Raw genomic sequence first — 56054 nt, forward strand, 5'->3', positions numbered from 1 at the left:
AACCAAATGATGTGGTGGCGACAGCGAAGAGGTCACACCTGTTCCCATGCCGAACACAGCAGTTAAGCTCTTCAGCGCCGATGGTAGTCGGGTTGATCCCCGTGAGAGTAGGACGCTGCCACGTCAACGTGAACCGAAAGCATATGTGCTTTCGGTTTTTTTAGTATAATTAAGGTAAGCTGAATTCAATTTACTTATATTTTGAAGGGCAGGCGTTTTCATGGAACAAACCTATATGTTTACAGAAAATCTGGACGTCTTCTTGGTTCGTTTGTGCGTAGCTTTGTTATTATCAGGTTTGATTGGTTTTGAAAGAGAACTAAAAAACCATTCTGCCGGGTTCCGCACACATATTTTAGTCGGAGTCGGTTCTTGTCTTATGATGCTGTTATCATTATACGGGTTTGAAAACTTTATCGAAACTTATGACAATATCCGCTTTGATCCTTCACGAATCCCTTCATATGTCATTAGTGGAATAGGTTTTCTAGGAGCCGGTACTATTATCGTGAATGGGATGACAATTAGAGGGTTGACGACAGCCGCTTCCATCTGGACAGTAGCCGGTTTAGGATTAGTAGTTGGAGCCGGTATGTATGGAGTAGCTATTTTAGCAACCACCCTGGTATTATTAAGTCTTATTTTCTTGAATAATTTAGAAAAAAGATATGTGAGCCCTTACCTAAAAAACACGTATGTTATTATTGCTGAAGAATCTGTAAAAATAAGCGCACTTTTACAGGTGTTTGATGATCAGTCTATCGTGCTTAAACGTTTTGAAATTGAAAAAGAACCTCACTCTCGTAAAACCGTCTATGTTCATGTGGAAAGGAAGCAGAAGGTAGACGAATCAGCTTTATTGGAAAAATTATCTCATATCGACTCTGTGGTAAAGGTGACTCGCAGAAAATAACTAACTATACGATTTAATTCGTATAGTTTTTTTGTTTTAACCTTTTCTTATTTAGGGAATGATTACTCATGTAGTTCGAAACATTTTAGTTGCGTCACAGATAAAAATTAGTATAATAAAGTTAAGGTCAAAGATAGTCAAAGTCAAAAGAGGAGGAGGGAAAATGCGGAATATTTCCGACATCATCGAAGAGTATTTAAAAAATACTTTAGAAGAGAATCAAAAGCATACCATTGAAATAAAACGCAGTGAGATCGCTGATCAATTTCAATGTGTTCCGTCACAGATCAATTATGTGATTAAAACCCGGTTTACAGTGGAAAAGGGATATATAGTTGAAAGTAAACGTGGCGGCGGAGGTTTTATCCGTATAAAGCGTGTTCAGCACAGGTCTGAATCACAAATGTTTGATGACATTATTCATATGATTCAGCCAGAGCTCTCCCAATCAGTCGCTGTGGACATTATTGAAAGACTAAAAGATCATGAGAGTATTACGGAACGCGAAGCCCGGATGATGGCTAGTGTAATGGAACGGGAAGTTCTTGCTTTTCCTCTTCCTCTGAGAGATGAAATTCGTTCCAGAATTCTTACGGCTATGTTGTTCACCTTAAAGTATCAAAGCTAGGTAAGGAAGGAGAGGGTCTTATGGATTGTCAGCGTTGCCATAACCGTCCTGCTACTGTTCATTTAACACAAGTAATTAATGGTGAAAAAACGGAAACTCATGTATGTGAATATTGCGCCAAAGAAAAGGGCTATATCAATGAGAAAGAAGAGAATTTCACCTTAAATGACTTATTGTCAGGGCTTTTCAATTATGAACAACCTCCTTCTTTAAAGGGTCACCCTTCAAAGACGTACCAGCCAAAAGAATCCTTAAAATGTCCCGGTTGTGGATTGACATATCAAGAGTTTGCTCAAATTGGAAAGTTTGGCTGTGCAGATTGTTATAAAACCTTTGATGAACGCTTAAACCCGATCTTTCGCCGTGTGCACAGCGGAAACACCAAGCACGATGGCAAAGTCCCGAAGCGAGAAGGAGGCAACCTGCACGTAAAGCGGCAAATGGATCAATATAAGTCCCAACTGCAAAAACTAATTGAGCAGGAAGAATTTGAGGAAGCAGCAAAAATTAGAGATGAAATTCGTTCTTTAGAGCAGCAGCTTCATCACGGGGAGGGGGATGGAGAATAATGTCTTTAGAGCAATTTATCAATGAAGCTATTAGCCCATGGATGAAACAAGAAGGTCCTGACAGCGATATCGTAATGAGCAGCCGTATACGTCTCGCCAGGAATTTTCAGAAATATCCTTTTCCCGTAATATCTTCAGAAGATCGAATGAAAGAAATACTTGAGTTTTTTAAAAAAGAATATAAAGGGCAATCATTTAGAGATTATAAGGATTTTGAAGTAGTTGAAATGAATGAACTACAGCCAATTGAAAAACGGGTACTGGTGGAAAAACATTTAATCAGTCCTCATTTAACAGATCATTCGAAGAGCTCTGCTTCGTTAATTTCTCAAAACGAGCAGGTATCGATTATGATCAATGAAGAGGATCATATCCGTATTCAATTGTATTTCCCCGGTTTTCAGCTTGACCGTGCTCTGGAACAAGCTTTCCAGCTAGATGACTGGCTGGAGGAGAAGGTGGACTATGCTTTTGATGAGAATCGTGGGTATTTAACCGCCTGTCCAACAAACGTAGGCACTGGCATGAGAGCTTCGGTGATGATGCACTTGCCTGCTTTAGCGATGACGCAGCAAATTAACCGGATGACTCCAGCCATTAATCAACTTGGATTAGTTGTACGGGGAATTTACGGAGAAGGCAGCGAAGCTTTAGGGAACATTTTTCAAATTTCCAACCAAATTACATTGGGAAAATCAGAAGAAGATATTGTCGAGGATTTGCACAGTGTGGTAAGGCAGTTGATCGATCAGGAACGGAAAGCACGACAGACGTTAATGCACCGTTCCGGCATTCAGATAGAAGATCGCGTTTTTCGTTCGTATGGTGTTTTGAAGCACAGTCGAATCATAGAGTCTAAGGAGGCGGCAAAATGTTTATCTGACCTCCGGCTCGGAATTGATTTAGGCTTCATTGACCATATTCCAAAAACCATCCTCAATGAGCTGATGGTTCTTACGCAGCCAGGGTTCCTGCAGCAATATGCGAAAGAAACGTTATCTCCGGATGAACGGGATATTCGCAGAGCATCACTGATTCGAGAAAGACTTCAATTAGAAAAACAAGATTAAATCGTTAGGAGGTCATGTCCATGATGTTTGGACGATTTACTGAAAGAGCTCAAAAGGTATTAGCATTAGCACAAGAAGAGGCTGTACGTTTAGGTCATAACAACATTGGAACTGAACACATTTTATTAGGATTAGTCAGTGAGGGGGAAGGAATTGCGGCTAAAGCACTGACTGCTCTCGGCCTTGAGTCAAGTAAAATTCAGCAGGAAGTAGAGAATTTAATAGGTAAAGGGGAAAAAGTATCCCAAACGATTCATTATACACCCCGCGCTAAAAAGGTGATAGAGCTGTCTATGGATGAAGCTCGCAAATTAGGTCACTCTTATGTAGGCACCGAGCACATTCTGCTTGGTTTAATCCGCGAAGGTGAAGGTGTAGCAGCGCGTGTTCTAAATAACCTTGGGGTAAGCTTAAATAAAGCTCGTCAGCAAGTGCTTCAGCTTCTTGGCAATAATGAATCTACAGGTGGGCAGAACCGCCGCGGCGGTGGTTCAAGTTCTCAAGCTGCCAACGCCAACACACCGACACTGGATTCTTTAGCCCGTGATCTGACCGCTATTGCAAAAGAGGGCAACATTGACCCGGTGATCGGGCGCAGCAAGGAAATTGAACGTGTTATCCAAGTTTTAAGCCGCCGCACGAAAAACAACCCTGTACTTGTAGGTGAGCCAGGTGTAGGTAAAACGGCAATTGCAGAAGGACTCGCTCAGCAGATCATGAACAATGAAATACCTGAGATCCTCCGTGATAAACGAGTAATGACGCTTGATATGGGTACAGTTGTAGCGGGGACGAAATACCGTGGTGAATTCGAGGACCGCCTGAAAAAAGTAATGGAAGAAATCCGCCAGGCCGGCAACATTATTTTATTTATTGATGAACTGCACACCCTTATTGGAGCAGGCGGAGCAGAAGGTGCTATTGATGCATCTAACATCCTTAAGCCTTCTCTAGCCCGTGGTGAACTGCAGTGTATCGGTGCAACAACACTTGACGAGTATAAGAAATATATTGAAAAAGACGCAGCTCTTGAGCGCCGCTTCCAGCCAATCCAGGTGGATGAACCTACGCTTGATGAGTCTGTACAAATTTTAAAAGGTCTGCGTGACCGCTATGAAGCACACCACCGTGTGACGATAACCGATGATTCTATTGAATCAGCTGTCCGGTTCTCTGACCGTTATATTACCGACCGCTTTCTGCCTGATAAAGCCATCGACTTAATTGATGAGGCAGCATCCAAAGTTCGTCTTCGTTCGTATACAGCTCCGCCGAACTTAAAAGAGTTAGAGCAGAAGCTTGAAGAAGTACGGAAAGAAAAAGATGCTGCGGTACAGAGTCAGGAATTTGAAAAGGCAGCTTCCTTAAGGGATAGTGAGCAGCGACTGCGCGATGAGCTTGATCAAACGAAAGATGAATGGAAAGAGAAGCAGGGTCAGGAGGATTCTGAAGTTACCGTCGAGGACATTGCTTCCATTGTCTCCACCTGGACTGGTGTACCTGTTTCCAAAATGACTACTGAAGAAAGTGAGCGTCTGCTTCACTTAGAGGACACGCTTCACAACCGTATTATTGGTCAGCAAGAAGCAGTTAAAGCAATCTCTAAAGCGATCCGTCGTGCACGTGCCGGTTTGAAAGATCCTAAACGTCCTATTGGTTCCTTTATCTTCCTTGGACCGACCGGTGTAGGTAAAACAGAACTTGCCCGCGCTTTGGCTGAAAGCATGTTCGGAGAAGAAGACGCGATGATTCGGATCGATATGTCCGAGTATATGGAAAAACACAGTACGTCACGGCTAGTTGGTTCACCTCCAGGTTATGTTGGTTATGATGAAGGCGGCCAGCTGACGGAGAAGGTTCGTAATAAGCCATATTCAGTGATCCTGCTTGATGAAATAGAAAAGGCCCACCCGGAAGTATTCAACATTTTACTTCAAGTGCTTGAGGATGGACGGTTAACGGATTCTAAAGGTCGTGTCGTTGATTTCCGTAACACAGTGCTCATCATGACTTCAAACGTTGGGGCAAATGAGCTGAAGAGAAACAAATACGTTGGATTCTCTATGGGTGAAGCAGACCAGGACTATAAGGATATGAAGTCTAAGGTTACAGACGAATTGAAAAAAGCCTTCCGTCCTGAGTTCTTGAACCGTATTGATGAAACGATTGTGTTCCATTCTCTAGAAAGGAAACATATGACTCACATTGTAACGCTTATGGCAGAACAACTGAAAAAACGCCTGCTGGAGCAGGAAATTGACTTTACTTTAACAGAAAAGGCAATCGAGCATATTGCTGAAGAAGGATTTGATCCTGAATACGGAGCGCGTCCGCTTCGTCGTTCCATTCAGAAGAATGTAGAGGATCTATTATCTGAGGAACTGTTAAAAGAAAATATCGAAAAAGGTCAAAAAGTAAAAATTGACCTTAATGATGATAAAGAATTTACAGTTCACATTCAGCAGGAAGCATAATTTTATGAATAAAATATGAAATGTTTAAAATCGGAAGGTGTTTGCCTTCCGATTTTTTTCCGATTTCGATATTCTTTTAGTAAGGGAAATTTAATGGAAATGATATCATCATGAAACTTTTTCACAAACCATATCGTATATAATGAAGTAGAGGAGAGGTAGCCTTGGCCAAGAGAAAAACAAAATTTGTGTGCCAGGAGTGTGGATACGAATCTCCTAAATGGATGGGAAAATGTCCAGGCTGCCATCAATGGAATACGCTTGTTGAAGAGGCGTCCATTACAGGTGGAACGAGGCACGTTTTCCAGACAAATTCATCAGGAGCTGCTAAACCGGAAAAAATTACCGCCATTAAATCTGAGAAAGAACCACGTATGAAGACTGATATGCCAGAGCTTAACAGAGTGCTCGGCGGCGGCATTGTGCCGGGTTCACTGGTTTTGATTGGCGGAGATCCGGGTATCGGAAAGTCAACATTACTCTTGCAGGTTTCTGCACAAATCGCAGATAAATCATTACCCGTCCTATATATATCCGGCGAAGAATCTTCCCGGCAGACAAAGCTTCGTGCTGAGAGACTGGGAATAACGTCAGATGAATTATATGTACTATCAGAAACGAACTTACAGGATGTTTTAACGCAGATCGAAGAAATTGATCCCAAATTAGTCATTATTGACTCAATTCAGACCATATTTAAAGAAGATGTTACTTCCGCCCCCGGCAGTGTGTCACAAGTTCGTGAATGCACAAGTCAGTTAATGAGGATTGCCAAGAGTAAAGGCATTCCTATTTTTATAGTGGGACACGTAACGAAAGAAGGATCAATCGCAGGGCCGCGTCTGCTGGAGCATATGGTAGATTCCGTGCTTTATTTTGAAGGAGAAAGGCATCATACTTTCAGGATCCTCCGCAGTGTGAAAAACCGTTTCGGAAGCACCCATGAAATGGGCATTTTTGAAATGAAGGAGAAGGGCTTAGAAGAAGTTCTCAATCCTTCTGAGATCTTTCTTGAGGAAAGGTCTCAAGGGGCAGCAGGATCTATTGTAGTGGCTTCTATGGAAGGCACACGCCCTGTTTTAGTTGAGATTCAAGCCTTAATTTCACCAACCTCGTTTGGAAATCCCCGTCGAATGGCTACGGGTCTCGATAACAGCCGGGTCCCTTTGTTAATGGCTGTTCTGGAAAAGCGGGCGGGGCTGCTCTTACAAAATCAGGATGCTTATATTAAAGTGGCCGGCGGCGTCAAGCTCGATGAACCGGCTATTGATCTGGCTGTTGCCATCAGCATTGCCTCAAGCTTCAGAGACCAGGTTTCCAACGGCAATGATGTCGTGGTCGGCGAAGTAGGGTTAACAGGCGAAGTGAGGCGGGTTGCGCGGATTGAGCAGCGCGTTCAGGAAGCAGCAAAGCTGGGATTTAAACGAGTCATTATTCCGCAGAAGAACCTTGATGGCTGGACGCCTCCTTCTTCGATTCAAGTAGTCGGCGTTCGTACTGTCCAGGAAGCTATGCAAGTGACATTGGGGGATCGATAATGGAAGGTCAGGATCATAAAGAAAACTACATCGGAGAAATGCTCAAGTTCGTGGCCCCCGGCACCCCCCTGCGTGAGGGGATTGATAACGTACTTCGTGCTAAGACAGGCGGGTTGATCGTTATAGGGTACGGAAAAGAAATACAGGAACTGGTCGACGGAGGCTTTCCAATTCAATCAGAATTTACACCGGCCCACTTGTATGAGCTGGCCAAAATGGACGGTGCTTTAATTTTGAATGATGAAGGCTCGGAAATTCTTTATGCCAATGCGCAGTTAATGCCGGATCCTGACATTCTCTCTACGGAAACGGGGATGCGTCATAGAACGGCAGAGCGTGTAGCTAAACAAACCGGGCACCTCGTCATTGCTATTTCCCAGAGGCGGAATGTCATTACTTTATATAAAGGGTCCATCCGCTATTCTTTAAAGGACATTGGTGTAATATTGACAAAAGCGAATCAGGCGATTCAGACCCTGGAAAAATACAAGATCGTGCTTGATCAGAGTATAACGAATCTTGGAGCCATGGAATTTGAAAACATGGTATCGTTCTCTGAAGTGATTCAAGTGGTCCACCGTGTGGAAATGGTGCTGCGGATTAAAACCGAAATATTAAATTATGTGAATGAACTGGGGACAGAAGGGCGTCTTATTCAATTACAATTAACCGAGCTCGTATCAAACATTGAAGAAGAAGCTTCTTTGTTACTGCGTGATTATAGCAAGCGTCCGGATTATGAACCCTACTATATTTTACGAAAAATGCAGGAATATTCTGGTACCGAGCTTATATCAGATGATCAAGTATTAAAGCTTTTAGGGTATTCTTCAGGTACAAAATTGTCAGACCCGATATATCCAAGAGGCTATCGTGTCATGCACAGGATCCCCAGACTCCCGGCTTTAATTATCGATCACCTCGTGGAGCGGTTTGGCACGTTAAATGACGTCGTGCAAGCGTCGGTAAAAGAGTTAGTGGAGGTAGATGGAGTCGGGGAAGTACGCGCTAAGAAAATCGGTGAAGGACTGGAAAGAATCCAGGAGCAGTTATTTGTAGATCGTCATTTATAGGTGAATGGAATATTTTTCTTTAAATTGAAAAATGCTGTCATTTATGCTAGTTTATTAATCAACATTTCAAGGTGAACGATTAATCGGCCTTGAGGTTGGTCATAATGGATACAAGGAGGTGAAAAAAGTGCTTAAACGTATCGTACAATTATTTATTGTTATGACTGGGGGAACCATTGGTTACCTATACATGCCGGAGCTTTTTTCAATGATGGGCGTTTCCTGGCAGAGTTGGATCCAGTCCGGCGCAGGGGCAATTGTTGGAGCACTTATACTGTTTTTATTAACTTTTTGGGTAGTAGATTATATTGTTGATTTTCTAAGGTGGGTGGAAGACGCCCTCGTTCGAGCCCCCGTCGCCGATTTGTTATTTGGGAGCCTCGGTCTAATTGTGGGACTCATCATTGCTTATTTAGTTAATAATTTACTCCAGGATATTGATATTAAAGTAGTAAGTCAGATTCTGCCTATATTTATTACGTTTTTACTCGGGTACTTTGGATTCCAGGTTGGGTTTAAACGAAAAGATGAGTTTTTAAATTTATTCGCCAGAAAAGACAAAAAAGGTCTGGAAGATGATGCTTCTGCTCAAGCTGTGGATGAAGCCCTTATACCTAAAGAGAAAATTTTGGATACAAGTGTCATTATTGATGGTAGAATTGCTGATATTTGTGAAACACACTTTCTTGAAGGGACAATTGTTATCCCTCAGTTTGTTTTGGAGGAACTTCAGCATATCGCTGATTCATCAGACGGACTCAAACGGAACCGCGGGCGGCGCGGTTTAGATATTTTGAACCGTCTGCAGAAAGACCTCCCGGTTAAAGTTGAAATTTACGACGGGGACTTTGAAGAAGTGCAGGAAGTAGACAGTAAACTTGTGAAGCTCGCTAAAGTGATGGATGGAATTGTGGTCACCAATGATTTTAATTTAAATAAAGTCTGTGAGTTTCAAAATGTTCAAGTTCTGAATATTAATGATCTCGCGAATGCCGTTAAACCTGTAGTTCTCCCTGGCGAAGAGATGACAATCCAAGTCATTAAAGACGGGAAGGAACAAAAACAGGGGATTGGCTACCTGGACGACGGCACAATGATTGTTGTAGAAGAAGGAAAAGATTATATCGGCAAGACAATCGAGGTTGTTGTAACAAGTGTACTGCAGACCTCAGCTGGACGAATGATCTTCGCCAGGCCAAAATCACTTGAAAAAGCCTTATAAAAACGGTATAACGAATAGAGATTAACAAAAGTGATAACTGCGTGTTATCGCTTTTGTTGTTTCACTTTATTTAAGGTGGTTTCCAATGATAAATTATACAGCAATCGTGCTTGCGGCCGGACAGGGAAAACGGATGCAAACAGGTCAAAATAAACAATTTTTAATGATCAATGAGCTGCCTTTGATCATACATACAGTTACCGTGTTTGTGCAGGACTCCTGGTGCAGTGAGATCATTTTGGTAACTAATAAACAAGAGTACAGTCAGATGAAAGAAGTTCTACAGCAGCATGGGCTGGAAGAGCAGATAACGCTGGCAGGTGGCGGGTTGGAACGTCAGGACAGTGTATACGAAGGGCTGCAGACGGTCAGGCTCACGGACCAGCCGGTATTTATCCATGATGGAGCCCGGCCTTTCGTTAAGCGGGAGCATCTTCACCAGCTGGCAGAGGTGGTCCGGGAGAGGAAAGCTGGATTATTAGCGGTCCCTGTAACTGATACAATAAAACAAAAGCAGCAAGACCGGTTAACAACGCTTGACCGCCATTCTCTTTGGGCAGCGCAGACACCGCAGGCTTTCGATTATTCGTTAATTCTCAGCGCCCATGAGAAAGCTAGATCTCAACACTACTACGGCACAGATGATGCCTCCTTAGTTGAACGTCTAGGAGGAGAGGTGGTCGTAGTTGAGGGCAGCTATGATAACATGAAGCTGACCACTCCTGAAGACCTGGCTAAAGCCCAAACATATGCTGCTAAAGATAGAAAGGTCGTGAATGATTCAATGATTCGCATAGGACAAGGGTTTGATGTACATCAGTTTGCAGAAGGTCGAAAGTGCATCGTCGGCGGTGTTGAAATACCTCACGAACAGGGGCTGCTGGGTCACTCCGATGCAGATGTTCTTCTTCATACGATTGCAGATGCTTGTCTTGGAGCAATCGGAGAAGGGGACATCGGACGTCATTTTCCTGACACGGATCATGCTTATAAAGATGCGGATTCCAGGATTCTTTTACAACGAGTATGGGAGTTCGTGACGAAGCAAGGCTATGAGCTTGGCAATCTTGACTGTACGGTGATTGCTCAAGCGCCAAAGATGGCCCCCTATGTGGAGCAGATTCAACAGAATATAGCAGAGCTGTTAAATAGTGAACCTGCCCGGGTCAACGTGAAAGCAACGACGACGGAAAAGCTTGGGTTTACTGGACGAAAAGAAGGGATGGCCGCACAAGCCGTCGTTCTTCTTCAAAAATAGTCCGCAAGAGATCCTCATTAATGATAAAATAAATTAAATGGAGACGGTTTAGAAAGGAGATTATTTATGAGTAACGAAGTACGTGTGCGCTATGCGCCAAGTCCTACAGGCAACCTTCATATAGGGAACGCCCGTACGGCTTTATTCAATTATTTATATGCAAGGAACGCTGGAGGAAAATTTGTCATCCGCGTGGAAGATACAGATGCAAAAAGGAATGTAGCTGGTGGAGAAGAGAGTCAGCTGAATTATTTAAAATGGCTTGGTATTGAGTGGGATGAAGGAGCTGACGTTGGCGGAGAATATGGCCCTTACCGTCAGATGGAGCGTTTAGATATTTATAAGAAATATGTGGATGAACTTCTTGAGAAAGGAATTGCCTACAAGTGTTACATGACGGAGGACGAGCTGGAAGCAGAACGCGAAGCGCAGATCAGCCGCGGCGAAGCTCCTAAATATTCAGGGGCGCACTGTGACTTAACGGAAGAACAGATCAAAGAGTTTGAAGCTGAAGGCAGAGAGCCTAGCATTCGAATTCGTGTTCCTAAAAATCACACATATGATTTTGAAGATATTGTGAGAGGTAAAATATCTTTTGAAGCCAGTGACTTCGGAGATTGGGTAATTGTGAAGAAAAACGGCACACCCACTTATAATTTTGCTGTGGCCATTGATGATCATATGATGAAGATTTCTCACGTCTTACGCGGTGAAGAGCATATTTCGAATACTCCTAAACAATTGATGGTGTATGAGGCGTTTAACTGGGAAGCTCCCAAGTTTGGTCATATGACACTAATTCTTAACGAAGACCGTAAGAAATTGAGCAAGCGTGATGAGCATATCCTGCAATTTATTGAGCAGTATAAAAACCTGGGATACCTCCCTGAAGCGTTATTTAACTTTATTACACTGCTTGGCTGGTCACCTGTTGGAGAAGAGGAGATTTTTACTAAGGATGAGCTGATTGACATCTTTGATGCTGAGCGTCTGTCGACATCCGCGGCTATCTTTGATCCTGCAAAATTAAAGTGGATGAACAACCAGTATATTAAAGCGTCCAGCTTAGAGCGCATAGTTGACCTATCTCTGCCTCATCTGATTGAAGCTGGTCGTGTAAGAGAGGATATGAGTGAAGAAGGCCGTGAATGGACGCACGAGCTTATTTCCTTATACCATGAGCAAATGAGCTATGGTGCTGAAATCGTTGAACTCACTGATCTCTTTTTCAAGAAAGAAATTCAGTATGATGAAGCTGCTTTAGAAGTGCTCAAAGGCGACCAGGTTCCGGAAGTACTTGAAGCGTTCAAGGGGAAACTTGCTCAGTTAGACGAGTGGACGCCTGAAAATATCAAAGCCCAAATCAAGGCGACACAGAAGGAAACCGGCCATAAAGGGAAGAAGCTGTTTATGCCGATTCGTGTAGCCACTACCGGGCAGACACATGGACCTGAGCTTCCTAACGCCATCCGACTGCTTGGAATTGAGACGGTAACCATCCGGTTAAATGATGCATTGAAGCAAATTCAAGGCTAATCTGTTCACAAATTGACGTTTTTCACATATAGTAAAGATACCCATAATGAACGTTGATGAGGAGAAGTAGGAGGTTCTTTTTCTTACCCAGAGAAAATCACCGCTGGCTGGAAGTGATTTTAAGAAAAGTCTCCGAAATGCACCTCTGAGTCTCCGGCTGAAAGTAGTAGGTTGGAGCGGCCGCCTGCCGTTATAAGGGAGAGTGAGGGAATATTTATTTCCTAAACAGAGTGGAACCGCGCGTAACGCGTCTCTGTGCTATATAAGCACAGGGGCGCGTTTTTTATGGAGTAAAAAATAAAAGGATGTACGCGTTTTTGTGTACGGGTATAGATCGAATGAGCAAAGAAAGGGAGGATGACGGATGGGACTATTCAAAATGTTTAAAGAAGATGTGGACGTCGTATTTGATCAGGATCCGGCTGCTCGTTCCTACATCGAGGTCATCTTAACGTATTCTGGTCTGCATGCAACATGGTCACACCGCATTGCGCATGCTTTTTATAAAAGGAAATTCTTTTTTCTGGCCCGCATCATTTCACAAATCAGTCGTTTCTTTACAGGAATCGAAATCCACCCAGGTGCTAAAATCGGGCGCCGCTTCTTTATTGATCACGGCATGGGTGTCGTGATTGGAGAAACGTGTGAAATTGGAGACAATGTGACTTTGTTCCAGGGAGTTACGCTTGGAGGGACGGGAAAGGAAAAAGGAAAACGCCACCCGACGTTAAGGGATTATTCGCTTGTGGCTACGGGGGCCAAGGTGCTGGGGTCCATTACAATCGGAGCGAATTCTAAAGTCGGGGCAGGCTCTGTCGTTTTAAAGGATGTACCTGATAATTCGACAGTTGTCGGCATTCCGGGACATGTCGTGATTCAGGATGGCAAGAAAATCAGACAGAAGGATCTGGATCACCATAAGCTTCCTGACCCTGTCTATGATCGTTTAAATGAAATGGAAGAAGAAATCAGACAATTATGTTTACAGTTAGAACAAGAGGATAAGGGAGTGAAGCAGGATGAGCATAAAAGTATTCAACACGCTGACAAGAGCTAAGGAACTTTTCCATCCACTCGAAGAAAACAAAGTAAAAATGTACGTCTGCGGTCCTACTGTATATAACTACATTCACATCGGCAATGCTCGTCCGGCGATTGTATTTGATACTGTACGGAAATATTTTGAATACCGAGGGTATGAAGTAAACTATGTCCTGAATTTCACAGATGTGGATGATAAATTAATTAAAGCTGCAAATGAGCTTGGCGAAGAGGTGCCGGATATTGCCAACCGTTTTATCCAGGCTTATAAAGAAGATGTGGGAGCTTTGGGTGTGCAAGAAGCGGTTCATCATCCTCGTGTGACAGAGAACATGGAAGAAATCATTCAATTTATCGAGGGTTTGATTGAAAAAGGGTTTGCTTATGAATCGGGCGGAGATGTATATTTCCGTACGAGATCCTTTAATGAGTATGGAAAGCTCTCTCACCAGTCGATTGACGAACTTCGCTCTGGCGCCCGTATTGAAGCGGGAGAGAAGAAAGAAGATCCGCTCGATTTTACTTTATGGAAGGAAGCGAAAGAAGCTGAGATTACCTGGGAAAGTCCATGGGGGAAAGGGCGTCCGGGGTGGCACATTGAATGCTCGGCTATGGCGAAGAAATACCTCGGGGATACGATAGATATCCATGCCGGTGGACAGGATTTAACTTTTCCCCATCATGAAAACGAGATCGCACAATCCGAAGCGAACAACGGAGAATCATTTGCACGATACTGGATGCATAACGGTTACATTAATATTGAAAATGAGAAAATGTCTAAATCGCTCGGTAACTTTGTTCTGGCTCATGATCTTGTGCAGAAACACGACCCGCAGGTGATACGGTTTTTCATGCTTAGTGTCCATTACCGGCATCCGATTAATTTCAGCGATGAACTGCTGGCAGGGGCTAAAAGCAGCTTTGAGCGCATTCGTAATGCTTTTGAGAACCTGCAGCACCGCCGGGAAACCAGCCTTAACTTATCTGAGGATAATGATCAATGGCTGAACGAAATTACCATGCAGAAACAGCAGTTTATAAGTGAAATGGACGATGATTTTAATACAGCCAATGCGATTTCTGTTTTATTCGATTTAACGAAGTCAGCTAACTTATATCTTCAGGGGGATCAGACTCATACTGATGTCATTGACCAGTTTACTGAAGCATTTGCAGAGCTTGCCGGGGTCTTAGGCCTGCGGCTGAAACAGGAAGATGAGCTGCTCGATGAAGAGGTTGATTCTTTAATTGAGGAAAGAAAACAGGCGAGAAAAGACCGTAACTTCGCAAGAGCTGACGAAATTCGGGATGAGCTTAAAGCGCGGAATATTGTTTTAGAAGATACCGCCCAGGGCACTCGTTGGAAGCGGGGGTAGAAGGATGACCTTTTCAAACGTAAAGCAGATGAAAAGCCTCGCCCTCGCTTACATGGGTGACGGAGTGTACGAATTGTATGTGAGAAGACACCTGTTAGAGCAAGGTCAAATAAGACCAGAACAGCTCCATAGAGCAGCCATTCAATTCGTGTCCGCTAAATCACAGGCTAAAGTAGTACAAGCCTGGCACGAGCAAGGGCTGCTTACGGAGGAGGAGGAAGTCGTCTTAAGAAGAGGACGTAATGCCAAATCCGGCACCGTTCCTAAAAATACGGACGTCCAGACGTACCGTTATTCAACAGCATTTGAAGCCGTCTTAGGTTTTCATTATTTATCAGGCAATGAATCGCGCCTGGAAGAATTGATTAATAGCGCGATTTCCCTGGTGGAAGAGAGGAGAAAAGAGACATGAGTGAAGAGTGGATTATAGGCAAAAACTCTGTTCTGGAAGCTATTAAGTCGGGACGTTCGATAAATAAGGTTTTCGTTTCTGAACAGCTTCAACCGCAGGCCGCGAAAAAAATTGAACAAACCGCTAAAGAATACGGGGTCATTGTTCAAAAGGCCCCGAAGAAGAAAATCGACCAGCTCGCTGAAGGCAATCATCAGGGAGTCATTGCTGCTGTCGCAGCCTATGAATACAGTGACATAGACGATTTATTCGCCCGGGCAGAGGAAAAGGGAGAGGAACCTTTTTTCATTATTTTAGATGAAATCGAAGATCCTCATAATCTCGGCTCTATCCTTCGTACAGCAGATGCGAGCGGCGTCCATGGAGTGATTATCCCAAAAAGGCGTTCGGTGGGTCTGACATCTACTGTAGCCAAAACGTCCACAGGTGCGATTGAATATATCCCTGTGGCCAGAGTCACGAACCTGTCGAGAACAATCGATGAATTAAAAGAGCGCTTTGTCTGGGTCGTCGGTACAGATGCCAAAGGTACGGAAGATTACCGCCAATTAGATGGTAAGCTGCCTGTGGCTTTAGTTATTGGAAGTGAAGGAAAAGGAATGAGCCGGTTAACGAAAGACAAATGTGATTGGACTGTAAGTCTGCCAATGGCTGGGAAGGTGACTTCTTTAAATGCTTCCGTCGCGGCCTCGCTGCTGATGTATGAAGTGTATCGAAAACGTCACCCCGTTGAGGGATAGGTGATGAATGTACTGATCGTTGACGGCTACAACATCATCGGAGCCTGGCCGGAACTAAAGAATCTGAAGGATCAAGACTTAGGACAAGCGAGAGATTTACTAATTGAAATGATGGCGGAGTACCAATCCTATACAGGTGACCGCGTGATCGTTGTTTTTGATGCTTATCACGTAAGGGGCTTAGCCACAAAGCAAAAAAATTATAAGATTGAAACCATCTATACAAAAGAAAATGAAACGGCCGATGAACGAATTGAGAAACTATCCGGGCAATTAAATGATGTACGGACACAGGTATATGTGGCGACTTCTGATTATGCTGAGCAGCGTACTATTTTTGCTCAGGGGGCTTACCGTAAATCCGCCAGAGAGCTGTACATTGAAGTGAGAAATATTCAACAGGAAATAAAAAAAGATTTAGAATCTCATAAAGACGTACAATATCAGGCAAAAATTCCGATAAATAAAGAGATAAGAGATATATTTGAGAAGTGGAGACGGGGTGATAAATAACAATTGCCTTATTGACGCTTTTGAAACGCTTACTGTATAATATTTCTATATTTAGGTACCACAGTCGGAGGGATCCTGAGTGAGCATCGGACAAATGAAGACAGGCATCGAGAAGTTGGATTTCAGTCAACTTGATGACGAAGAAATCATTGAGCGGATTAACCACGGGCAGGTCCAGGCTCTAGATTTTTTGATTGATAAGTACAAGAATTTCGTTCGTGCTAAAGCGCGGACGTATTTCCTCATTGGCGCAGATCGGGAAGATATTGTACAAGAAGGCATGATCGGTCTCTATAAAGCAATTCGTGACTATCAAGGGGACAAGCTGTCCTCCTTTAAAGCCTTTGCCGAACTGTGTGTCACTCGTCAGATTATTACCGCAATTAAAACCGCCACCCGCCAGAAACACATTCCACTTAACTCATATGTATCACTGGACAAACCGATTTTCGATGAAGAAGCGGACCGGACTTTATTAGATGTGATCGCCGGATCAAAAGCGATTGACCCTCAGGAGCTGATGGTTAATAAAGAACGGTTTGGCGACATCGAAGAAAAAATTTCTGAACTGCTTAGTGAGCTTGAACAGCAAGTCCTTTCGTTATACTTAGACGGTAAAACGTATCAGGAGATTTCTGTTGAGTTAAAGAGGCATGTGAAATCTATTGATAATGCCTTACAGCGTGTGAAACGCAAGTTAGAGAGATATATAGAATTCTCTGAAACGACATAATCAACAGGCAATTGACACTATCTTGTAAGCGTGCTACATTAGTGAAAGTGAATAAACCTCTGGATTGAGGTGACTGTCGTTGAGAAAAAAAGCAATTCTAGCCTGTACACAGTGCCACAGCCGCAATTATACTACAAATATAAATCGCTCAAATCAGTCCGAACGTTTAGAAGTTCGCAAATTTTGCAAGACTTGTGGTGAACATACTCTTCATCGCGAAACAAGGTAGAGGATGAAGCCGGTTGGCGTAAGTTTGGGGGTAGTACGAATCATGTTTAAATTCTTGAAGAATGTATCTCGCGAAATGCGTAAGGTAAGCTGGCCTAAAGGGCAGGAATTAACGAAGTATACTATTACCGTACTTTTTACCGTAGCTTTTGTATCTGTGTTTTTTGCAGTAGTGGACTTAGGCATTACACAAATACTTGAACTTATTCCTAGCTGATAGTACAGTCGATTTTGTGATATACTAGTTAATAGTCTTGTACAAAAAACCCGTCTGACGGGTTTTTTCATGTTGGAAATAATTTAATAAAATGAACGATAAGGGAGGGAAGGGCAAGCCACTTGTCCTGTATAAATGGAAAAAAGATGGTATGTGGTTCACACGTATTCAGGTTATGAAAACAAGGTGAAAACCAATTTAGAGAAGCGAGTCGAGTCGATGGGAATGGAAGATAAGATCTTTCGTGTCCTTGTTCCCGAAGACGAAGAAACAGAAATTAAAAATGGCAAACGTAAGGTAAATAAGAAGAAAGTTTTCCCTGGGTATGTTATTGCTGAAATGGTAATGACGGATGATTCCTGGTATGTTGTGCGAAACACTCCCGGCGTGACTGGATTTGTCGGCTCAACCGGCTCTGGCTCAAAGCCGATCCCTCTCCTGCCTGAAGAAATGGAAACCGTACTTAAGCGTATGGGTATGACTGAACCGACTGCAGCGGAAGTTGATTTCGAAGTTAAGGAAAGTGTAAAAGTAACGGACGGACCTTTTGCGAATTTCACGGGTACGATTGAATATATTGATATCGATAAACAAAAAGTGAAAGTCCATGTGAACATGTTCGGCCGTGAGACGCCGGTCGAGCTGGACTTCTCTCAAATCGAAAAATTATAATCCTCTCCCCCTTGCATTCTTATTAAATAAATGCTAGAATTCATATGTTCTTTATGTGCCTCAAATGGAGGCGTTACTGCATATTGCAATGAGTGGGAGGGAAAATCCCTATTACCACATCACGGACTTTAAGGAGGTGTGTCTCGTGGCTAAAAAAGTTATTAAAGTTGTAAAGCTACAGATTCCAGCAGGTAAAGCAAACCCAGCTCCACCGGTAGGACCGGCACTAGGACAAGCGGGTATTAATATCATGGGCTTCTGTAAAGAATTTAACGCTAAAACACAAGATCAAGCAGGAATGATTATTCCGGTTGAGATCTCTGTTTTTGAAGATCGTTCTTTTACATTTGTTACAAAAACTCCACCAGCTGCTGTTCTGCTTAAGAAAGCAGCGGGAATCGAATCAGGTTCAGGTGAGCCGAACCGTAACAAGGTAGCTACTGTTAAACGCGATCAAGTAAAAGAAATCGCGGAAACAAAAATGCCTGACTTGAACGCTGCTGACGTTGAAGCTGCAATGCGTATGGTTGAAGGTACAGCGCGCAGCATGGGAATCACAGTTGAAGACTAATCCCACAGCGTCACTCTAATGGAGTTGAAGGTTGCGACACAGGAGTGATCCTTGGTTCGCAACCTTTATTCGTGGGAGGTTAATCCGTTAAAACCACAATGAGGAGGAAATTAATAATGGCTAAGAAAAGCAAAAAGCAGCAAGAACTGCAAAAACTTGTTGATCGTACAAAAGCTTATGAAGTAAATGAAGCAATCGGCCTTGTAAAAGAAACATCTAAAGCAGGATTTGATGAGACAGTTGAAGCGGCGTTTCGTCTTGGAGTAGACCCTAAGAAAGCGGACCAGCAAATCCGTGGAGCGATGGTTCTTCCACACGGCACAGGGAAATCACAGCGTGTACTTGTATTCGCTAAAGGTGATAAAGCGAAGGAAGCAGAAGCGGCTGGAGCAGATTACGTAGGAGAGCAGGACTTGATTAACCAAATTAATCAAGGATGGTTCGATTTTGACGTAGTTGTGGCTACTCCAGACATGATGGCTGAAGTTGGTAAACTTGGCCGTGTGCTTGGACCTAAAGGCTTGATGCCAAACCCTAAAACGGGCACAGTAACTTTTGAAGTTGAAAAAGCAGTAAACGAAATCAAAGCTGGTAAAGTAGAATACCGCGTTGATAAAGCTGCTAACATCCACGTGCCGATTGGCAAAGCTTCTTTTGATCAAGAGAAACTTAAAGAGAACTTCGAAGCTATTACTGACGCACTGGTTAAGGCAAAGCCGCAGGCTGCGAAAGGTACTTACATGCGTAATGCTGCTGTATCTTCCACGATGGGCCCTGGCATCAAAGTTGATGTTTCCAGCTACGTGAAGTAATAATTATAGTTGACTTTCCGTTTTTGATTCATTATAATTAGAAGCGTTGTATAAATTAAATACGTTATACCGAAGACAGCAGGAGCGGTCCGCCGCTTAAATTCCTGCCGAGGTGTGTGTGAATAAACATTGCAGCACGGTGCTGCTCTGGCATACGTACCTCCATGTCTTCATGGAGGTACTTTTATTTTATGTAAAACACGGGCTCCAATCGGTATGATGCTAAGTCAATAGGAGGTGGAATGATGAGCAAAATTATTGAGCAAAAGCAGCAGGTTGTTTCAGAAATCGCTGAGAAGCTTCGCAATAGTAAATCTGCTGTACTAGTAGACTACCGCGGTCTTAACGTTACTGAAGTTACAGAACTTCGTGCTCAGCTGCGTGAAGCAGGGGTGGATTTCAAAGTGTACAAAAACACTATGACTCGCCGTGCTACTGCGGAAACTGAACTAACTGATCTTGATGAAGTCCTGACTGGACCGACAGCTCTTGCAACTAGTGAAGATGACGCTGTTTCACCAGCGAAAATCTTGAACAACTTTGCGAAAGATCATGACAGTCTTGAACTTAAAGGCGGCGTGATCGAAGGAAAAGTTGCTACTCTTGAGCAAATCAAAGAGCTTGCTACTCTTCCAAACTACGAGGGACTTGTTTCTATGTTCCTAAGCGTGCTTCAAGCACCAGTACGAAACTTCGCATACGCGACAAAAGCAATTGCGGATCAAAAAGAAGAAGAAAGTGCATAAGCTTGCACTTGTTTCCGGTTAATAAAAATATTTTAAAATCTAAGGAGGAAATTTCTCATGTCTAACGAACAAATTATCGAAGCGATTAAAGAAATGTCTGTTCTTGAGCTTAACGACCTAGTTAAAGCAATTGAAGAAGAATTTGGTGTATCTGCTGCAGCTCCAGTTGCTGCCGGCGGTGCTGCTGCAGGTGGCGAAGTTGAAGAAGAGAAAACTGAATTTGATGTAGTACTAGAATCTGCTGGAAGCTCTAAGATTAAAGTAGTTAAAGCAGTTCGTGAAATCACTGGTCTTGGTCTTAAAGACGCTAAAGAGCTTGTTGATAACGCTCCTAAGCCAGTTAAAGAAGGCGCTGCTAAAGAAGAAGCTGAAGAAATCAAGTCTAAGCTTGAAGAGGCTGGCGCTTCTGTAGAACTTAAGTAATTGATAGATTGAAGTAAAGCTCGCTGATTATCGGCGGGCTTTCTTTTTCCTTATCTTTCTATAAGAAGGTGTACTGAATGTCTGAACATTATTATTCAAAATCAACAGAGGCCAAAAGTAATGAGAAGTCCTGGACTTATGCTTTATTAGGGCATTCATTTACTTTTACGACCGATCATGCTGTGTTCTCAAAAGCTGAAGTTGACTTTGGATCAAGAGTGCTGATTGACGCTTTTACTCCACCTCCAATATCCGGAGACGTTCTTGATCTTGGGTGCGGATACGGGCCGATTGGTTTGTCGATCGCGAAAGCTCATACTGATCGAAAAGTATTGATGGTGGACGTCAACGAACGGGCGCTTCATCTTGCTCGTAAGAATGCTGCACAAAATCAAGTGGATAATGTGACGATAAAGGAAAGTGATCGTTTTTCTAATTTAGAAAACGAATCCTTTGCGGCGATTTTAACAAATCCCCCGATCCGTGCGGGGAAACAAGTAGTTCACGCTATGTTCGAAGAATCGTTTGCTGCCCTGGATCCAGAAGGGGAACTGTGGATCGTTATTCAGAAGAAGCAAGGCGCCCCATCTGCAAAAGAGAAGCTTGAAGAGTTGTTTGGGAACGCAGAAATAATAGTTAAGAAGAAAGGCTATTATATTCTGAAATCTAAAAAGGTTTGACTCGGTTTTTTCTGTGTGGTATTATTGAAAAATGCCAATATGACCTTTTTGATGTCAAGTCTTTTTTTCAATCCTTGTATAAAAGGGTTGAAACTGGATAGAATGGTAAATCGTACATGTGAAGTGAAATGAGGTTTTTACTTGAAAACCCTTTTTCTTTTTTGTCTAACGTTAGAGAGAAATGAAGAAACACCATCCGCTGATTTTGCGGATGTTTAAATAGTGCTTGTGGCAAGATCAACCGCAAGCCTGTTCGGCATGTCTTTGCCGAACCCTTTTTTCGTTTTAAAAATGCTTGATTGAAGGGGTGAATCAGTTGACAGGTCAACTAGTTCAATATGGACGACACCGCCAACGCAGAAGTTACGCACGTATTAGTGAGGTACTGGACTTACCTAACCTCATAGAAATTCAAACCGCTTCTTATGAATGGTTCTTAGAAGAAGGTTTGAAAGAGATGTTTAAAGACATCTCGCCCATTGAAGATTTCACAGGAAATCTGTCACTTGAATTCGTAGATTACAGCTTAGGAGAGCCGAAGTATCCGGTTGATGAATCAAAAGACCGGGACGTTACTTATAATGCTCCGCTTCGTGTAAAGGTACGTCTTCTAAATAATGAGACAGGTGAAGTGAAAGAACAAGAAGTGTTTATGGGAGATTTCCCGTTAATGACTGATACCGGCACGTTTATTATTAATGGTGCTGAACGAGTCATCGTATCTCAACTAGTTCGCTCTCCTAGTGTCTATTTTAATAAAAAAATAGATAAGAACGGAAAGCGTGGATATACAGCAACGGTTATTCCAAACCGTGGAGCATGGCTTGAATTCGAGACGGATGCTAAAGATGTAGTTCACGTTCGTATCGATCGTACACGTAAGCTTCCTATTACCGTATTGCTTCGTGCTTTAGGATTCGGAACCGATCAGGAAATTACTGATTTAATCGGTGAGAATGAGTACTTGAAGAATACGCTTGAGAAAGATAACACAGAAAACAGTGAAAAGGCACTGCTTGAAATTTACGAGCGTCTGCGCCCGGGTGAGCCGCCGACAGTAGAAAATGCAAAAAGCCTCCTGGTTTCCCGTTTCTTTGATCCGAAGCGCTATGATTTAGCTCGCGTAGGACGATACAAAATGAACAAGAAGCTTCACATTAAAGAACGTCTCTTTAACCAAACCCTGGCAGAGACACTTATTGATGAAGAAACTGGGGAAGTATTGGCGGAAAAAGGATCTAAAATCGATCGTCGATTGCTGGATCGTTTAATTCCTCATTTCAACGATGAAGAAGAAACGATGAGTGAGCGGGTTCTTGAACCTGTAGATGGTGTGCTGGAGGATCCAATCCGCGTTCAATCTGTGAAAATAGTAGACCCAACTGATCCTGAAGGGGAGCGTTCTATCAATGTGATTGGTAATGCCAACATTGACCGTGATGTGAAACATATTACACCAGCGGATATCCTTTCATCGATCAGCTACTTCTTTAATTTGCTGCATACTGTTGGAGGAACCGATGACATTGACCACTTAGGAAACCGCCGGCTTCGTTCGGTTGGGGAACTTCTTCAGAATCAGTTCCGTATTGGTTTGTCCCGTATGGAGCGTGTGGTACGTGAGCGTATGTCCATTCAGGACACATCTTCTATAACGCCGCAGCAGCTGATTAACATTCGTCCTGTAATTGCATCGATTAAAGAGTTCTTTGGAAGCTCTCAGCTTTCACAGTTTATGGACCAGACGAACCCTCTTGCTGAGTTAACGCATAAACGTCGTCTTTCAGCACTTGGACCTGGTGGTTTAACGCGTGAGCGCGCAGGCTTTGAAGTGCGTGACGTTCACTACTCCCACTATGGTCGTATGTGTCCAATCGAAACACCGGAAGGTCCGAACATTGGTTTGATTAACTCCTTGTCTTCCTATGCGAAGGTAAATGAGTTTGGTTTTATAGAAACACCGTATCGTCGTGTGGATCCTGAGACAAATCAGGTAACTTCTCACTTCGACTACCTTACAGCAGATGAAGAAGACCATTACGTTGTAGCTCAGGCCAACGCTAAGCTGAATGAAGATGGCTCATTTACTGACGAAGAAGTTATTGCTCGTTTCCGCGGGGAAAACACAGTGGTAAGCCGTGAGCGTCTGGATTATATGGACGTTTCACCTAAGCAGGTCGTCTCTGCGGCTACGGCTTGTATTCCTTTCCTTGAGAATGATGACTCCAACCGTTCTCTTATGGGTGCTAACATGCAGCGTCAAGCTGTGCCTCTTCTAAAACCGGATGCACCGCTTGTTGGAACAGGGATGGAATACGTTTCAGGTAAAGATTCTGGAGCTGCTGTCATCTGTCGTCACGAAGGAATTGTAGAAAGAGTAGAAGCAAAAGAAGTTCTTGTCCGCCGCGTTTCAGAAGTAGACGGTAAAGAAGTAGAAGGCGACTTAGATCGTTACCGTCTGCAGAAGTTCATCCGCTCTAACCAGGGAAGCTGTTACAACCAGCGTCCGATTGTATCTAAGGGAGACCGTGTGGTGAAAGGAGAAATCCTCGCCGACGGACCTTCAATGGATATGGGAGAGCTGGCACTTGGCCAGAACCCGCTTGTAGCATTCATGACTTGGGACGGTTATAACTATGAGGATGCCGTCATTATGAGTGAGCGTCTCGTGAAAGATGACGTATATACTTCGATTCATATTGAAGAATATGAATCAGAAGCACGTGACACGAAGCTTGGACCGGAAGAAATCACCCGTGATATTCCAAACGTAGGAGAAGACGCTTTGCGTGATTTAGACGAGCGCGGGATTATCCGTGTTGGGGCTGAAGTAAGCGATGGAGACCTGCTTGTTGGTAAGGTAACACCAAAAGGGGTTACAGAATTATCAGCTGAAGAACGTCTTCTTCATGCGATTTTCGGTGAAAAGGCACGTGAAGTCCGTGATACGTCTCTTCGTGTTCCTCACGGAGCCGGAGGAATTGTTCTGGACGTTAAGATTTTCAACCGTGAAGATGGAGACGAACTGCCGCCAGGAGTAAACCAGCTGATCCGTGCTTATATTGTTCAGAAACGAAAAATCTCTGAAGGGGATAAAATGGCTGGACGTCACGGAAACAAAGGGGTTATCTCGAAGATTCTTCCGGAGGAGGACATGCCATACCTTCCAGATGGAACACCTGTGGATATCATGTTAAACCCACTCGGTGTACCATCTCGTATGAACATTGGGCAGGTGCTGGAATTGCACCTCGGAATGGCGGCCCGTCAGCTTGGCATTCGCGTAGCGACGCCGGTATTTGACGGAGCCCGTGAGGAAGATGTCTGGGAAACGCTTGATGAAGCAGGCATGGCCCGTGATGCTAAAACGATTCTTTACGATGGAAGAACGGGTGAACCGTTTGACAACCGTATTTCAGTGGGTGTCATGTATATGATTAAGCTGTCACACATGGTTGACGATAAACTGCACGCGCGTTCTACTGGACCTTATTCCCTTGTAACGCAGCAGCCTCTTGGAGGTAAAGCTCAGTTTGGTGGTCAGCGTTTTGGTGAGATGGAAGTATGGGCGCTTGAAGCATATGGTGCCGCTTATACACTGCAAGAAATCTTAACGGTTAAATCTGATGACGTTGTAGGCCGTGTGAAAACGTACGAAGCCATTGTCAAAGGAGACAACGTACCAGAACCCGGTGTGCCGGAATCATTTAAGGTTCTAATTAAAGAACTTCAAAGTTTAGGCATGGACGTTAAGATCCTAAACGGAGAAGACGAAGAGATCGAAATGCGTGATATCGAGGAAGACCAAACACAAGAATCTGAAAACATGAATCTTGAAGAACAATAAGACTAGTTGATAAAGCTTAGGGTAGAACCTGGATACTAAAAGGGAGGTAGGCCCCTTGCTAGATGTTAATAAATTTGAGTATATGAAAATAGGTCTGGCTTCACCTGACAAAATTCGCTCCTGGTCTTACGGAGAGGTTAAGAAGCCGGAAACCATTAACTATCGTACGTTAAAGCCAGAGAAAGACGGATTGTTTTGTGAACGCATATTTGGACCTCAGAAAGACTGGGAATGTCACTGTGGTAAATACAAGCGTGTCCGTTACAAAGGTGTAGTCTGTGACCGTTGTGGCGTAGAAGTGACCAAGGCCAAAGTCCGTCGTGAGCGTATGGGGCATTTAGAGTTAGCTGCCCCTGTTTCTCACATTTGGTACTTTAAAGGAATTCCAAGCCGTATGGGTCTTGTTCTTGACATGTCTCCCCGCGCGCTGGAGGAAGTTATTTACTTTGCGGCTTATATCGTAACGGAGCCGGGAGAAACAGCTTTAGATAAGAAACAGCTTTTATCAGAAAAAGAGTACCGCTCTTACCGGGAGAAATTCGGCAAAGGATTTCAGGCTGCAATGGGTGCGGAAGCGATACGTAAGCTTCTTTCCGATATTGACCTTGACGCTGAAGTTGACACGTTGAAGGAAGAGTTGAAGTCTGCTCAAGGACAGCGTCGTACTCGTGCGATCAAACGCCTTGAAGTGCTTGAATCTTTCCGTAATTCAGGAAATGACCCATCATGGATGATCCTTGATGTTCTTCCGGTCATCCCTCCAGAATTACGTCCGATGGTTCAACTGGATGGCGGACGTTTCGCCACCTCAGACTTAAACGACCTTTACCGCCGAGTGATCAACCGTAATAATCGCTTGAAGCGTCTTCTTGACCTTGGAGCCCCGACGATAATCGTGCAGAATGAAAAACGTATGCTTCAAGAAGCTGTCGATGCTTTAATCGATAATGGCCGACGTGGCCGCCCAGTAACTGGACCAGGTAACCGACCGCTTAAGTCTCTTTCTCATATGTTAAAAGGTAAGCAAGGACGTTTCCGTCAAAACTTACTTGGTAAGCGTGTTGACTATTCAGGTCGTTCCGTTATCGTCGTAGGTCCTAACTTGAAAATGTACCAGTGTGGACTGCCAAAAGAAATGGCTCTTGAATTGTTTAAACCATTCGTTATGAAAGAGCTCGTTTCCCGTGGATTAGCGCATAATATTAAGTCAGCCAAACGTAAGATTGAACGCGTTCACCCAGAGGTGTGGGACGTTCTTGAGGATGTAATTAAGGAGCACCCGGTGCTGTTAAACCGTGCCCCTACATTGCACCGCCTTGGAATTCAGGCCTTTGAACCAACATTAGTTGAAGGCCGTGCGATTCGTCTTCACCCGCTCGTCTGTACAGCTTATAACGCTGACTTTGACGGTGACCAAATGGCTGTACACGTTCCATTATCTTCAGAAGCGCAGGCTGAAGCACGAATTCTAATGCTTGCGGCACAAAACATTCTTAACCCTAAGGATGGTAAGCCTGTTGTAACACCGTCTCAGGATATGGTGCTTGGTAACTATTACCTCACTCTTGAGCGCGAGAATGCTGTAGGAGAAGGTACGGTTGTAAAAGATTTAAATGAAGCTATAATGGCTTACCAAAACGGGTATGTACATTTACACACGCGTGTTGCCGTTCAAGCTAATTCATTAAACAACGAAACATTTACTGAAAAACAGAACAACCAACTATTGATTACGACTATTGGTAAGCTGATTTTCAATGAAATGCTTCCGAACTCGTTCCCTTACATGAACGAGCCGACTCAACAGAACCTTGAAATAAAAACTCCTGAACATTATTTTGTCGAGAAAGGTACGAACATTAAAGAGGATATCGCTAAACGCGAACTCGTTCTGCCGTTCAAGAAGGGTATACTGGGAGATATTATTGCTGAAGTGTTTAAACGCTTCTCTATCAGTGAAACATCTAAGATGCTGGACCGTATGAAGGATCTAGGTTTTGCTTACTCTACTAAAGCTGGTATTACAGTTGGTGTATCCGACGTCGTAGTATTACCTGAGAAACAAGAAATTCTCGAAGAAGCTCAAGGTAAAGTAGACAAAGTCCTTAAACAGTTCCGTCGTGGTCTAATCACAGAAGAAGAGCGTTATGACCGAGTGATTGAGATTTGGTCAGCTTGTAAAGATGATATTCAGGACCGCTTGATGAATACGCTGAATCCTAGAAACCCAATCTTTATGATGAGTGACTCAGGAGCGCGTGGTAACGCATCTAACTTCACGCAGCTTGCAGGTATGCGTGGGCTTATGGCTAACCCGGCTGGACGAATCATTGAATTACCGATCAAATCCAGCTTCCGTGAAGGTTTGACCGTTCTGGAATACTTCATCTCAACTCACGGTGCTCGTAAAGGTCTTGCCGATACAGCACTTAAGACAGCTGACTCAGGTTACTTGACTCGTCGACTCGTTGACGTTGCACAGGATGTTATCGTTCGCGATGAGGACTGCGGTACCGACCGTGGACTTCCAGTTAGTGCGATTAAAGAAGGTACTGAAACCATCGAACCGCTGGTCGACCGTCTTGTAGGACGCACAGCCTTCCAAACGGTACAGCACCCTGAAACAGGAGAAGTGCTCGCTACTCGAAACGAAGTGATTTTTGAAGATGCTGCTAAGCTGATCGTGGACGCAGGTATTGAAGAGATCACCATCCGTTCTGCATTTACTTGTAATACGAAGCACGGTGTTTGTAAGAAGTGTTATGGTCGCAACTTGGCTACAGGTGATGAAGTTGAAGTAGGAGAAGCAGTAGGTATTATAGCTGCTCAGTCTATCGGAGAACCTGGTACACAGCTTACAATGCGTACCTTCCACACAGGCGGGGTAGCAGGAGACGATATCACGCAGGGTCTGCCGCGTATTCAAGAAATCGTTGAAGCACGTAACCCTAAAGGTCAGGCTGTTATCACGGAGATTGAAGGTACTGTTCATGAGATCAGCGAAGTGAAAGAAAAACAAGAAATCGTTGTTCAAGGAGCGGTTGAATCTCGTTCTTATACAGCTCCATATGGTTCTCGTCTTAAAGTTTCTGTGGGTGATCAAGTAGAAGCAGGGTCCCCGCTTACTGAAGGTTCCATTGATCCTAAAGAACTGCTTACAGTTCAGGGGCTTGATGGAGTTCAGGAATACCTGTTGAAAGAAGTGCAGAAAGTTTATCGTATGCAAGGTGTTGAGATTTCTGATAAACACGTAGAAGTAATGGTCCGCCAGATGCTTCGTAAAATCCGTGTTCTCGACTCTGGGGATACTGATGTACTTCCAGGTTCATTGCTTGAAATCCACCAGTTTAAAGAAGCAAACCAAAAAGTTCTTATGGAAGGCGGTCAGCCGGCAGTCGGCCGGCCAGTTATTCTCGGGATTACAAAAGCTTCCCTTGAAACGGACAGCTTCCTTTCAGCCGCATCCTTCCAGGAAACGACTCGTGTCCTGACAGATGCAGCCATCAAAGGTAAACGCGATGAATTACTAGGTCTGAAAGAGAACGTAATTATCGGTAAACTCGTTCCAGCCGGAACAGGTATGACGAGATACCGTAAGATTAAAGCCGAGTCCGAACAGCAGGAAGAGCAAAGTAAACCTGCTGAAGAAGTCACTCAATTTTAAAAAAAATCAGTTGAAGTTTAACAGAGGATAAAAAGAGGAAGTATCTTGAGACACTATTTTTAAAATCCAGTTGACATGGGGTTTGAGCTAGTGATAATATAATCAAGGTGCTTCCGTTTATCCATGTTACTTTGGAGGATATGCAGATGTCTTATGAAAAAGTAGCACAGGCTAAATCAGAAATAGTCATTGGGACCAAACAAACACTTAAAGCTATGAAAAATGGTAGAGTGGTTGAAGTCATAACGGCTGACGATGCCGATCAGTCCATGACATTAAAAGTAGCAAAACTAGCTGCACAACTAAACATCCCTCACACGAAAGTGGATTCGATGCGAGAGTTAGGTAATGCGTGCGGCATTGATGTTGGAGCTGCTACAGTGGCGATAAAGCAATAAAGTTTTGGCGGTGATTCGCGAAAGCTTTGTTTTTTGCCTTTTTATGAACCACCTGGATGTGTGGTATTAAAAATCGAAGGGAGGATAACAAAATGCCAACAATTAACCAACTAGTTCGTAAAGGACGAGTAAGCAAAGGTAAAAAGTCTGACTCACCAGCGTTGAACAAAGGCTACAACAGCTACAAGAAGCGTATGACGGATCTGTCTTCTCCTCAAAAGCGTGGAGTTTGCACACGTGTAGGAACGATGACTCCTAAGAAACCGAACTCTGCACTACGTAAGTATGCCCGTGTTCGTTTAACTAACCAGATTGAAGTGAACGCCTACATTCCTGGAATCGGCCACAACCTGCAAGAACACAGTGTTGTTCTTATCCGTGGCGGACGTGTTAAAGACTTACCTGGTGTCCGCTATCACATCGTTCGTGGTGCACTTGATACCGCAAGCGTAGATGGACGTATGCAAGGTCGTTCTAAATACGGTACGAAGAAGCCTAAGAAATAAGCAGTTTTTTATAAATAACTTTAAGGAAAGGAGGGGAACATATGCCACGTAAGGGACCAGTAGCTAAACGTGATGTGTTACCAGATCCAATGTATAACTCTAAGCTAGTTACTCGCTTAATCAACCAAATTATGGTTGACGGACAGCGCGGTAAAGCTCAGAAGATTCTTTATAAATCATTTGAACTTGTTCAGGAGCGTAGCGGAAACGACGCTATGGAAGCTTTTGATCAAGCAATGAAAAATGTAATGCCAGTACTAGAGGTGCGCGCTCGTCGTGTAGGTGGATCCAACTACCAAGTACCAGTTGAGGTTCGCCCGGAGCGCCGCCAGGCACTTGGACTTCGTTTCATTGTGAACTATGCGCGTCTTCGCGGAGAGAAAACAATGGAAGAACGTCTTGCTAACGAAATTCTAGATGCTGCAAACAACACTGGTGCTTCAGTTAAGCGCCGTGAAGATATGCACAAAATGGCGGAAGCAAACAAAGCATTCGCTCACTATCGTTGGTAATCATCAACGAAAAACACTTTCACTCAGGAAGGAGAAAAAATCATGGCTAGAGAGTTCTCCTTGGAAAGGACTCGTAATATCGGTGTCATGGCTCACATTGATGCCGGTAAAACGACTGCCACCGAGCGTATTCTTTTCTACACAGGACGTATCCACAAAATTGGCGAAACTCACGAAGGGGCTTCCCAAATGGACTGGATGGAGCAGGAACAGGAGCGCGGAATCACAATCACTTCCGCTGCCACGACTGCTCAGTGGAAAGACCACCGTATTAACATCATTGATACTCCAGGACACGTAGACTTCACAGTAGAAGTTGAGCGTTCCCTGCGTGTACTTGATGGTTCTGTAGCTGTACTCGATGCTCAGTCTGGTGTTGAACCACAAACTGAAACTGTATGGCGTCAGGCAACAACTTATGGTGTACCACGTATTGTATTTATCAACAAAATGGATAAAATTGGCGCAGATTTCATTTACTCCTTAGGTACCTTAAAAGACCGTCTGGGAGCAAATGCTGCGGCGGTTCAGCTTCCAATTGGTGCAGAAGATGACTTCGAAGGAATCATCGATTTAGTAACTATGGAAGCCTTCTTCTACCTGGATGATCTAGGTACACGCGCAGAAGCTCGTCCGATTCCGGATGAGTATAAAGAACAAGCTGATGAGTATCGTGGATTGCTTGTAGAAGCAGTTGCGGAACTTGATGAAGATCTAATGATGAAGTACCTTGAAGGGGAAGAAATTTCAAACAAAGAGTTAAAAGTTGCTATCCGCGCTGCAACTCTAACAGTGGATTTCTATCCTGTATTCTGTGGTTCTGCTTTCAAAAACAAAGGTGTACAGCTTTTAATTGATGGAGTTATTGATTATCTTCCATCTCCATTAGACGTACCTCCAATTGAAGGTCACGTACCACAAACAGAGGAACCTGTTGTTCGTAAGCCTGACGATAAAGAGCCGTTTTCCGCTTTAGCATTTAAAGTAGCGACCGACCCTTATGTTGGTAAACTTACGTTTTTCCGTGTTTACTCAGGTACACTAAACTCAGGTTCATACGTTAAGAACTCTACAAAAGATAAGCGTGAACGTGTAGGACGTATCCTGCAGATGCACGCAAACTCTCGTGAAGAGATTTCTACCGTATACGCCGGTGACATTGCTGGTGCTGTTGGTCTTAAAGACACTGGAACTGGTGATACTCTATGTGATGAGAAGAGTCTTGTTATTCTTGAATCTATGGAATTCCCTGAACCAGTTATCTCTGTTGCGATCGAGCCTAAATCTAAAGCCGATCAAGACAAAATGTCCATTGCACTCGGCAAACTTGCTGAAGAAGATCCAACATTCCAAACTGAAACTAACGTAGAAACTGGTCAAACTATCATCGCTGGTATGGGTGAGCTTCATCTTGACATCATCGTTGACCGTCTTCGTCGTGAGTTTAAAGTTGAAGCGAACATTGGTGCTCCTCAAGTGGCTTACCGTGAAACCTTCCGTGGAAGTGCGCAGGTGGAAGGTAAGTTCGTTCGTCAGTCCGGTGGTCGTGGACAATTCGGTCACGTATGGGTTGAATTTGAACCTAACGAAGAAGGCGCCGGCTACGAATTCGTAAACAAAATCGTTGGTGGAGTCGTGCCACGTGAATACATTCCTTCTGTAGAACAGGGAATTAAAGAATCCATGGAGAATGGTGTACTTGCCGGCTACCCTATGGTAGACATTAAGGCCACTCTTTATGACGGTTCTTACCACGACGTTGACTCTAACGAAATGGCGTTTAAAGTTGCTGCATCAATGGCACTTAAAGAAGCTAAAAACAAATGTAAACCAGTTCTTCTTGAACCAATGATGAAGGTTGAAGTCGTTATTCCTGAAGAATATATGGGGGATATCATGGGTGACGTAACTTCCCGTCGTGGACGTGTTGAAGGTATGGAAACTCGCGGTACTGCACAAGTGGTTAAAGCATTTGTACCCCTTTCAGAAATGTTCGGTTATGCAACTGCGCTTCGCTCCAACACACAGGGCCGCGGAACGTACACAATGCACTTCGATCACTATGAAGAAGTACCGAAGAGCATTTCTGAAGAAATCATCAAGAAAAATGCTGGTGAGTAATTGATTTTTTTGCAAAGTTAAAGTATAACTTGTATTGTAAGCGTAGGGGTGAACACCCCTCGCGCTTCACATATAAATTGAGTTTAAAAATACACTTTGTTTTTATTTAAAGGAGGAAATATAGAATGGGTAAAGAAAAATTTGACCGTTCCAAAGACCACGTTAACATTGGTACTATCGGCCACGTTGACCACGGTAAAACTACACTAACTGCTGCTATCACTACTGTACTTCACAAGAAATCCGGTTCTGGTTCAGCCATGGCTTATGACATGATTGACGGTGCTCCAGAAGAGCGCGAGCGTGGGATCACTATCTCTACTGCACACGTAGAGTACGAAACTGAAAACCGTCACTATGCACACGTTGACTGCCCAGGTCACGCTGACTATGTTAAAAACATGATCACTGGTGCTGCACAAATGGACGGAGCGATTCTAGTAGTATCTGCTGCTGACGGTCCAATGCCGCAAACTCGTGAGCACATCCTTCTTTCCCGTCAAGTAGGTGTACCTGCGATCGTAGTATTCCTAAACAAAGTTGACATGGTAGACGACGAAGAACTTCTTGAGCTAGTTGAAATGGAAGTTCGCGATCTTCTTTCTGAGTACGACTTCGATGGAGACGATGTACCAGTAATCAGCGGTTCTGCTCTTAAAGCTCTTGAAGGTGACGAAAACTATGAGCAAGCGATTTTCGACCTAATGGCTGCTGTAGATGAGCACATTCCAAACCCTGAGCGTGACGTTGATCAGCCATTCATGATGCCTGTTGAGGACGTATTCTCAATCACTGGTCGTGGTACTGTTGCAACTGGACGTGTTGAGCGTGGAAAAATCAAAGTCGGTGACGAAGTTGAAATCATCGGTCTTGCTCCAGAAGCTAAGAAAACAACAATCACTGGTGTTGAAATGTTCCGTAAGCTTCTTGACTATGCTGAAGCTGGCGATAACATTGGAGCCCTGCTTCGTGGTGTTGACCGCGAACAGATCAACCGTGGACAAGTACTAGCTAAGCCTGGCACTATCACTCCACACACTAAATTCCAAGCAGAAGTATATGTACTATCTAAAGATGAAGGTGGACGTCACACTCCATTCTTCTCTAACTACCGCCCACAGTTCTACTTCCGTACAACTGACGTAACTGGAGTTATTCAACTTCCAGAAGGCGTAGAGATGGTAATGCCTGGTGACAACGTAGAAATGACAGTCGAACTTATTTCTCCAATCGCAATCGAAGATGGAACTAAGTTCTCTATCCGTGAAGGCGGCCGTACTGTAGGCGCTGGCGTTGTTGCTAAAATTACTGAATAATTGAAAACAGCTTAAACAAGCAGCACTCTTTGAGTGACTGCTTGTTTTTTTGGGTTTGGAAAGTTGTCGATACCATAAGTGAGGGACCTGTAAAACTTTTGGATTGATCCTTGGCAGCTCGTAAAAATATAGAAGTAACGGAACTATTTTATCTCTCTTCATATTTAATTTATTATAGATTTAAAAAAATTGTTTAACCTTGTTGAAATTGCCTATAATTCTTAGTATAATATTTTGAGGTGTTCATAGATAAATATTTATGAAAAACTCTTGCATTGGCCACAGTTCTTCTTTATAATGAGTAATGTTGGTCATAAAAGGCGATGAAGCGAAAGGTTGTTGACACACCCGGCCCCTTTGCCATGGCTAGTGTGTCGAGAGAATTTTCGCGGAGAATGTCTATTTCAAAAAATGGGCGAAGAAGGAGGGAAAATAATGGCAAAAGAAAAAATTCGTATTCGTTTAAAGGCGTATGATCACAGGGTTCTTGATCAGTCCGCTGAGAAAATCGTAGATACAGCGAAGCGCTCTGGAGCAAACGTATCTGGTCCAATTCCGCTTCCAACTGAGAAGTCTATCTATACTGTACTTCGTGCAACTCACAAGTATAAAGATGCTCGTGAGCAGTTCGAAATGCGTACACACAAACGTCTAATCGACATTGTTAATCCAACGCCGCAGACGGTTGATTCGCTAATGCGTCTTGATCTTCCATCAGGTGTGGATATCGAAATTAAACTATAAAAATTTGAACTTATATTAGGAGGTGTAACGGATGACGAAAGGAATCTTAGGACGTAAAGTCGGTATGACTCAAATCTTCTCGGAAGATGGCGAGCTTATTCCAGTAACAGTAGTTCAAGCAGAACCAAACGTTGTGCTGCAAATGAAAACTGCTGAAAACGACGGCTATGACGCTCTTCAACTAGGTTTTGCTGATCAGAAGTCTAACCGATTGAAGAAGGCGGACCAAGGTCACGCTGAGAAAGCAAGCACATCACCTAAGCGCTACATTCGTGAATTCCGTAATACAAACCTTGAAGACTATGAACTTGGTCAAGAGGTTAAGGTGGATATTTTCGAAGCTGGAGATGTAATTGATGTAACAGGAACTTCTAAAGGGAAAGGTTTCCAAGGTGCGATCAAGCGTCACAATCAATCCCGCGGGCCAATGAGCCATGGTTCCCGTTTCCACCGTCGTTCTGGCTCTATGGGACAAGGTGCTGACCCGTCTAAAGTCTTCAAAGGTAAAGGCCTTGCAGGACAAATGGGTGGCGAAACAGTAACTCTGCAAAACCTTGAAGTAGTGAAAGTGGACGCTGAGCGTAATTTACTGCTTATTAAAGGTAATGTGCCTGGAGCGAAAAAATCTTACGTTAAAGTTACGAGTGCAGTTAAGGCTAGCAAATAATTATAGGAAGGGAGGATAATGTCATGCCTAAAGTAGCACTATTAAACCAAAGCGGCTCTAAAGTTGGAGATATCGAACTAAATGATGCTGTTTTCGGTGTTGAACCGAACACTCATGTTTTACATGAAGCAGCTGTGGCCCAGCAAGCATCCTTGCGTCAAGGGACACACAAAGTAAAAAACCGTTCTGAAGTACGTGGCGGCGGACGTAAACCATGGCGCCAAAAAGGTACTGGACGTGCGCGTCAAGGTACAATTCGGGCACCACAATGGGTAGGTGGAGGAACTGTATTTGGCCCTACACCGCGCAGCTACAGCTACAAGCTTCCTAGAAAGGTTCGTCGTTTAGCTCTTCAATCTGCTTATTCTTCTAAAGTACAGGAGAACAGCGTGATCGTACTTGAAGATCTATCTCTTGATGCACCTAAGACAAAAGAAGTAGTAAACATTCTTAAAGGGCTTGAAGTAAATGAAAAAGCTCTAATTGTTACAGCAGATAAGAATGAAAATATCGTTCTTTCTTCAAGCAATATCCCTACAGTTAGTGTAACTACTGTAGATCAAGTAAGTGTGTTAGATTTACTAACGCATGACAAGCTTATCCTGACGAAGGAAGCAGCTGAAAAAGCAGGGGAGGTGCTCTCATAATGAAAGAACCACGCGATATTATCAAACGCCCTGTCATTACTGAACATTCTGCTGACCTTATGGGAGAAAAGAAATATACGTTTGAAGTGAGCACGTATGCTAACAAAACCGAAATCAAAAATGCAGTCGAAGAAATTTTCGGTGTTAAAGTAGCTGGTGTAAACACGATGAACCTAAAAGGTAAGTTCAAGCGTATGGGTCGTTACGGCGGTTACCGTTCTGACCGTAAGAAAGCAGTTATTACGTTGACTGAAGACAGCGAAGAACTAGAATTCTTTGAAGTATAAAATATAAAATTTGTAAGTGAAGGAGGGAAAAAAGATGGCGATTAAAAAGTTCCGACCAATTACTAACGGTCGTCGACACATGACAGTATCTGATTTTGCTGAAATCACTACTGACAAACCTGAACGCTCCCTGATTACTCCGCTTCACAAGCGTGGAGGACGTAACAACCAGGGTAAGCTGACAGTTCGTCATCAGGGCGGAGGTCACAAGCGTCAATATCGTATCATCGACTTTAAGCGTGATAAAGATGGAATACCTGGACGCGTTGCTACGGTCGAATACGATCCGAACCGCTCCGCAAACATTGCACTAATTAACTACGTTGATGGTGAGAAGCGTTACATCCTTGCTCCTAAAGGACTTAAGGTAGGTAACGAAATCATCTCAGGTCAAGGATCTGACATTAAAACTGGAAATGCTCTTCAGTTGAAGGATATTCCTGTTGGTACAATTGTACACAACGTTGAGCTTAAGCCGGGACGCGGAGGTCAGCTTGTACGTTCAGCTGGTGCTTCAGCACAAATCCTTGGTCGTGAAGAAAAGTACACGCTGGTACGTCTTACTTCTGGTGAAGTTCGCCTTGTACTAAGTACTTGCCGTGCTACAATTGGGCAGGTTGGTAACTTAGAGCACGAATTAATCAGTGTAGGTAAAGCAGGACGTTCCCGCTGGAAAGGCAAGCGCCCGACTGTTCGTGGTTCTGTTATGAACCCTAGCGATCACCCACACGGTGGTGGTGAAGGACGTGCGCCAATCGGCCGACCTTCTCCAGTATCTCCATGGGGTAAACCAACTCTTGGTTACAAGACTCGTCAGCGCAACAAGCCGTCTGATAAATATATCGTTCGTAGAAGAGGTAAAAAATAAACGGGGTTGAACGACGGGTGATGATTCCCGTCTCTCAATCACGAAGGGAGGTTTATTCATGGGCCGCAGCCTAAAAAAGGGACCTTTTGTAGATGACCATTTAATGAAAAAAGTAGAAAAGTTGAACGAAGACAGCAAGAACCAGGTGATCAAGACATGGTCACGTCGTTCTACGATCTTCCCAAACTTTGTTGGAAACACAATCGCCGTCTATGACGGACGCAAACATGTACCTGTATACGTGACTGAAGATATGGTAGGTCACAAACTTGGTGAATTCGCGCCAACCCGTACGTTCAAAGGGCACTCTGGTGACGATAAGAAAACAAAACGCTAAAGTAGAGAGGAGGCACTCTAATGCAAGCTAAAGCAGTTGCTAAAACCGTTCGTATTGCTCCTCGTAAAGCTCGTCTAGTTATTGATTTAATCCGAGGAAAAAACGTAGGTGACGCGATCGCAACATTGCGCTTAACTCAGCGCGGCGCTTCTCCAGTTATCGAGAAGGTGCTTAAATCTGCGATTGCTAATGCTGAACACAATTATGAAATGGATCCAGACAACTTATACGTTTCCGAAGCGTTTGTAAATGAAGGTGTAACACTTAAAAGGTTCCGTCCACGTGCGATGGGACGTGCAAGCCAAATCAACAAACGTACCAGCCACATCACCGTGGTTGTATCAGAAAAGAAGGAGGGATAATCAGTGGGTCAAAAAGTTAATCCGGTAGGTCTTCGAATCGGCGTTATCCGTGACTGGGAGTCAAAGTGGTACGCTGGCAAAGACTACGCTGACTTATTGCATGAAGACATTAAGATTCGTGAATATACTGAAGAACGTCTTAAAGACGCTGCCGTTTCTACAATCGAAATTGAGCGTGCAGCAAACCGCGTGAACATTACAATTCACACAGGTAAACCAGGTATGGTTATCGGTAAAGGCGGTTCAGAAGTTGAAGCACTTCGTAAATCGCTGAATGAACTAACTGGCAAACGTGTTCACATCAACATCGTTGAGGTGAAGAAGCCTGACTTAAACGCTACTCTTGTAGCTGACAATATTGCACGTCAACTGGAAAACCGTGTGTCTTTCCGTCGTGCACAGAAACAAACAATCCAACGCGCAATGCGTGCAGGTGCTAAAGGTATCCGTACACAAGTATCAGGACGTCTTGGCGGTGCAGATATTGCTCGTGCTGAATATTACAGTGAAGGAACAGTACCACTTCACACACTTCGCGCAGATATCGATTATGGAACTGCAGAAGCTGACACAACTTACGGTAAGCTTGGTGTTAAAGTGTGGATTTATCGTGGAGAAGTCCTTCCAACTAAAAACGAAAAATAAGGAAGGGGGAAAAGCATTATGTTAATGCCTAAACGTGTTAAATATCGTCGTCAACACCGTGCCAGCCTAAAAGGTCGTGCAAAAGGCGGCACATCCGTATCATTCGGAGAATATGGACTACAAGCAATTGATCCAGCATGGATCACTGCTCGTCAAATCGAAGCAGCGCGTATCGCTATGACTCGTTACATGAAGCGTGGCGGTAAAGTATGGATCAAAATCTTCCCTGACAAACCTTATACTGCTAAACCCCTCGAAGTACGTATGGGTTCAGGTAAAGGTGCTCCAGAAGGTTTTGTCGCTGTCGTAAAACCAGGTAAAATTTTGTTCGAAATAGCAGGTGTATCTGAAGAGGTTGCACGCGAAGCGCTGCGTCTTGCTTCTCATAAACTGCCGATTAGAACTAAATTTGTAAAACGTGAAGAAATTGGTGGTGAAATCAATGAAGGCTAATGAAATCCGTGAATTAACCACTGCCGAAATTGAACAAAAAGTGAAGTCTTTGAAAGAAGAACTTTTTAACCTGCGTTTCCAGCTGGCAACAGGTCAACTTGAGAACACTGCGCGTATTCGCGAAGTTCGCAAGTCCATCGCTCGAATGAAAACTGTTGCTCGCGAACGTGAGCTAGGCGTAAATAACTAATAGATGAGAGGAGGTCACCCTCACATGAGTGAACGTAATGATCGTAAAGTTTACACTGGCCGTGTAGTATCTGACAAAATGGATAAAACAATCACTGTTCTAGTTGAAACTTATAAATTCCACAAGCTTTATGGCAAGCGCGTAAAGTATTCTAAAAAATTCAAGACTCATGACGAAAACAACCAGGCTAAAAATGGTGACGTTGTGCGCATCATGGAAACTCGTCCGCTATCAGCAACGAAGCGTTTCCGTTTAGTTGAAGTTGTAGAAGAGTCTGTTATTATCTAATATAGTTCGCTCGGATAGATTCCGAAGGGAGGTTACAGTGTATGATTCAACAGGAAACTCGTTTGAAAGTAGCCGACAACTCTGGTGCGCGTGAAATCCAAACTATTAAAGTATTGGGCGGATCCGGCCGTAAGACTGCTAACATCGGTGATATAATCACTGCTACTGTGAAACAGGCAACACCAGGGGGCGTTGTTAAAAAAGGTGAAGTAGTAAAAGCCGTAATTGTACGTTCTAAGAGCGGAATGCGTCGTAAAGATGGTTCTTACATCCGTTTTGACGAAAATGCAGCCGTAATTGTACGTGATGATAAAGGTCCTCGTGGGACTCGTATCTTTGGACCAGTTGCTCGTGAACTTCGTGATGCTAAATTCATGAAGATTGTATCACTAGCTCCAGAAGTATTATAAATCGTTTAATGACAAGCCTTGTTAAGGAGGTGCGCGAAGCATGCACGTGAAAAAAGGTGACAAAGTAATGGTTATTTCCGGCAAGGACAAAGGTAAGCAAGGAACGATCCTTGAAGCTTATCCTAAGAAAGACCGTGTCCTCGTCGAAGGAATTAACGAAGTGAAGAAACACGCGAAGCCTTCTCAAGATAACCCACAGGGTGGGATTCTTACTCAGGAAGCGTCAATTCACGTCTCAAACGTTATGCCGATTGATCCTAAATCCGGCGAACCAACTCGTGTTGGTTACAAAGTTGAAGACGGCAAGAAAGTTCGTATCGCGAAAAAATCTGGTGAAGCATTAGATAAATAATCCAGTGACGAAAGGAGGGCCACTTGATGAACGAACTTAAGAAAAGATATCAAGAAGAAATTGTGCCATCTATGATGAGCAAGTTTAACTATGACTCTGTTATGCAAGCACCTAAGATTGAAAAGATCGTAATTAACATGGGTGTTGGTGACGCTGTTCAAAACGCGAAAGCACTTGACTCAGCTGTTGAGGAACTATCTCAAATCTCTGGTCAGAAACCAATGATCACGAAAGCTAAAAAATCTATCGCGGGATTCCGTCTGCGTGAAGGTATGCCAATCGGTGCGAAAGTTACATTGCGTGGAGAGCGCATGTTTGAATTTTTCCAAAAACTAATTGCTGTATCTTTACCACGTGTGCGTGACTTCCGCGGGATCTCAAAGAAAGCTTTTGACGGTCGTGGAAACTACACTCTAGGTGTAAAAGAACAGTTGATTTTCCCAGAAATTAATTATGACAAAGTAGATAAAGTGCGTGGCATGGACATCGTTATCGTCACAACTGCTGACACTGACGAAGAATCACGTGAACTATTAGCTCAATTCGGTATGCCGTTTCAGAAATAATGAGCTAACCATAAGGAGGGAAAATTGTGGCTAAAAAATCAATGGTCGCGAAGCAACAGCGCAAACAAAGGTATCAAGTACGCGAATACACTCGCTGTGAACGTTGCGGACGTCCTCATTCCGTACTGCGCAAATTCAAACTTTGCCGTATTTGTTTCCGTGAACTTGCATATAAAGGACAAATCCCTGGCGTCAAAAAAGCCAGCTGGTAAACCCGAGACAGGGAAGGAGGTATATAAGTTATGACTATGACAGATCCAATTGCAGATATGCTTACACGTATTCGTAACGCGAATATGGTACGTCACGAGAAGCTTGAACTGCCAGCTTCCAAAGTGAAAAAAGAGATTGCAGATATCCTTAAGCGTGAAGGTTTTGTACGTGATTATGAATTTGTTGAAGACAGCAAGCAGGGTGTGCTGCGCATCTTCCTAAAATACGGTCAAAACGATGAGCGTGTAATTAGCGGAGTGAAACGTATCAGTAAACCAGGCCTGCGTGTTTACGCTAAAGCTGAAGAGCTTCCAAAGGTTCTTAACGGACTTGGAGTGGCTGTTGTTTCCACTTCTAAAGGTGTACTAACAGACAAAGAAGCTCGCGAACAAGCCATCGGCGGCGAAGTTTTAGCTTACGTTTGGTAATCGAAACTTATAAAGACAGGAGGTGCAGATGAATGTCTCGTGTAGGATTGAAAACATTAGAAATCCCTGAAGGTGTAGAAATCATTCAGGATAATTATACAATCACAGTTAAAGGCCCTAAAGGTGAATTAACTCGTACGTTCCATGAGGATATTACAGTGAAGGTTGAAGATAACGTTCTTTCAGTATCACGTCCAAGTGACAACAAAGAACATCGTGCTCTTCACGGTACTACCCGCAGCCTGATCGGTAACATGGTTGAGGGTGTTTCCAAAGGATACGAGAAAAGCCTTGAAATCATTGGTGTTGGGTATCGTGCTCAGAAGCAGGGAGAAACAGTTGTTATTAACGCTGGATACTCTCACCCTGTAGAAGTAGAGAAACGCGACGGAATTGAAATTGAAGTTCCTTCAAACACCAAAGTTACTGTTAAAGGAATCGACAAAGAACTAGTTGGTGCTGTTGCCGCTAAGATCCGTGCTATCCGTCCTCCAGAGCCATATAAAGGCAAAGGAATTCGTTACGAGAACGAATACGTTCGTAGAAAAGAAGGAAAGACAGCTAAATAAGGTTCTTAGGTAGGAATAGAAAGGAGTGACTTTTAGATGATCACGAAGGCTGATAAGAATGTTGTTCGTAAAAAACGCCATGCGCGTGTGCGCTCAAGCGTTGTAGGAACAGCTGAACGCCCGCGTTTAAACGTTTATCGTTCAAATAAACACATCTATGCACAATTAATCAATGATGAAACGCAAACCACTGTGGCGAGTGCTTCTACTGCTGAAAAAGATTTCGGACTTGATAACACAGGTAATGTGGAAGCAGCTAAAAAAGTCGGTGAATTAGTCGCTAAGCGCGCTAAAGATAACGGCTATGAAGTCGTAGTGTTTGACCGCGGCGGTTACTTGTACCATGGACGTGTGAAAGCATTAGCAGATGCGGCTCGTGAAGCCGGTCTAGTATTTTAATCGTTAAAGGAGGGACATACATGCTAACAAACATTGACCCTAGTAAACTTGATCTTGAAGAACGCGTAGTTACGATTAACCGTGTTGCAAAAGTTGTAAAAGGTGGACGCCGTTTCCGTTTTGCTGCATTGGTTGTCGTAGGTGATAAAAATGGCCACGTTGGATTTGGGACTGGTAAAGCTCAAGAGGTACCAGATGCTATTAAAAAGGCTATTGATGATGCGAAGAAGAATCTTATTTCAGTACCAATTAAAGATACAACGATTCCTCACGAAATTACAGGACAGTTCGGTGCAGGCAGCATTCTTATGAAGCCGGCTGCAGAAGGTACCGGAGTTATCGCAGGTGGTCCTGTACGTGCCGTACTTGAACTTGCAGGTGTTCAAGACATTCTTTCTAAGTCTCTTGGTTCAAACACACCTATTAACATGGTGCGCGCGACACTAACTGGGCTTGGAGAGCTTAAGCGTGCAGAAGACGTTGCCCGCCTTCGTGGGAAGTCCGTAGAAGAACTGTAGGATAAGGAGGGAAATGAAATGGCTAAAAAGTTAGAAGTTACCCTCACGCGCAGTGTGATTGGCAGACCACAGGATCAGCGTTCTACTGTAAAAGCGCTAGGTCTTAACAAAATTCGTCAAACTGTCGTAGTTGAAGATAACCCAGCTATCCGAGGTATGACTAACAAGGTTGCACACCTTGTTTCCGTTAAAGAAGTATAAGAACAGAATCAACTATAAGGAGGTGCTCGCATGAAACTGCATGAACTTAAACCAGTATCAGGTACGAACAAGAAGCGCAACCGTGTTGGACGTGGAATGGCTTCTGGTAATGGTAAGACTTCAGGCCGCGGCCACAAAGGGCAGGGACAACGATCTGGAAGCAAAACCCGTCCAGGTTTCGAAGGTGGTCAAATGCCACTATTCCAACGTTTGCCTAAACGTGGTTTTACAAACATTCACCGTAAAGAATTTGCTATTGTAAACCTTGATGCTCTTAACCGTTTTGAAGAGGGCACAGAAGTTACACCTGAACTTCTTCTTGAAACTGGCGTAGTAAGCAAGGAGAAAGCAGGTATTAAAGTACTTGCTAAAGGTTCAATTGAGAAGAAGCTTACAGTGAAAGCTCATAAGTTCTCTGCTTCAGCTAAAGAAGCTATTGAAGCAGCGGGCGGTCAAACTGAGGTGATTTAATGTTCCGGACAATCTCCAATTTTATGCGCGTGGGTGATATTCGACGGAAAATTATCTTCACATTATTGATGCTCGTTGTATTTCGCCTGGGAACTTTCATCCCTGTGCCTTTTTCAGATCGAGATGCCATTAACTTCATGGATGAACAGAATGCCTTTGGTTTCTTGAACACATTTGGGGGCGGTGCATTGCAGAATTTCTCCATATTCGCTATGGGGATTATGCCATACATCACGGCCTCCATCATTATGCAATTGCTGCAGATGGATGTAGTACCTAAGTTTGCGGAATGGAAAAAGCAAGGTGAAGTCGGCCGTCGAAAATTAGCTCAGTTTACCCGCTATGGAACGATTGTTCTAGCCTTTATTCAAGCAATTGGGATGTCAATTGGTTTCAACGCACTGGCTGGAGGACAGCTTATCGCTGAACCTGGTCCAATGAAATTCGCTGTCATCGCACTTGTCTTAACTGGAGGAACGGCGTTCTTAATGTGGCTTGGTGAGCAGATTACGTCTCACGGTGTTGGAAATGGTATTTCCATCTTAATCTTTGCCGGTATCGCAGCGGCGATACCGACTGGAGCAAATCAGCTGTATGACCAGTATATATCTGGTGCAGGTGAGGAGTTATTTATTAATATAGTGATTCTTGCAATTCTTGCATTAGTCATTGTTGCGGTTGTTGTTGGAGTTATCTTTATTCAGCAAGCGCTTCGTAAGATTCCTATCCAGTATGCTAAGAAGCTTGTGAATCGTTCTCCCGTAGGTGGTCATTCGACTCACCTTCCGATCAAGGTGAATGCAGCAGGGGTTATTCCAGTAATCTTTGCCATCTCCTTTATCATTGCGCCGAGTACGGTAGCTGGCTTCTTTGAAGGTAATGAAGTAGCCTCTGTAATTCAATATATTTTTGATTATCAGAATTGGCCTGGAATGATTATCTATGTTGCGTTAATTATTTCCTTCACATATTTCTACACTTTTGTTCAGGTAAATCCTGAGCAGATGGCAGAGAATTTGAAGAAGCAAGGCGGTTATATCCCTGGTATACGCCCTGGTGCTAATACAGAGACGTATTTAACTAGAGTGATGTACCGGTTAACATTCGTAGGGTCCATCTTCCTGGCAGCTGTTTCCATTCTTCCTATTATACTTGGAGCAGTAGCTGATCTGCCGCCAAGCGTACAAGTAGGAGGAACTGGACTGCTCATCGTTGTAGGGGTTGCCCTGGAAATGATGAAACAGTTAGAAAGCCAGCTGGTTAAGCGCCATTATAAAGGCTTTATTAAATAGATGTGAAAGAAAGCTAATGAAATGAGAGCGGAGGGAACACGTTGAACTTAATTCTGATGGGTCTTCCTGGTGCCGGCAAGGGTACTCAGGCAGAAAAGATAGTCGAGAAATATAACATCCCTCATATCTCTACTGGAGATATGTTCCGTTTAGCTATTAAAGAAGGAACTGCACTTGGTAAAGAAGCTAAATCTTTTATGGATAAAGGTGAACTGGTTCCTGACGAAGTAACAATTGGAATTGTACGTGAACGTTTAAGCAAAGATGATTGTCAAAATGGCTTTCTGCTTGATGGCTTTCCGCGTACGATTGCTCAAGCAGATGCGCTTGAAAATCTTTTAGAAGATATGAACGAGTCAGTCGATTACGTTCTTCATATTGATGTTCCAAAAGACCAACTCATCGAACGCCTAACCGGACGAAGAGTTTGCCCGACTTGTGGAGCGACTTATCATGTCATATTTAACCGTCCTAAAGAGGAAGGTAAATGTGATCATGATGGTGCAGAGCTTATTCAACGTGAAGACGATCAGCCTGAAACCGTTAAGAAGCGTCTTGAAGTAAACGTAGAGCAGTCTCAACCGCTGCTTGATTTCTACCAGGAAAAAGGTTATTTAGTCACTTTCGATGGAGATCGAGATATTAATCTCGTTTTTCAGGATATTGACCAAAAGCTCGGAGGCCTGTCAAAATGATTATCTGCAAAACGCCGCGGGAGTTAGAAATCATGCGCGAAGCCGGCCGTATCGTCGCCTTAACGCACCGTGAAATGAAGAAAAACATCCAGCCCGGTGTAACGACCGGTGAATTAGATCGGATAGCTGATCAATTCATACGCAGCATGGATGCAATCCCTTCTTTTAAAGGTTATAATGGATTCCGTGGCAGTATTTGCGCATCGGTCAATGAAGAGCTCGTTCACGGCATCCCGGGAGACCGGGTGCTAAACGAGGGAGATATCATTAGTATCGATATTGGGGCAAAATATCAGGGCTACCATGGTGATTCGGCTTGGACTTATGCAGTCGGCACTGTTGATGAGGACACTTCGGAATTGCTGAGAGTAACAGAAATATCATTGTGGAAGGGACTCGATGAAGCTAAGCCAGGTGTGCGCCTTTCAAATATATCTCATGCCATTCAAAGCTATGCAGAAGCTGAAGGTTTTTCAATCGTTCGCGAATACGTTGGGCATGGAGTTGGGCAGGATTTACATGAGGACCCTCAAATCCCTCATTACGGTCCTCCGGACAAAGGCCCGCGATTAAAGCCTGGAATGGTATTGGCTGTAGAACCAATGATTAACGCAGGGTCCCGATATGTGAAGACACTGTCAGATCATTGGACGGTAGTGACACAAGATGGTAAAATGTGTGCGCACTTTGAACACACCATTGCGATTACGGAAGAAGGTTACGAAGTATTAACTACAACCTAAGTGAAGGTGATCGTGTTTGAATGAATCTGAGTCGAGTCCACGAATAGGTCAAGTTGTTCGTATTGTGCAAGGACGTGAGGCAGGGCAGTATGCAGTGGTTATAGACATTCTTGAAGACCGCTTATTACTGCTTGCCGACGGAGAGAAACGAAAGTACGATCGACCAAAGAAAAAGAATCTGCAGCACGTAGAGCTTTTGGATTTCGTCTCTCCGGAAGTCCAAAACAGCCTTCTGGAAACTGGTCGCGTCACGAATGGCAAGCTTCGATTTGCCGTATCAAAATATGTCAATGAAGTGACAGATTTAGAGAAGGGGGATCAACTCGATGGCGAAAGACGATGTAATTGAGGTGGAAGGTACAGTCGTTGAAACTCTACCTAATGCACAGTTTAAAGTAGAACTTGAAAACGGCCATACTGTTTTAGCTCATGTCTCAGGGAAAATTCGTATGCACTTCATTCGAATCTTACCTGGAGATAAGGTGACGGTAGAACTTTCCCCGTATGATCTAACAAGAGGACGTATTACGTACCGTTATAAATAATAAACAGAGCTCCGTTATAAAAGGAGGTATGGATGATGAAGGTAAGGCCTTCTGTAAAACCAATTTGCGAGAAATGCAAAGTTATCCGACGTAAAGGTAAAGTAATGGTTATCTGTGAAAATCCTAAACACAAACAAAAACAAGGTTAATTAACCAAGGAGGTGCACGTACTAAATGGCACGTATAGCAGGTATTGATATCCCTCGTGAAAAACGAGTTGTTGTATCTTTAACTTATATCTATGGCGTAGGCAAGTCACTAGCTAGCGAAGTATTGGCTGAAGCTGGCGTTTCTGAAGATACTCGCGTTCGTGATCTTACGGAAGATGAATTAGGTAAGATTCGTAAAGCTTTAGACAGCCGCAACGTGGAAGGTGACCTTCGTCGTGAGAATTCTCTGAACATTAAACGTTTAATCGAAATCGGTTCTTACCGTGGAATTCGTCACCGTCGCGGTCTTCCAGCTCGTGGACAAAAGACAAAAAACAACTCTCGTACCCGTAAAGGCCCACGTCGTACAGTGGCTAACAAACGTAAGTAATTAGTAATAAAGGAGGTTTATAGAATATGGCACGTAAAGGAAATACTCGTAGTCGTAAACGTCGCGTGAAAAAGAATATTGAGAGCGGAGTGGCTCACATTCGCTCTACTTTTAACAATACGATTGTATCGATCACCGACGTTCAAGGTAACGTAATCACCTGGAGCAGCTCTGGGTCCCTTGGTTTCAAAGGTTCTCGTAAGTCTACTCCATTTGCTGCTCAAATGGCTTCTGAAGCCGCTGCGAAAGACGCTATGGACAACGGAATGAAAACTGTTGAAGTTACAGTTAAAGGCCCTGGCGCTGGTCGTGAAGCAGCCATTCGTTCTCTACAAGCTGTAGGGCTTGAGATTACTGCAATTCGTGACGTAACTCCAGTACCACACAACGGTTGCCGTCCGCCAAAACGTCGTCGCGTATAATAATTCTGAATAGAATTTGTCACCCTGTCTATAATGGGGTATGATAGCTTGTAAATAGCACCGCCACAGACAGTCATAATGAGTCTTGATATTGGGACTGCCTACCTGAGGAATTTCGGTTAGACCAGATGTCTAGCCGAGGTTTCGACGTTTTGAAGGAGGGTTTTGTTTAAATGATCGAAATTGAAAAGCCAAAAATCGAACCGGTTGAGATCAGCAGTGATTCCACATTCGGTAAATTCGTCGTTGAGCCGCTTGAGCGTGGATATGGTACAACACTAGGTAACTCCTTACGTCGTATTTTATTATCCTCACTACCTGGTGCAGCTGTTACATCTGTACAAATTGATGGGGTTCTTCATGAATTTTCAACAATTGAAGGTGTCGTTGAAGATGTGACGACCGTTGTACTGAATCTAAAGAAACTAGCTTTGAAGATTTATTCTGATGAAGAGAAGACTTTAGAAATTGATGTACAGACAGAAGGTAAGGTAACTGCAGCAGATATTACGCACGATAGTGATGTAGAAGTTCTAAACCCAGACCTGCATATTGCTACACTGGACAGTAACACGCCGCTGCGTATGCGTATTACCGCTGAGCGTGGTAGAGGATATCGTCCAGCTGAAGGAAACAATCATGACGATCTGCCAATTGGAGTTATTCCAGTTGATTCTATTTTCACACCTGTTTCTCGTGTAACGTATCAAGTTGAGAACACTCGTATCGGTCAAACTTCAAACTTTGATAAGCTTACTTTAGACGTGTGGACCGATGGAAGCATTCGTCCTGAGGAAGCCATCTCACTTGGAGCAAAAATCTATATGGAACACCTCAATATCTTTGTCGGCTTAACAGATGAAGCTCAAAAGGCTGAGATCATGGTCGAAAAGGAAGAGGACCAAAAAGAAAAAGTTCTTGAGATGACAATCGAAGAGCTTGATTTGTCTGTTCGTTCTTATAACTGCTTGAAGCGTGCGGGAATTAATACAGTTCAAGAGCTGGCGAATAAATCAGAGGACGATATGATGAAGGTTCGTAACCTTGGTCGTAAATCTCTCGAAGAAGTGAAGCACAAACTAGATGAGCTCGGATTAGGTTTAAGAAAAGAAGATTAATCAAACGCACATCTAAGAGATTCCTAAAAGGGAGGGATATTTCATGGCTAGAAAATTAGGACGTACTACTGATCAACGTATGGCGCTGCTTCGTAATTTAGCAACAGACTTGATCATTCATGAGCGTATTGAAACAACAGAAGCTAAAGCAAAAGAGCTTCGTTCTGTTGTAGAGAAAATGATTACACTAGGTAAGCGTGGCGATTTGCACGCTCGCCGTCAAGCTGAATCGTTCCTTTACAAAGCGGAGGCGAATGAAGAAGGAGATCAAACAGCCCTTCAAAAGCTGTTCTCTGATATCGCACCCCGCTACGAGGAGCGTCAAGGTGGCTACACTCGCGTGCTTAAGCTCGGCGAGCGCCAGGGTGACGGAGCAAAAATGGCGATTATTGAACTCGTTTAATATCACCATTTTAAGGGTGTAAAGGGCAGGACGAAAATCTCTACGAGAGGTTTACTCCAGCCCTTTTTTTATTGTCCTTATTTAGGAAATGATGTCGGAAATACGGTATATTTGTTGAAATTTATTTCCCGGGAAATGAGTGGAGCGGAGGAGCACATGATGGAGCAGAAAAAGGTTGAGTTCAAGAACGTGTCTTTCCGGTATCAAGAGGATATGCCCTGGGTACTTAAAGATGTTAGTTTTACCATCTGTGAGAATGAGTGGGTAGCTGTCATTGGTCATAATGGATCTGGAAAATCAACCATTGCGAAACTGATGAATGGTCTGCTTTTTCCTCAGCATGGGGAAATCTATGTAAATGGGGAGCTTGTAAACCAACAAACGATTTGGGACGTACGGAAAAATGTTGGAATGGTCTTTCAGAACCCGGACAACCAATTTGTAGGTACGACTGTTCGTGATGACGTTGCCTTTGGGATGGAGAACCACGGGATGCCGAGGGAACTGATGATTCAGCGGATTGCTGAAAGTCTATCTGCTGTTGGTATGAGTGAGTATGAATATCATGAACCCCATCGTTTATCTGGCGGACAGAAACAAAGAGTGGCTATTGCCAGTGTATTGGCTGTATCGCCGGAATATATTATTTTAGATGAAGCCACAGCGATGCTCGATCCAAAGGGTCGTAAAGAAATATTGAATACGGTGCTTGAAGTCAGAGAACAGCGGAACCTCTCTTTAGTGACCATTACTCATGACCTTCTTGAAGTTACACAGGCAGATCGTGTGATGGTAATGAATGAAGGGAAAGTATGGCTTGAAGCGGATCCTAGAGAAGTGTTTTCCATGCACGAAGAACTGCAGAAGATTGGCTTAGATACTCCATTTGTAACCAAACTAGCAGAAGAGCTGCAGGCAGCTGGTCTGAACCTTACATGTGAGCCACTTAATCACCAGGAGTTGTTGGAGGAATTATGGACATTACGTTCAAGAATGTAAGCTATACGTATCAGCCGGACAGCCCGTTTGAATTTAAGGCACTGCACGATCTGTCCTTTGAGATCCGATCTGGCTCTTTTGTTGCTGTTATCGGCCATACAGGTTCTGGTAAATCTACTTTAATTCAGCATCTTAACGGTCTTCTCCGTCCCACAGGCGGCGTGGTCACTATAGGACCTTACCGTTTATCTGCAGATGAAAAAAACAAACAGCTGCGTGAACTGCGGGAAAAGGTAGGAGTTGTTTTTCAATATCCGGAGCATCAGCTTTTTGAAGAGACAGTGGAGAAGGATATTGCGTTTGGCCCGACGAATTTCGGAGTAGATGATGAGGAGATCAAAGCCCGTACTAGAGAAGCTGTGGATGCCGTGGATCTGGATAAAAGTATGCTCGAACGTTCTCCTTTTGATTTAAGCGGGGGACAGATGCGTCGTGTGGCCATAGCAGGGGTACTAGCGATGAAGCCTGAGGTTCTTGTCCTTGATGAACCTACAGCTGGACTGGATCCACGTGGACAGAGAGAAATTATGAGTATGTTCTCTCACCTGCATAAGGAAAAACAATTAACGACCGTTCTGGTCACTCATAGTATGGAAGATGCTCTGGCGTATGCAGATCACGTTATTATCCTAAACCAAGGAAAAGTATATAAGCAGGGGGCCCCTTTAGAGTTGTTTCAGCAAAAGGAAGCTTTACAAGCGGTGCAGCTTGATGTTCCTGAGGTGATCGAATTTTTAGCGAAGGTTAACGAAAGGTTTGAAACTCATTATTCATATCAAGGCCAGTCAATAGCTGAATTAGCAAAGGAACTCGCCCATTACGTTGAAGGAGGGCGCGGTCATGAGTAGCACTATGATGATTGGTCAGTACATTCCCGGCAGGTCAGTTGTTCACCGGCTGGATCCTCGAACGAAAATTTCTATAATTTTCTTATTTGTAGTGATCGTTTTTTTTGCTAATTCGGTTATGAGTTATACGTTATTGACACTCTTTTCATTAGGCAGTGCCTTTGCTACGAGAATTAAAGTCCGTTATATATTAAAAGGGCTGAAGCCTGTATGGTTTTTAATTATTTTTACCTTTCTGCTTCATTTATTTATGACTCGGGAAGGGGAAGTGATCACCACTGTTCTAGGATGGGATCTTTATCGCGAGGCTGTGGTTCAGGGGGCCACGATCTCATTAAGGTTCTTCCTGCTTATTATGGTAACTTCTCTTCTTACACTGACGACTACTCCTATTGAAATCACGGATGCCATTGAACAACTGCTGGGTCCTTTAAAAAAAGTCCGCTTCCCGGTTCATGAGCTCGCTCTCATGATGTCTATTTCCCTTCGCTTTATCCCGACGCTGATGCAGGAAACGGAGAAAATATCAAAAGCTCAGGCATCCCGAGGCGTGGACTTTCGCACAGGCTCATTTAAAGACCGTGTGAAAGCTGTTATCCCTCTTTTGGTTCCTTTGTTTGTCAGCGCCTTTAAACGAGCTGAGGAGCTCGCTATGGCTATGGAAGCGCGTGGGTATAAAGGCGGGGAAGGACGGACCAAATTAAGAGAGCTGAAGATCGGCCGAGTGGATTATGTAATCAGCGGAGTTTTTCTTTTAGTCGTGATTGGATTATTCGTTACAAGGACCTAAGCTGGAGGAAATTATTATGGATCGAATAAAATGTACCGTTCAGTATGACGGCACCCGCTACGCAGGTTATCAAGTGCAGTCTAATGGCAATACTGTTCAGGAAGAGCTTGAAAAAGCATTAACAAAAATTCATAAAGGCAGGAAGGTGAAGGTTACGGCTTCCGGCAGGACGGATTCTGGAGTCCATGCCAGGGGACAGGTCATTCATTTTGACACGGACCTCACCATACCTGCACCGAACTGGAAGAGGGCGCTTGATACCATACTGCCGCCGGATATTCACATTACCGAAGCAGAGCAGGCAGCCAAGGATTTTCATGCACGCTACGATACGACAGGTAAAGAGTATCGGTACTTTGTATGGAACAGCCGGGAGCCTGATATCTTTCGGAGGAACTTTTCATATCACATAAAGATGCCTCTCAATCTTGATGCAATGAGAAAAGCATGCCGGATTATTGAAGGAGAGCATGATTTCACCTCATTTTGTGCGTCCCGCTCTGACGTAAAAGGTAGTAAAGTGCGGACGATCCACCACTCAACCATTGAGAAGAATGGAGCGGTGCTTATATTTATATTTAAAGGGAGCGGCTTTCTTTATAATATGGTCCGGATTCTAACAGGCACGTTACTGGAAGTCGGCAGAGGTGAGCGGGAACCAGAGGATTTAAAAGCAATAATAGAAGCTTTAGACCGGGAAGCCGCAGGCAAAACTGCTCCGCCGCATGGCTTGTTCTTATGGAAAGTAGATTATTAAATCTCAGCTGCAATAAAGATTAATTTACTTTGCCCTTTTGCTTGTCCTAAGCAGCCCGGTTCTACATTTTTATTAAAAAAACAACGTTTCCTTGCGTTTACACCCTTGACATCCGGGACAAGAGTGTTATATTATATTCTATGGCATTTTATTTCTATACCACGGTTAGCCCCGGAAACTAATCGTATTTGAGATAAATAATCAATGAATCAGTTTTGTGAAACTAACCATTCAGGAGGGAAACCGATATGCGCACAACTTTCATGGCAAATGAAAACAACGTGGACCGCAAATGGTACGTAGTGGATGCTGCAGGGCAAACACTTGGCCGTCTGGCAAGCGAAGTTGCTGCGATCCTTCGCGGTAAAAATAAACCTACGTATACTCCACACGTTGATACTGGTGATCATGTTATCATTATCAATGCAGGAGAAATCGAACTAACTGGTAACAAAATCAATGATAAGATTTATTACCGTCACTCAAATCACCCAGGTGGTTTGAAGCAACGTACAGCTAACGAAATGCGTAACAAATACCCAGAGCAAATGCTAGAGCTTGCTGTTAAAGGTATGCTGCCTAAAGGAAGCCTGGGACGCAAAATGGGCAAGAAACTTCATGTATACGCTGGATCTGCGCATAAGCATGAAGCACAACAACCAGAAGTTTACGAACTTCGCGGATAATAAAAGGGAGGTAATCGAGTGGCACAAGTACAATACTCCGGTACCGGACGTCGTAAAAAGTCAACAGCTCGTGTACGTCTTGTTCCAGGAACTGGTCGTGTAGTAGTAAATAAGCGTGATGCTGAAGACTTTTTCCCATATGAAACCCTTCGTACAATTCTGAAACAGCCTCTAGCTGTTACAGAAACTGAAGGAAACTATGATGTATATGTAAACGTAGATGGTGGAGGTTTCACTGGTCAAGCTGGTGCGATCCGTCACGGAATCGCCCGTGCTCTGCTTCAAGCAGATCCAGAATACCGTACACCACTTAAGCGTGCAGGACTTCTGACACGTGACGCACGTATGAAAGAGCGTAAGAAATACGGTCTTAAAGGTGCTCGTCGTGCTCCACAGTTCTCTAAGCGTTAATATCTTTTATTTAAAAAGCTCTTTTCCTTACATTTGGAAGAGGGCTTTTTTGCATTTTGCCCATAAAAGGGGGATAAGCGCCCATAAAGCCGCAAAAGCGCCATAAACCACAAAATAAATACCCCGGACTCCCTATTAAAGGAAGCCCGGGGTATCTTTATTTACTTATAAAGCAGGTACTGTTCACGTACTTCCTTAAATTCGTTTAATTCATCTTCCCATTCAGCTTGAATCTCTTCAACAGATTCTCCATTTTCAATGGCTTCCTGAACCCATCCATTTCCAATTAAGTTATTGAAAAAGCCATCTGTGCGGAATTCGAAATCTTCCGGATACATGTCGTGAATTGTCTTAACTAGATGTAGTCCTGTCTCTACAGGCTGATAAGACTCTTCGTGCTCCACGTGGATCTCCACTCCGTTACTTAATACGCTCTGATGTTTGGAGAAGGTCGGTGTAAAGGAGGCAGCACGGAAGGTTACGCCTGGTAAGTTCAAGTCATTCATCTCTTCCGCAAGCTCAGTACTATTGATAAATGGAGCACCGATCAATTCGAATGGCTGCGATGTGCCGCGGCCTTCAGATACATTTGTGCCTTCAATAAGAGCTGCTCCTGGATAGACAAGAGCGGTGTCTGTCGTCGGCATGTTTGGAGAAGGCGCGACGAATTCAAGCGGTGTGTCATCATAGTACATGTTGCGCTTCCATTTATTCATCTCTACGACCGTTAAGTCAGCACCGATTTCAAATTCTTCATTGAAAAGCTTAGAAAGCTCACCGACTGTCATCCCGTGTCGGAGCGGAATTTCATAATTTCCGACGAACGACTTGTACTCTTCTTCTAACACGGGTCCTTCAACTTTATCGCCGCTTAACGGATTTGGACGATCCAGTACAACAAATGGAATGTCATTTTCCTGCGCGGCTTCCATTGCGTAGGCCATGGTGTAGATGTAAGTGTAGAAGCGGGTTCCTACGTCTTGAATATCAAAAAGGAGGACCTCCACGTCTTCTAGCATGTCTGGAGTCGGCTTACGTGTTTCTCCATACAAACTGTAAACGGGTAATCCAGTTTGTTCGTCGGTATAGTATTCTACATATTCACCAGCCTGCGCACTACCACGCACCCCGTGCTCTGGTCCATAAAGAGCAGTAAGGTTAACGTCTGGATCTTCATGTAAAATATCAACGATGCTGTTTAAGTCTTTATCCACTCCTGTAGGGTTCGTAATGAGACCTACATTCTTCCCTTCAATCAGATCTTTTTCATCTTCCAGTAAGGCTTCAACCCCCAGCTGGAAGTTCTTATTTTTGCCTTTCTGCTTACCATTGTTTTCTCCTTTTTCTGCAAAAACGACCGTGAATGTGGACAGGATGAGTACTAACACGAGCATACCGATTAAGGGTTTCTTCACGTGATCTTCACTCCTTTTTTAAATTAGGAAAGGGAGGAGAAGACCTCCCTTTTTATTAATAATTCAAACCATGTCCGAACTCATAAAGTGGTTCCCCATTCTGGCCTGGAATAGTGACAGGCAGTGTGCCGGAAGGGCTGTTTTCTCCAAAGATAGTGGCGGCGGTGGAATCGAAGCTTGACTGATTAAAGCCGTACTGAGCAATGTAGGCGTCCGCTTCCGGATAAGCCATCACATCATAAGGGTTACGAATCCCTACACCAGTAACAGGAACGTCTAATTCTTCAATCAGCTGATTAACGAGCTGCATTTGGGCGCTGTCTTCATCGCGTCCTGCTACGTTAAACGTGTACGACCCTGCAATAATGTGATCAGCTTCATCGATTTGTTCCAGCTGTTCATCGCTCAGAGGTCCAGAGGCTTGAATTAACTCCGTATTCTCGTGGCGGCTCTGGACAGCATCATATAAATCGTTGATATACGTGTTACCTACGACAGCAATTTCTTCATTGCTGTCAGCCTCTAAAGGTAGAACATCATCATTTTTGACGAGCGTAATCGATTGGTCTGATGCTTGCTTTTCGACCTCTTTATGTTCTTCTGATCCAACAGTTTCTTCGGCATTAGAAATAATATCTTCTAAATCTGGAGCGGACTCGGCTTTAAGAATGCCGCGTTTTAACTTAAGAGTTAAAATCCGTTCAACAGATTCCTCAACGCGCTCTTCACTTATTTCACCATTTTCTACAACCTCTAATAATCCATCAGCTACTTCTTCAAGCCCGACCGGCATAAGAACGATGTCGGTGCCTGCATTAACCGCACGTATGACAGCATCCACGGAGCCGAAGTGGTCGGTGATAGCTCCCATATTAAGGGCGTCCGTAATAATTAAACCGTCATACCCCATTTCTTCCCGCATTAAGCCTGTGAGAACTTTAGGAGACAGTGTTGCCGGCAGAG

The 56054-nt window shown here is 43.7% G+C and carries 70 protein-coding genes, 1 rRNA gene and 2 other annotated features (1 of these 73 running past the window's edge); of the genes, 69 read left to right on the top strand and 2 right to left on the bottom strand.

Going from position 1 to position 56054, the window contains the following annotated elements; translation table 11 throughout:
• Positions 1–10: 10 nt before the first annotated feature.
• The 69 genes from rrf (at position 11) to rpsI (ending at position 53676) form a co-directional block, all read left to right on the top strand.
• Positions 11–124, top strand: a 5S ribosomal RNA gene (gene rrf, locus LF822_RS21675).
• 96 nt (positions 125–220) lie between these two features.
• Complete coding sequence (locus LF822_RS21680; protein WP_253926183.1) at positions 221–913, top strand: MgtC/SapB family protein; 693 nt, start codon at positions 221–223, stop codon at positions 911–913.
• A gap of 163 nt (positions 914–1076) precedes the next feature.
• Positions 1077–1541: a CtsR family transcriptional regulator gene (locus LF822_RS21685; protein ID WP_253926184.1), complete on the top strand. Its 465-nt coding sequence runs from the start codon at positions 1077–1079 to the stop codon at positions 1539–1541.
• 20 nt (positions 1542–1561) lie between these two features.
• Positions 1562–2110, top strand: a complete 549-nt coding sequence (gene mcsA / locus LF822_RS21690) for a protein-arginine kinase activator protein McsA (RefSeq protein WP_253926185.1) — start codon at positions 1562–1564, stop codon at positions 2108–2110.
• Positions 2110–3180 carry a protein-arginine kinase McsB gene (gene mcsB / locus LF822_RS21695; protein ID WP_253926186.1) on the top strand — a complete coding sequence of 357 codons (1071 nt, stop codon included), beginning with the start codon at positions 2110–2112 and terminating at the stop codon, positions 3178–3180. Before mcsA ends, mcsB begins: the two co-directional genes overlap by 1 nt.
• 20 nt (positions 3181–3200) lie before the next feature.
• Positions 3201–5654 (top strand): ATP-dependent protease ATP-binding subunit ClpC, encoded by a 2454-nt coding sequence (gene clpC / locus LF822_RS21700; RefSeq protein ID WP_253926187.1) that lies wholly within the window; start codon positions 3201–3203, stop codon positions 5652–5654.
• A gap of 164 nt (positions 5655–5818) precedes the next feature.
• A complete protein-coding gene (radA, locus tag LF822_RS21705; protein ID WP_253926188.1) occupies positions 5819–7192 on the top strand; it encodes a DNA repair protein RadA in 1374 nt (457 codons plus the stop codon).
• Positions 7192–8265: a DNA integrity scanning diadenylate cyclase DisA gene (gene disA / locus LF822_RS21710; protein WP_253926189.1), complete on the top strand. Its 1074-nt coding sequence runs from the start codon at positions 7192–7194 to the stop codon at positions 8263–8265. The genes radA and disA overlap by 1 nt, the downstream gene beginning before the upstream one ends.
• A 127-nt stretch (positions 8266–8392) precedes the next feature.
• Positions 8393–9487: a PIN/TRAM domain-containing protein gene (locus LF822_RS21715; protein WP_253926190.1), complete on the top strand. Its 1095-nt coding sequence runs from the start codon at positions 8393–8395 to the stop codon at positions 9485–9487.
• A gap of 85 nt (positions 9488–9572) precedes the next feature.
• Positions 9573–10745 carry a bifunctional 2-C-methyl-D-erythritol 4-phosphate cytidylyltransferase/2-C-methyl-D-erythritol 2,4-cyclodiphosphate synthase gene (locus LF822_RS21720; protein ID WP_256522626.1) on the top strand — a complete coding sequence of 391 codons (1173 nt, stop codon included), beginning with the start codon at positions 9573–9575 and terminating at the stop codon, positions 10743–10745.
• Between the two features lie 66 nt (positions 10746–10811).
• Entirely contained in the window at positions 10812–12281 is a 1470-nt protein-coding gene (gltX, locus tag LF822_RS21725) for a glutamate--tRNA ligase (protein ID WP_253926191.1), read from the top strand.
• 44 nt (positions 12282–12325) lie between these two features.
• Positions 12326–12539 (top strand) — a binding site (T-box leader).
• A gap of 106 nt (positions 12540–12645) precedes the next feature.
• On the top strand, positions 12646–13338 hold the full coding sequence (gene cysE / locus LF822_RS21730) for a serine O-acetyltransferase (RefSeq protein ID WP_253926192.1): 693 nt from the start codon (positions 12646–12648) through the stop codon (positions 13336–13338).
• Positions 13301–14701, top strand: a complete 1401-nt coding sequence (cysS, locus tag LF822_RS21735; RefSeq protein ID WP_253926193.1) for a cysteine--tRNA ligase — start codon at positions 13301–13303, stop codon at positions 14699–14701. Before cysE ends, cysS begins: the two co-directional genes overlap by 38 nt.
• A 4-nt stretch (positions 14702–14705) precedes the next feature.
• On the top strand, positions 14706–15113 hold the full coding sequence (locus LF822_RS21740) for a Mini-ribonuclease 3 (RefSeq protein ID WP_253926194.1): 408 nt from the start codon (positions 14706–14708) through the stop codon (positions 15111–15113).
• The gene (gene rlmB / locus LF822_RS21745) at positions 15110–15853 is read left to right on the top strand and encodes a 23S rRNA (guanosine(2251)-2'-O)-methyltransferase RlmB (RefSeq protein WP_253926195.1); all 744 of its coding nucleotides are present in this window, start codon (positions 15110–15112) and stop codon (positions 15851–15853) included. Before LF822_RS21740 ends, rlmB begins: the two co-directional genes overlap by 4 nt.
• Positions 15854–15856: 3 nt before the next feature.
• Complete coding sequence (locus LF822_RS21750) at positions 15857–16366, top strand: NYN domain-containing protein (RefSeq protein WP_253926196.1); 510 nt, start codon at positions 15857–15859, stop codon at positions 16364–16366.
• Positions 16367–16460: 94 nt separating this feature from the next.
• Complete coding sequence (gene sigH / locus LF822_RS21755) at positions 16461–17099, top strand: RNA polymerase sporulation sigma factor SigH (protein ID WP_101847095.1); 639 nt, start codon at positions 16461–16463, stop codon at positions 17097–17099.
• Positions 17100–17178: 79 nt separating this feature from the next.
• A complete protein-coding gene (rpmG, locus tag LF822_RS21760; protein ID WP_253926197.1) occupies positions 17179–17328 on the top strand; it encodes a 50S ribosomal protein L33 in 150 nt (49 codons plus the stop codon).
• A gap of 42 nt (positions 17329–17370) precedes the next feature.
• On the top strand, positions 17371–17544 hold the full coding sequence (gene secE, locus LF822_RS21765; RefSeq protein ID WP_188379123.1) for a preprotein translocase subunit SecE: 174 nt from the start codon (positions 17371–17373) through the stop codon (positions 17542–17544).
• A 135-nt stretch (positions 17545–17679) separates the two neighbouring features.
• Positions 17680–18216 (top strand): transcription termination/antitermination protein NusG, encoded by a 537-nt coding sequence (nusG, locus tag LF822_RS21770; protein ID WP_253926198.1) that lies wholly within the window; start codon positions 17680–17682, stop codon positions 18214–18216.
• Positions 18217–18361: 145 nt separating this feature from the next.
• Complete coding sequence (gene rplK, locus LF822_RS21775) at positions 18362–18787, top strand: 50S ribosomal protein L11 (protein ID WP_173917969.1); 426 nt, start codon at positions 18362–18364, stop codon at positions 18785–18787.
• A gap of 116 nt (positions 18788–18903) precedes the next feature.
• Positions 18904–19599 carry a 50S ribosomal protein L1 gene (gene rplA / locus LF822_RS21780; RefSeq protein WP_253926199.1) on the top strand — a complete coding sequence of 232 codons (696 nt, stop codon included), beginning with the start codon at positions 18904–18906 and terminating at the stop codon, positions 19597–19599.
• Between the two features lie 51 nt (positions 19600–19650).
• Positions 19651–19796 (top strand) — a sequence feature (ribosomal protein L10 leader region).
• A 48-nt stretch (positions 19797–19844) separates the two neighbouring features.
• On the top strand, positions 19845–20345 hold the full coding sequence (rplJ, locus tag LF822_RS21785; protein WP_253926200.1) for a 50S ribosomal protein L10: 501 nt from the start codon (positions 19845–19847) through the stop codon (positions 20343–20345).
• 57 nt (positions 20346–20402) lie between these two features.
• Positions 20403–20768, top strand: coding sequence for a 50S ribosomal protein L7/L12 (gene rplL / locus LF822_RS21790; protein WP_253926201.1), 366 nt, complete (start codon positions 20403–20405; stop codon positions 20766–20768).
• Positions 20769–20845: 77 nt separating this feature from the next.
• The gene (locus tag LF822_RS21795) at positions 20846–21448 is read left to right on the top strand and encodes a class I SAM-dependent methyltransferase (RefSeq protein ID WP_253926202.1); all 603 of its coding nucleotides are present in this window, start codon (positions 20846–20848) and stop codon (positions 21446–21448) included.
• Positions 21449–21764: 316 nt separating this feature from the next.
• The gene (rpoB, locus tag LF822_RS21800; protein ID WP_253926203.1) at positions 21765–25295 is read left to right on the top strand and encodes a DNA-directed RNA polymerase subunit beta; all 3531 of its coding nucleotides are present in this window, start codon (positions 21765–21767) and stop codon (positions 25293–25295) included.
• A gap of 55 nt (positions 25296–25350) precedes the next feature.
• A complete protein-coding gene (gene rpoC, locus LF822_RS21805) occupies positions 25351–28959 on the top strand; it encodes a DNA-directed RNA polymerase subunit beta' (RefSeq protein ID WP_253926204.1) in 3609 nt (1202 codons plus the stop codon).
• A 146-nt stretch (positions 28960–29105) separates the two neighbouring features.
• Complete coding sequence (locus LF822_RS21810) at positions 29106–29357, top strand: 50S ribosomal protein L7ae-like protein (protein ID WP_253926243.1); 252 nt, start codon at positions 29106–29108, stop codon at positions 29355–29357.
• Between the two features lie 92 nt (positions 29358–29449).
• Positions 29450–29863, top strand: a complete 414-nt coding sequence (gene rpsL / locus LF822_RS21815) for a 30S ribosomal protein S12 (RefSeq protein WP_253926205.1) — start codon at positions 29450–29452, stop codon at positions 29861–29863.
• Positions 29864–29904: 41 nt separating this feature from the next.
• On the top strand, positions 29905–30375 hold the full coding sequence (gene rpsG / locus LF822_RS21820; protein ID WP_253926206.1) for a 30S ribosomal protein S7: 471 nt from the start codon (positions 29905–29907) through the stop codon (positions 30373–30375).
• A gap of 42 nt (positions 30376–30417) precedes the next feature.
• On the top strand, positions 30418–32496 hold the full coding sequence (fusA, locus tag LF822_RS21825) for an elongation factor G (protein ID WP_253926207.1): 2079 nt from the start codon (positions 30418–30420) through the stop codon (positions 32494–32496).
• 125 nt (positions 32497–32621) lie between these two features.
• Positions 32622–33812, top strand: coding sequence for an elongation factor Tu (gene tuf / locus LF822_RS21830; protein ID WP_253926208.1), 1191 nt, complete (start codon positions 32622–32624; stop codon positions 33810–33812).
• 435 nt (positions 33813–34247) lie between these two features.
• On the top strand, positions 34248–34556 hold the full coding sequence (gene rpsJ / locus LF822_RS21835; protein WP_079525128.1) for a 30S ribosomal protein S10: 309 nt from the start codon (positions 34248–34250) through the stop codon (positions 34554–34556).
• A gap of 31 nt (positions 34557–34587) precedes the next feature.
• Positions 34588–35223, top strand: coding sequence for a 50S ribosomal protein L3 (gene rplC / locus LF822_RS21840; RefSeq protein ID WP_253926209.1), 636 nt, complete (start codon positions 34588–34590; stop codon positions 35221–35223).
• Positions 35224–35246: 23 nt separating this feature from the next.
• Positions 35247–35870, top strand: a complete 624-nt coding sequence (rplD, locus tag LF822_RS21845; RefSeq protein WP_253926210.1) for a 50S ribosomal protein L4 — start codon at positions 35247–35249, stop codon at positions 35868–35870.
• Positions 35870–36157 (top strand): 50S ribosomal protein L23, encoded by a 288-nt coding sequence (rplW, locus tag LF822_RS21850; protein WP_253926211.1) that lies wholly within the window; start codon positions 35870–35872, stop codon positions 36155–36157. The genes rplD and rplW overlap by 1 nt, the downstream gene beginning before the upstream one ends.
• A 34-nt stretch (positions 36158–36191) precedes the next feature.
• The gene (gene rplB / locus LF822_RS21855; RefSeq protein WP_253926212.1) at positions 36192–37025 is read left to right on the top strand and encodes a 50S ribosomal protein L2; all 834 of its coding nucleotides are present in this window, start codon (positions 36192–36194) and stop codon (positions 37023–37025) included.
• 58 nt (positions 37026–37083) lie between these two features.
• A complete protein-coding gene (gene rpsS / locus LF822_RS21860; protein ID WP_253926213.1) occupies positions 37084–37362 on the top strand; it encodes a 30S ribosomal protein S19 in 279 nt (92 codons plus the stop codon).
• 20 nt (positions 37363–37382) lie between these two features.
• Positions 37383–37724 carry a 50S ribosomal protein L22 gene (gene rplV, locus LF822_RS21865; protein ID WP_101847026.1) on the top strand — a complete coding sequence of 114 codons (342 nt, stop codon included), beginning with the start codon at positions 37383–37385 and terminating at the stop codon, positions 37722–37724.
• Between the two features lie 3 nt (positions 37725–37727).
• Positions 37728–38369: a 30S ribosomal protein S3 gene (rpsC, locus tag LF822_RS21870; protein WP_253926214.1), complete on the top strand. Its 642-nt coding sequence runs from the start codon at positions 37728–37730 to the stop codon at positions 38367–38369.
• Between the two features lie 18 nt (positions 38370–38387).
• Positions 38388–38822 carry a 50S ribosomal protein L16 gene (rplP, locus tag LF822_RS21875; RefSeq protein WP_101847022.1) on the top strand — a complete coding sequence of 145 codons (435 nt, stop codon included), beginning with the start codon at positions 38388–38390 and terminating at the stop codon, positions 38820–38822.
• On the top strand, positions 38812–39012 hold the full coding sequence (rpmC, locus tag LF822_RS21880) for a 50S ribosomal protein L29 (RefSeq protein ID WP_008636054.1): 201 nt from the start codon (positions 38812–38814) through the stop codon (positions 39010–39012). Before rplP ends, rpmC begins: the two co-directional genes overlap by 11 nt.
• Positions 39013–39036: 24 nt before the next feature.
• Positions 39037–39300, top strand: a complete 264-nt coding sequence (gene rpsQ / locus LF822_RS21885; protein WP_253926215.1) for a 30S ribosomal protein S17 — start codon at positions 39037–39039, stop codon at positions 39298–39300.
• A gap of 41 nt (positions 39301–39341) precedes the next feature.
• On the top strand, positions 39342–39710 hold the full coding sequence (rplN, locus tag LF822_RS21890) for a 50S ribosomal protein L14 (protein ID WP_188379106.1): 369 nt from the start codon (positions 39342–39344) through the stop codon (positions 39708–39710).
• A gap of 40 nt (positions 39711–39750) precedes the next feature.
• On the top strand, positions 39751–40062 hold the full coding sequence (gene rplX / locus LF822_RS21895; RefSeq protein ID WP_253926216.1) for a 50S ribosomal protein L24: 312 nt from the start codon (positions 39751–39753) through the stop codon (positions 40060–40062).
• Positions 40063–40088: 26 nt separating this feature from the next.
• A complete protein-coding gene (rplE, locus tag LF822_RS21900; protein ID WP_253926217.1) occupies positions 40089–40628 on the top strand; it encodes a 50S ribosomal protein L5 in 540 nt (179 codons plus the stop codon).
• A 26-nt stretch (positions 40629–40654) separates the two neighbouring features.
• Positions 40655–40840: a type Z 30S ribosomal protein S14 gene (locus LF822_RS21905; protein ID WP_253926218.1), complete on the top strand. Its 186-nt coding sequence runs from the start codon at positions 40655–40657 to the stop codon at positions 40838–40840.
• Between the two features lie 30 nt (positions 40841–40870).
• A complete protein-coding gene (rpsH, locus tag LF822_RS21910; protein WP_253926219.1) occupies positions 40871–41269 on the top strand; it encodes a 30S ribosomal protein S8 in 399 nt (132 codons plus the stop codon).
• 32 nt (positions 41270–41301) lie between these two features.
• Positions 41302–41838, top strand: coding sequence for a 50S ribosomal protein L6 (rplF, locus tag LF822_RS21915; RefSeq protein WP_253926220.1), 537 nt, complete (start codon positions 41302–41304; stop codon positions 41836–41838).
• Between the two features lie 36 nt (positions 41839–41874).
• Positions 41875–42237: a 50S ribosomal protein L18 gene (gene rplR, locus LF822_RS21920; protein ID WP_253926221.1), complete on the top strand. Its 363-nt coding sequence runs from the start codon at positions 41875–41877 to the stop codon at positions 42235–42237.
• A gap of 20 nt (positions 42238–42257) precedes the next feature.
• Positions 42258–42755: a 30S ribosomal protein S5 gene (gene rpsE, locus LF822_RS21925; protein ID WP_188379101.1), complete on the top strand. Its 498-nt coding sequence runs from the start codon at positions 42258–42260 to the stop codon at positions 42753–42755.
• Positions 42756–42773: 18 nt separating this feature from the next.
• Positions 42774–42956, top strand: coding sequence for a 50S ribosomal protein L30 (gene rpmD / locus LF822_RS21930; RefSeq protein WP_253926222.1), 183 nt, complete (start codon positions 42774–42776; stop codon positions 42954–42956).
• 30 nt (positions 42957–42986) lie between these two features.
• Entirely contained in the window at positions 42987–43427 is a 441-nt protein-coding gene (rplO, locus tag LF822_RS21935; protein WP_253926223.1) for a 50S ribosomal protein L15, read from the top strand.
• Positions 43427–44719 carry a preprotein translocase subunit SecY gene (gene secY / locus LF822_RS21940; RefSeq protein ID WP_253926224.1) on the top strand — a complete coding sequence of 431 codons (1293 nt, stop codon included), beginning with the start codon at positions 43427–43429 and terminating at the stop codon, positions 44717–44719. Before rplO ends, secY begins: the two co-directional genes overlap by 1 nt.
• A gap of 41 nt (positions 44720–44760) precedes the next feature.
• Positions 44761–45414, top strand: a complete 654-nt coding sequence (locus tag LF822_RS21945) for an adenylate kinase (protein WP_253926225.1) — start codon at positions 44761–44763, stop codon at positions 45412–45414.
• The gene (map, locus tag LF822_RS21950) at positions 45411–46157 is read left to right on the top strand and encodes a type I methionyl aminopeptidase (RefSeq protein ID WP_253926226.1); all 747 of its coding nucleotides are present in this window, start codon (positions 45411–45413) and stop codon (positions 46155–46157) included. The genes LF822_RS21945 and map overlap by 4 nt, the downstream gene beginning before the upstream one ends.
• Positions 46158–46173: 16 nt before the next feature.
• Complete coding sequence (locus tag LF822_RS21955) at positions 46174–46506, top strand: KOW domain-containing RNA-binding protein (protein WP_253926227.1); 333 nt, start codon at positions 46174–46176, stop codon at positions 46504–46506.
• A complete protein-coding gene (infA, locus tag LF822_RS21960) occupies positions 46484–46702 on the top strand; it encodes a translation initiation factor IF-1 (protein ID WP_101846995.1) in 219 nt (72 codons plus the stop codon). The genes LF822_RS21955 and infA overlap by 23 nt, the downstream gene beginning before the upstream one ends.
• Positions 46703–46737: 35 nt before the next feature.
• Positions 46738–46851, top strand: coding sequence for a 50S ribosomal protein L36 (gene rpmJ, locus LF822_RS21965; RefSeq protein ID WP_003156543.1), 114 nt, complete (start codon positions 46738–46740; stop codon positions 46849–46851).
• A gap of 25 nt (positions 46852–46876) precedes the next feature.
• Positions 46877–47242, top strand: coding sequence for a 30S ribosomal protein S13 (gene rpsM / locus LF822_RS21970; protein ID WP_253926228.1), 366 nt, complete (start codon positions 46877–46879; stop codon positions 47240–47242).
• Positions 47243–47268: 26 nt separating this feature from the next.
• Positions 47269–47664, top strand: coding sequence for a 30S ribosomal protein S11 (gene rpsK, locus LF822_RS21975; RefSeq protein WP_188379092.1), 396 nt, complete (start codon positions 47269–47271; stop codon positions 47662–47664).
• 173 nt (positions 47665–47837) lie between these two features.
• On the top strand, positions 47838–48782 hold the full coding sequence (locus tag LF822_RS21980) for a DNA-directed RNA polymerase subunit alpha (RefSeq protein ID WP_101846989.1): 945 nt from the start codon (positions 47838–47840) through the stop codon (positions 48780–48782).
• Positions 48783–48825: 43 nt separating this feature from the next.
• Positions 48826–49185, top strand: a complete 360-nt coding sequence (rplQ, locus tag LF822_RS21985) for a 50S ribosomal protein L17 (RefSeq protein WP_253926229.1) — start codon at positions 48826–48828, stop codon at positions 49183–49185.
• Between the two features lie 159 nt (positions 49186–49344).
• The gene (locus tag LF822_RS21990; protein WP_253926244.1) at positions 49345–50184 is read left to right on the top strand and encodes an energy-coupling factor ABC transporter ATP-binding protein; all 840 of its coding nucleotides are present in this window, start codon (positions 49345–49347) and stop codon (positions 50182–50184) included.
• Positions 50160–51032: an energy-coupling factor ABC transporter ATP-binding protein gene (locus tag LF822_RS21995; RefSeq protein WP_253926230.1), complete on the top strand. Its 873-nt coding sequence runs from the start codon at positions 50160–50162 to the stop codon at positions 51030–51032. The genes LF822_RS21990 and LF822_RS21995 overlap by 25 nt, the downstream gene beginning before the upstream one ends.
• Positions 51025–51822 carry an energy-coupling factor transporter transmembrane component T family protein gene (locus tag LF822_RS22000; RefSeq protein ID WP_253926231.1) on the top strand — a complete coding sequence of 266 codons (798 nt, stop codon included), beginning with the start codon at positions 51025–51027 and terminating at the stop codon, positions 51820–51822. The genes LF822_RS21995 and LF822_RS22000 overlap by 8 nt, the downstream gene beginning before the upstream one ends.
• Before the next feature lie 16 nt (positions 51823–51838).
• Positions 51839–52579 carry a tRNA pseudouridine(38-40) synthase TruA gene (gene truA, locus LF822_RS22005; protein ID WP_253926232.1) on the top strand — a complete coding sequence of 247 codons (741 nt, stop codon included), beginning with the start codon at positions 51839–51841 and terminating at the stop codon, positions 52577–52579.
• 248 nt (positions 52580–52827) lie between these two features.
• Positions 52828–53265, top strand: coding sequence for a 50S ribosomal protein L13 (gene rplM / locus LF822_RS22010; protein ID WP_253926233.1), 438 nt, complete (start codon positions 52828–52830; stop codon positions 53263–53265).
• Between the two features lie 18 nt (positions 53266–53283).
• Entirely contained in the window at positions 53284–53676 is a 393-nt protein-coding gene (gene rpsI / locus LF822_RS22015; RefSeq protein ID WP_101846976.1) for a 30S ribosomal protein S9, read from the top strand.
• Positions 53677–53837: 161 nt separating this feature from the next.
• On the opposite strand, the gene LF822_RS22020 is transcribed toward rpsI, so the two are convergent.
• On the bottom strand, positions 53838–55091 hold the full coding sequence (locus LF822_RS22020) for an exo-beta-N-acetylmuramidase NamZ family protein (protein WP_253926234.1): 1254 nt from the start codon (positions 55089–55091) through the stop codon (positions 53838–53840).
• Between the two features lie 55 nt (positions 55092–55146).
• A protein-coding gene (locus LF822_RS22025; protein WP_253926235.1) for a glycoside hydrolase family 3 protein crosses the window boundary here: on the bottom strand, positions 55147–56054 show its end. 1192 nt of this gene lie beyond the right edge of the window; only the last 908 of its 2100 coding nucleotides appear in the window; its start codon lies off the right edge, out of view; it ends in the stop codon at positions 55147–55149.

Origin of the sequence: Halobacillus sp. A5 (assembly GCF_024189315.1) — a bacterium.
In the GTDB taxonomy this organism is placed as follows: Bacteria; Bacillota; Bacilli; order Bacillales; family Halobacillaceae; genus Halobacillus_A.

Excerpts from the sequence above, each read along its gene's own strand:
- LF822_RS21680 (WP_253926183.1), top strand. The coding sequence starts at position 221 with ATGGAACAAACCTATATGTTTACAGAAAATCTGGACGTCTTCTTGGTT.
- LF822_RS21685 (WP_253926184.1), top strand. The coding sequence starts at position 1,077 with ATGCGGAATATTTCCGACATCATCGAAGAGTATTTAAAAAATACTTTA.
- mcsA (WP_253926185.1), top strand. The coding sequence starts at position 1,562 with ATGGATTGTCAGCGTTGCCATAACCGTCCTGCTACTGTTCATTTAACA.
- mcsB (WP_253926186.1), top strand. The coding sequence starts at position 2,110 with ATGTCTTTAGAGCAATTTATCAATGAAGCTATTAGCCCATGGATGAAA.
- clpC (WP_253926187.1), top strand. The coding sequence starts at position 3,201 with ATGATGTTTGGACGATTTACTGAAAGAGCTCAAAAGGTATTAGCATTA.
- disA (WP_253926189.1), top strand. The coding sequence starts at position 7,192 with ATGGAAGGTCAGGATCATAAAGAAAACTACATCGGAGAAATGCTCAAG.
- LF822_RS21720 (WP_256522626.1), top strand. The coding sequence starts at position 9,573 with ATGATAAATTATACAGCAATCGTGCTTGCGGCCGGACAGGGAAAACGG.
- gltX (WP_253926191.1), top strand. The coding sequence starts at position 10,812 with ATGAGTAACGAAGTACGTGTGCGCTATGCGCCAAGTCCTACAGGCAAC.
- cysE (WP_253926192.1), top strand. The coding sequence starts at position 12,646 with ATGGGACTATTCAAAATGTTTAAAGAAGATGTGGACGTCGTATTTGAT.
- cysS (WP_253926193.1), top strand. The coding sequence starts at position 13,301 with ATGAGCATAAAAGTATTCAACACGCTGACAAGAGCTAAGGAACTTTTC.
- LF822_RS21740 (WP_253926194.1), top strand. The coding sequence starts at position 14,706 with ATGACCTTTTCAAACGTAAAGCAGATGAAAAGCCTCGCCCTCGCTTAC.
- rlmB (WP_253926195.1), top strand. The coding sequence starts at position 15,110 with ATGAGTGAAGAGTGGATTATAGGCAAAAACTCTGTTCTGGAAGCTATT.
- LF822_RS21750 (WP_253926196.1), top strand. The coding sequence starts at position 15,857 with ATGAATGTACTGATCGTTGACGGCTACAACATCATCGGAGCCTGGCCG.
- sigH (WP_101847095.1), top strand. The coding sequence starts at position 16,461 with ATGAAGACAGGCATCGAGAAGTTGGATTTCAGTCAACTTGATGACGAA.
- secE (WP_188379123.1), top strand. The coding sequence starts at position 17,371 with ATGTTTAAATTCTTGAAGAATGTATCTCGCGAAATGCGTAAGGTAAGC.
- nusG (WP_253926198.1), top strand. The coding sequence starts at position 17,680 with ATGGAAAAAAGATGGTATGTGGTTCACACGTATTCAGGTTATGAAAAC.
- rplA (WP_253926199.1), top strand. The coding sequence starts at position 18,904 with ATGGCTAAGAAAAGCAAAAAGCAGCAAGAACTGCAAAAACTTGTTGAT.
- rplJ (WP_253926200.1), top strand. The coding sequence starts at position 19,845 with ATGAGCAAAATTATTGAGCAAAAGCAGCAGGTTGTTTCAGAAATCGCT.
- rplL (WP_253926201.1), top strand. The coding sequence starts at position 20,403 with ATGTCTAACGAACAAATTATCGAAGCGATTAAAGAAATGTCTGTTCTT.
- LF822_RS21795 (WP_253926202.1), top strand. The coding sequence starts at position 20,846 with ATGTCTGAACATTATTATTCAAAATCAACAGAGGCCAAAAGTAATGAG.
- LF822_RS21810 (WP_253926243.1), top strand. The coding sequence starts at position 29,106 with ATGTCTTATGAAAAAGTAGCACAGGCTAAATCAGAAATAGTCATTGGG.
- rpsL (WP_253926205.1), top strand. The coding sequence starts at position 29,450 with ATGCCAACAATTAACCAACTAGTTCGTAAAGGACGAGTAAGCAAAGGT.
- rpsG (WP_253926206.1), top strand. The coding sequence starts at position 29,905 with ATGCCACGTAAGGGACCAGTAGCTAAACGTGATGTGTTACCAGATCCA.
- fusA (WP_253926207.1), top strand. The coding sequence starts at position 30,418 with ATGGCTAGAGAGTTCTCCTTGGAAAGGACTCGTAATATCGGTGTCATG.
- tuf (WP_253926208.1), top strand. The coding sequence starts at position 32,622 with ATGGGTAAAGAAAAATTTGACCGTTCCAAAGACCACGTTAACATTGGT.
- rpsJ (WP_079525128.1), top strand. The coding sequence starts at position 34,248 with ATGGCAAAAGAAAAAATTCGTATTCGTTTAAAGGCGTATGATCACAGG.
- rplC (WP_253926209.1), top strand. The coding sequence starts at position 34,588 with ATGACGAAAGGAATCTTAGGACGTAAAGTCGGTATGACTCAAATCTTC.
- rplD (WP_253926210.1), top strand. The coding sequence starts at position 35,247 with ATGCCTAAAGTAGCACTATTAAACCAAAGCGGCTCTAAAGTTGGAGAT.
- rplW (WP_253926211.1), top strand. The coding sequence starts at position 35,870 with ATGAAAGAACCACGCGATATTATCAAACGCCCTGTCATTACTGAACAT.
- rplB (WP_253926212.1), top strand. The coding sequence starts at position 36,192 with ATGGCGATTAAAAAGTTCCGACCAATTACTAACGGTCGTCGACACATG.
- rpsS (WP_253926213.1), top strand. The coding sequence starts at position 37,084 with ATGGGCCGCAGCCTAAAAAAGGGACCTTTTGTAGATGACCATTTAATG.
- rplV (WP_101847026.1), top strand. The coding sequence starts at position 37,383 with ATGCAAGCTAAAGCAGTTGCTAAAACCGTTCGTATTGCTCCTCGTAAA.
- rplP (WP_101847022.1), top strand. The coding sequence starts at position 38,388 with ATGTTAATGCCTAAACGTGTTAAATATCGTCGTCAACACCGTGCCAGC.
- rpmC (WP_008636054.1), top strand. The coding sequence starts at position 38,812 with ATGAAGGCTAATGAAATCCGTGAATTAACCACTGCCGAAATTGAACAA.
- rpsQ (WP_253926215.1), top strand. The coding sequence starts at position 39,037 with ATGAGTGAACGTAATGATCGTAAAGTTTACACTGGCCGTGTAGTATCT.
- rplN (WP_188379106.1), top strand. The coding sequence starts at position 39,342 with ATGATTCAACAGGAAACTCGTTTGAAAGTAGCCGACAACTCTGGTGCG.
- rplX (WP_253926216.1), top strand. The coding sequence starts at position 39,751 with ATGCACGTGAAAAAAGGTGACAAAGTAATGGTTATTTCCGGCAAGGAC.
- rplE (WP_253926217.1), top strand. The coding sequence starts at position 40,089 with ATGAACGAACTTAAGAAAAGATATCAAGAAGAAATTGTGCCATCTATG.
- rpsH (WP_253926219.1), top strand. The coding sequence starts at position 40,871 with ATGACTATGACAGATCCAATTGCAGATATGCTTACACGTATTCGTAAC.
- rplF (WP_253926220.1), top strand. The coding sequence starts at position 41,302 with ATGTCTCGTGTAGGATTGAAAACATTAGAAATCCCTGAAGGTGTAGAA.
- rplR (WP_253926221.1), top strand. The coding sequence starts at position 41,875 with ATGATCACGAAGGCTGATAAGAATGTTGTTCGTAAAAAACGCCATGCG.
- rpsE (WP_188379101.1), top strand. The coding sequence starts at position 42,258 with ATGCTAACAAACATTGACCCTAGTAAACTTGATCTTGAAGAACGCGTA.
- rpmD (WP_253926222.1), top strand. The coding sequence starts at position 42,774 with ATGGCTAAAAAGTTAGAAGTTACCCTCACGCGCAGTGTGATTGGCAGA.
- rplO (WP_253926223.1), top strand. The coding sequence starts at position 42,987 with ATGAAACTGCATGAACTTAAACCAGTATCAGGTACGAACAAGAAGCGC.
- secY (WP_253926224.1), top strand. The coding sequence starts at position 43,427 with ATGTTCCGGACAATCTCCAATTTTATGCGCGTGGGTGATATTCGACGG.
- map (WP_253926226.1), top strand. The coding sequence starts at position 45,411 with ATGATTATCTGCAAAACGCCGCGGGAGTTAGAAATCATGCGCGAAGCC.
- infA (WP_101846995.1), top strand. The coding sequence starts at position 46,484 with ATGGCGAAAGACGATGTAATTGAGGTGGAAGGTACAGTCGTTGAAACT.
- rpmJ (WP_003156543.1), top strand. The coding sequence starts at position 46,738 with ATGAAGGTAAGGCCTTCTGTAAAACCAATTTGCGAGAAATGCAAAGTT.
- rpsM (WP_253926228.1), top strand. The coding sequence starts at position 46,877 with ATGGCACGTATAGCAGGTATTGATATCCCTCGTGAAAAACGAGTTGTT.
- rpsK (WP_188379092.1), top strand. The coding sequence starts at position 47,269 with ATGGCACGTAAAGGAAATACTCGTAGTCGTAAACGTCGCGTGAAAAAG.
- LF822_RS21980 (WP_101846989.1), top strand. The coding sequence starts at position 47,838 with ATGATCGAAATTGAAAAGCCAAAAATCGAACCGGTTGAGATCAGCAGT.
- rplQ (WP_253926229.1), top strand. The coding sequence starts at position 48,826 with ATGGCTAGAAAATTAGGACGTACTACTGATCAACGTATGGCGCTGCTT.
- LF822_RS21990 (WP_253926244.1), top strand. The coding sequence starts at position 49,345 with ATGGAGCAGAAAAAGGTTGAGTTCAAGAACGTGTCTTTCCGGTATCAA.
- LF822_RS21995 (WP_253926230.1), top strand. The coding sequence starts at position 50,160 with ATGGACATTACGTTCAAGAATGTAAGCTATACGTATCAGCCGGACAGC.
- LF822_RS22000 (WP_253926231.1), top strand. The coding sequence starts at position 51,025 with ATGAGTAGCACTATGATGATTGGTCAGTACATTCCCGGCAGGTCAGTT.
- truA (WP_253926232.1), top strand. The coding sequence starts at position 51,839 with ATGGATCGAATAAAATGTACCGTTCAGTATGACGGCACCCGCTACGCA.
- rplM (WP_253926233.1), top strand. The coding sequence starts at position 52,828 with ATGCGCACAACTTTCATGGCAAATGAAAACAACGTGGACCGCAAATGG.